This window comes from Aeromonas sp. FL131 (assembly GCF_049860615.1).
GTDB classification, from domain to species: Bacteria; Pseudomonadota; Gammaproteobacteria; order Enterobacterales; family Aeromonadaceae; genus Aeromonas; species Aeromonas hydrophila.
The window spans coordinates 2876053-2932172 of the sequence record NZ_CP187595.1 but is presented as its reverse complement, the minus strand read 5'-3'; the positions used below and the strand labels follow the sequence as shown (position 1 = coordinate 2932172).

General features: G+C 63.1%; 48 protein-coding genes (2 of these 48 only partly in view). 26 read left to right on the top strand and 22 right to left on the bottom strand.

What is annotated here, in order from left to right; all coding sequences use genetic code 11:
* On the bottom strand, positions 1-272 hold the start of the coding sequence (locus ACPW75_RS13470) for a substrate-binding domain-containing protein (RefSeq protein WP_042065688.1). Its footprint begins 571 nt before the window's first position; 272 of the gene's 843 nt are visible here — the first part of the coding sequence; its start codon is at positions 270-272; its stop codon lies beyond the left edge, outside the window.
* A gap of 248 nt (positions 273-520) precedes the next feature.
* Between ACPW75_RS13470 and ACPW75_RS13465 the strand changes: the two genes are divergently transcribed.
* Entirely contained in the window at positions 521-1876 is a 1356-nt protein-coding gene (locus ACPW75_RS13465) for a sigma-54-dependent transcriptional regulator (RefSeq protein WP_077097290.1), read from the top strand.
* Positions 1877-1907: 31 nt separating this feature from the next.
* The gene (locus tag ACPW75_RS13460; protein ID WP_077097289.1) at positions 1908-4001 is read left to right on the top strand and encodes a sensor histidine kinase; all 2094 of its coding nucleotides are present in this window, start codon (positions 1908-1910) and stop codon (positions 3999-4001) included.
* Between the two features lie 159 nt (positions 4002-4160).
* Here the strand turns inward: ACPW75_RS13460 and ACPW75_RS13455 are convergent, their stop codons facing one another.
* Together ACPW75_RS13455 and ACPW75_RS13450 are read right to left on the bottom strand one after the other, a co-directional pair.
* Positions 4161-5027 carry a helix-turn-helix transcriptional regulator gene (locus ACPW75_RS13455; RefSeq protein ID WP_029299489.1) on the bottom strand — a complete coding sequence of 289 codons (867 nt, stop codon included), beginning with the start codon at positions 5025-5027 and terminating at the stop codon, positions 4161-4163.
* Positions 5028-5116: 89 nt separating this feature from the next.
* Positions 5117-5974, bottom strand: a complete 858-nt coding sequence (locus tag ACPW75_RS13450) for a formate dehydrogenase accessory sulfurtransferase FdhD (protein WP_077097287.1) — start codon at positions 5972-5974, stop codon at positions 5117-5119.
* 225 nt (positions 5975-6199) lie between these two features.
* Here ACPW75_RS13450 and ACPW75_RS13445 point away from each other — a divergent pair, with 225 nt between their 5' ends.
* The 10 genes from ACPW75_RS13445 (at position 6200) to ACPW75_RS13400 (ending at position 16075) form a co-directional block, all read left to right on the top strand.
* Entirely contained in the window at positions 6200-6475 is a 276-nt protein-coding gene (locus tag ACPW75_RS13445) for a DUF6602 domain-containing protein (RefSeq protein ID WP_218668675.1), read from the top strand.
* Positions 6476-6789: 314 nt separating this feature from the next.
* Positions 6790-7281, top strand: a complete 492-nt coding sequence (locus ACPW75_RS13440; protein WP_218668674.1) for a hypothetical protein — start codon at positions 6790-6792, stop codon at positions 7279-7281.
* Between the two features lie 373 nt (positions 7282-7654).
* Positions 7655-8233: a DUF3305 domain-containing protein gene (locus ACPW75_RS13435; RefSeq protein WP_077097285.1), complete on the top strand. Its 579-nt coding sequence runs from the start codon at positions 7655-7657 to the stop codon at positions 8231-8233.
* Entirely contained in the window at positions 8226-8828 is a 603-nt protein-coding gene (locus ACPW75_RS13430; protein ID WP_179101481.1) for a DUF3306 domain-containing protein, read from the top strand. Before ACPW75_RS13435 ends, ACPW75_RS13430 begins: the two co-directional genes overlap by 8 nt.
* Before the next feature lie 104 nt (positions 8829-8932).
* Entirely contained in the window at positions 8933-10663 is a 1731-nt protein-coding gene (locus tag ACPW75_RS13425; protein ID WP_077097281.1) for a 4Fe-4S dicluster domain-containing protein, read from the top strand.
* Between the two features lie 10 nt (positions 10664-10673).
* A complete protein-coding gene (locus ACPW75_RS13420; protein ID WP_017409114.1) occupies positions 10674-11294 on the top strand; it encodes a TorD/DmsD family molecular chaperone in 621 nt (206 codons plus the stop codon).
* Positions 11295-11363: 69 nt separating this feature from the next.
* Positions 11364-11567, top strand: a complete 204-nt coding sequence (locus ACPW75_RS13415; protein WP_077097279.1) for a transcriptional initiation protein Tat — start codon at positions 11364-11366, stop codon at positions 11565-11567.
* A 23-nt stretch (positions 11568-11590) separates the two neighbouring features.
* Entirely contained in the window at positions 11591-14479 is a 2889-nt protein-coding gene (locus ACPW75_RS13410) for a formate dehydrogenase subunit alpha (protein WP_201903383.1), read from the top strand.
* A gap of 4 nt (positions 14480-14483) precedes the next feature.
* Positions 14484-15107: a formate dehydrogenase FDH3 subunit beta gene (gene fdh3B / locus ACPW75_RS13405; RefSeq protein WP_011706855.1), complete on the top strand. Its 624-nt coding sequence runs from the start codon at positions 14484-14486 to the stop codon at positions 15105-15107.
* Positions 15104-16075 carry a formate dehydrogenase subunit gamma gene (locus tag ACPW75_RS13400; RefSeq protein ID WP_011706854.1) on the top strand — a complete coding sequence of 324 codons (972 nt, stop codon included), beginning with the start codon at positions 15104-15106 and terminating at the stop codon, positions 16073-16075. The genes fdh3B and ACPW75_RS13400 overlap by 4 nt, the downstream gene beginning before the upstream one ends.
* 65 nt (positions 16076-16140) lie before the next feature.
* On the opposite strand, the gene ACPW75_RS13395 is transcribed toward ACPW75_RS13400, so the two are convergent.
* Complete coding sequence (locus ACPW75_RS13395) at positions 16141-17271, bottom strand: hybrid sensor histidine kinase/response regulator (RefSeq protein ID WP_077097275.1); 1131 nt, start codon at positions 17269-17271, stop codon at positions 16141-16143.
* 240 nt (positions 17272-17511) lie between these two features.
* Between ACPW75_RS13395 and ACPW75_RS13390 the strand changes: the two genes are divergently transcribed.
* Positions 17512-19227, top strand: a complete 1716-nt coding sequence (locus ACPW75_RS13390) for an NAD-dependent malic enzyme (RefSeq protein WP_024944164.1) — start codon at positions 17512-17514, stop codon at positions 19225-19227.
* A gap of 71 nt (positions 19228-19298) precedes the next feature.
* Here the strand turns inward: ACPW75_RS13390 and ACPW75_RS13385 are convergent, their stop codons facing one another.
* Both ACPW75_RS13385 and ACPW75_RS13380 read right to left on the bottom strand, forming a co-directional pair.
* Positions 19299-19640 carry an RT0821/Lpp0805 family surface protein gene (locus ACPW75_RS13385; RefSeq protein WP_077097273.1) on the bottom strand — a complete coding sequence of 114 codons (342 nt, stop codon included), beginning with the start codon at positions 19638-19640 and terminating at the stop codon, positions 19299-19301.
* Entirely contained in the window at positions 19637-20926 is a 1290-nt protein-coding gene (locus ACPW75_RS13380; protein ID WP_252410842.1) for a hypothetical protein, read from the bottom strand. The genes ACPW75_RS13385 and ACPW75_RS13380 overlap by 4 nt, the downstream gene beginning before the upstream one ends.
* A 305-nt stretch (positions 20927-21231) precedes the next feature.
* Between ACPW75_RS13380 and ACPW75_RS13375 the strand changes: the two genes are divergently transcribed.
* Positions 21232-22470, top strand: coding sequence for a uracil-xanthine permease family protein (locus ACPW75_RS13375; protein ID WP_016351527.1), 1239 nt, complete (start codon positions 21232-21234; stop codon positions 22468-22470).
* Between the two features lie 101 nt (positions 22471-22571).
* On the opposite strand, the gene ACPW75_RS13370 is transcribed toward ACPW75_RS13375, so the two are convergent.
* From ACPW75_RS13370 to pykF, 4 genes are all read right to left on the bottom strand, one after another.
* Positions 22572-23579, bottom strand: a complete 1008-nt coding sequence (locus ACPW75_RS13370; RefSeq protein WP_077098212.1) for a 6-phosphogluconolactonase — start codon at positions 23577-23579, stop codon at positions 22572-22574.
* Between the two features lie 64 nt (positions 23580-23643).
* Complete coding sequence (locus ACPW75_RS13365; RefSeq protein WP_077098210.1) at positions 23644-24477, bottom strand: hypothetical protein; 834 nt, start codon at positions 24475-24477, stop codon at positions 23644-23646.
* A gap of 209 nt (positions 24478-24686) precedes the next feature.
* A complete protein-coding gene (gene mscK, locus ACPW75_RS13360) occupies positions 24687-28010 on the bottom strand; it encodes a mechanosensitive channel MscK (RefSeq protein ID WP_077098208.1) in 3324 nt (1107 codons plus the stop codon).
* Positions 28011-28159: 149 nt separating this feature from the next.
* Positions 28160-29572, bottom strand: coding sequence for a pyruvate kinase PykF (pykF, locus tag ACPW75_RS13355; RefSeq protein ID WP_010633307.1), 1413 nt, complete (start codon positions 29570-29572; stop codon positions 28160-28162).
* A 304-nt stretch (positions 29573-29876) separates the two neighbouring features.
* Between pykF and ACPW75_RS13350 the strand changes: the two genes are divergently transcribed.
* Positions 29877-30089, top strand: coding sequence for a hypothetical protein (locus tag ACPW75_RS13350; protein ID WP_077098206.1), 213 nt, complete (start codon positions 29877-29879; stop codon positions 30087-30089).
* 75 nt (positions 30090-30164) lie between these two features.
* Here the strand turns inward: ACPW75_RS13350 and ACPW75_RS13345 are convergent, their stop codons facing one another.
* The 4 genes from ACPW75_RS13345 to rdgC all read right to left on the bottom strand — a co-directional run bounded on the left by ACPW75_RS13345 (position 30165) and on the right by rdgC (position 36646).
* Positions 30165-31346 (bottom strand): M28 family metallopeptidase, encoded by a 1182-nt coding sequence (locus tag ACPW75_RS13345; RefSeq protein WP_179101544.1) that lies wholly within the window; start codon positions 31344-31346, stop codon positions 30165-30167.
* Between the two features lie 399 nt (positions 31347-31745).
* Positions 31746-33389, bottom strand: coding sequence for a YbaL family putative K(+) efflux transporter (gene ybaL, locus ACPW75_RS13340; RefSeq protein ID WP_077096387.1), 1644 nt, complete (start codon positions 33387-33389; stop codon positions 31746-31748).
* Positions 33390-33776: 387 nt separating this feature from the next.
* On the bottom strand, positions 33777-35555 hold the full coding sequence (gene ggt, locus ACPW75_RS13335) for a gamma-glutamyltransferase (protein ID WP_252410841.1): 1779 nt from the start codon (positions 35553-35555) through the stop codon (positions 33777-33779).
* Between the two features lie 179 nt (positions 35556-35734).
* Positions 35735-36646, bottom strand: coding sequence for a recombination-associated protein RdgC (gene rdgC, locus ACPW75_RS13330; protein ID WP_011706841.1), 912 nt, complete (start codon positions 36644-36646; stop codon positions 35735-35737).
* 180 nt (positions 36647-36826) lie between these two features.
* Between rdgC and ACPW75_RS13325 the strand changes: the two genes are divergently transcribed.
* The 5 genes from ACPW75_RS13325 to ACPW75_RS13305 all read left to right on the top strand — a co-directional run bounded on the left by ACPW75_RS13325 (position 36827) and on the right by ACPW75_RS13305 (position 43327).
* Entirely contained in the window at positions 36827-37255 is a 429-nt protein-coding gene (locus ACPW75_RS13325; RefSeq protein ID WP_011706840.1) for a GNAT family N-acetyltransferase, read from the top strand.
* 101 nt (positions 37256-37356) lie between these two features.
* Positions 37357-38583: an exonuclease SbcCD subunit D C-terminal domain-containing protein gene (locus tag ACPW75_RS13320; RefSeq protein ID WP_077096386.1), complete on the top strand. Its 1227-nt coding sequence runs from the start codon at positions 37357-37359 to the stop codon at positions 38581-38583.
* Positions 38580-38762, top strand: a complete 183-nt coding sequence (locus ACPW75_RS13315; RefSeq protein WP_077096385.1) for an exonuclease SbcC — start codon at positions 38580-38582, stop codon at positions 38760-38762. Before ACPW75_RS13320 ends, ACPW75_RS13315 begins: the two co-directional genes overlap by 4 nt.
* Positions 38759-42511 (top strand): AAA family ATPase, encoded by a 3753-nt coding sequence (locus tag ACPW75_RS13310; protein ID WP_077096384.1) that lies wholly within the window; start codon positions 38759-38761, stop codon positions 42509-42511. Before ACPW75_RS13315 ends, ACPW75_RS13310 begins: the two co-directional genes overlap by 4 nt.
* A gap of 174 nt (positions 42512-42685) precedes the next feature.
* Positions 42686-43327 (top strand): bactofilin family protein, encoded by a 642-nt coding sequence (locus ACPW75_RS13305; protein ID WP_077096383.1) that lies wholly within the window; start codon positions 42686-42688, stop codon positions 43325-43327.
* Between the two features lie 41 nt (positions 43328-43368).
* Here ACPW75_RS13305 and ACPW75_RS13300 read toward each other — a convergent pair whose 3' ends face one another.
* Complete coding sequence (locus tag ACPW75_RS13300) at positions 43369-43917, bottom strand: cytochrome b (protein ID WP_039215989.1); 549 nt, start codon at positions 43915-43917, stop codon at positions 43369-43371.
* A 219-nt stretch (positions 43918-44136) separates the two neighbouring features.
* Here ACPW75_RS13300 and ACPW75_RS13295 point away from each other — a divergent pair, with 219 nt between their 5' ends.
* Complete coding sequence (locus tag ACPW75_RS13295; RefSeq protein ID WP_077096382.1) at positions 44137-44955, top strand: ABC transporter substrate-binding protein; 819 nt, start codon at positions 44137-44139, stop codon at positions 44953-44955.
* 61 nt (positions 44956-45016) lie between these two features.
* On the top strand, positions 45017-45979 hold the full coding sequence (locus ACPW75_RS13290) for a sensor domain-containing diguanylate cyclase (protein ID WP_179101428.1): 963 nt from the start codon (positions 45017-45019) through the stop codon (positions 45977-45979).
* Positions 45980-46057: 78 nt separating this feature from the next.
* Here ACPW75_RS13290 and crr read toward each other — a convergent pair whose 3' ends face one another.
* The 4 genes from crr to cysK form a co-directional block, all read right to left on the bottom strand.
* Positions 46058-46567 carry a PTS glucose transporter subunit IIA gene (gene crr / locus ACPW75_RS13285; RefSeq protein ID WP_005303134.1) on the bottom strand — a complete coding sequence of 170 codons (510 nt, stop codon included), beginning with the start codon at positions 46565-46567 and terminating at the stop codon, positions 46058-46060.
* Positions 46568-46610: 43 nt separating this feature from the next.
* Complete coding sequence (gene ptsI, locus ACPW75_RS13280; RefSeq protein WP_011706834.1) at positions 46611-48338, bottom strand: phosphoenolpyruvate-protein phosphotransferase PtsI; 1728 nt, start codon at positions 48336-48338, stop codon at positions 46611-46613.
* A gap of 44 nt (positions 48339-48382) precedes the next feature.
* Positions 48383-48640 carry an HPr family phosphocarrier protein gene (locus ACPW75_RS13275; RefSeq protein ID WP_005303128.1) on the bottom strand — a complete coding sequence of 86 codons (258 nt, stop codon included), beginning with the start codon at positions 48638-48640 and terminating at the stop codon, positions 48383-48385.
* Between the two features lie 442 nt (positions 48641-49082).
* Positions 49083-50051 carry a cysteine synthase A gene (gene cysK / locus ACPW75_RS13270; protein ID WP_042871008.1) on the bottom strand — a complete coding sequence of 323 codons (969 nt, stop codon included), beginning with the start codon at positions 50049-50051 and terminating at the stop codon, positions 49083-49085.
* A 167-nt stretch (positions 50052-50218) separates the two neighbouring features.
* On the opposite strand from cysK, the gene ACPW75_RS13265 reads away from it, so the two are divergent.
* From ACPW75_RS13265 to ACPW75_RS13255, 3 genes are read left to right on the top strand one after another with little or no spacing between them, the layout of a single operon-like run.
* Positions 50219-51061, top strand: a complete 843-nt coding sequence (locus tag ACPW75_RS13265) for an AAA family ATPase (RefSeq protein ID WP_077096380.1) — start codon at positions 50219-50221, stop codon at positions 51059-51061.
* Between the two features lie 3 nt (positions 51062-51064).
* A complete protein-coding gene (locus ACPW75_RS13260) occupies positions 51065-52228 on the top strand; it encodes a vWA domain-containing protein (RefSeq protein WP_077096379.1) in 1164 nt (387 codons plus the stop codon).
* Between the two features lie 55 nt (positions 52229-52283).
* A complete protein-coding gene (locus ACPW75_RS13255; RefSeq protein ID WP_077096378.1) occupies positions 52284-53405 on the top strand; it encodes a beta-ketoacyl-ACP synthase III in 1122 nt (373 codons plus the stop codon).
* A gap of 64 nt (positions 53406-53469) precedes the next feature.
* On the opposite strand, the gene tsaA is transcribed toward ACPW75_RS13255, so the two are convergent.
* Positions 53470-54177 carry a tRNA (N6-threonylcarbamoyladenosine(37)-N6)-methyltransferase TrmO gene (gene tsaA, locus ACPW75_RS13250; protein WP_190284000.1) on the bottom strand — a complete coding sequence of 236 codons (708 nt, stop codon included), beginning with the start codon at positions 54175-54177 and terminating at the stop codon, positions 53470-53472.
* 247 nt (positions 54178-54424) lie between these two features.
* Here tsaA and ACPW75_RS13245 point away from each other — a divergent pair, with 247 nt between their 5' ends.
* Positions 54425-55405 carry an NAD-dependent epimerase/dehydratase family protein gene (locus ACPW75_RS13245; RefSeq protein WP_077096376.1) on the top strand — a complete coding sequence of 327 codons (981 nt, stop codon included), beginning with the start codon at positions 54425-54427 and terminating at the stop codon, positions 55403-55405.
* 70 nt (positions 55406-55475) lie between these two features.
* Here the strand turns inward: ACPW75_RS13245 and ACPW75_RS13240 are convergent, their stop codons facing one another.
* Together ACPW75_RS13240 and rcsF are read right to left on the bottom strand one after the other, a co-directional pair.
* Complete coding sequence (locus ACPW75_RS13240) at positions 55476-55868, bottom strand: DUF488 domain-containing protein (protein WP_077096375.1); 393 nt, start codon at positions 55866-55868, stop codon at positions 55476-55478.
* A gap of 22 nt (positions 55869-55890) precedes the next feature.
* Positions 55891-56120, bottom strand: partial view of an Rcs stress response system protein RcsF gene (gene rcsF, locus ACPW75_RS13235; RefSeq protein WP_010633326.1) — the 3' portion only. It continues 142 nt past the right edge of the window; only the last 230 of its 372 coding nucleotides appear in the window; its start codon lies beyond the right edge, outside the window — the gene reads right to left on this strand; it ends in the stop codon at positions 55891-55893.

Sequence of the window (56120 nt, the reverse complement as noted above, 5' to 3'; positions counted from 1 at the left end):
TGGGTCATCACCAGATCCGCGTCGCCGTTCTCGCCCATCTTCAGGCTCTGGCCGGTACCGGCCGCCATCACCTGCACCGGGTAGCCGGTCTCCTTGGTGAACTGGGGCAGCAGCCAGCCCAGCAGGCCGGACTGTTCGGTGCTGGTGGTGGTGGCGAGGCGGATGGGGGCCTTGGTCTCGGCATGGCTGGCAGCGCTCCAGAGCGGCAGGCTGAGCAGCAGGGCGGAGGAGAGGGCAAGGGCGAGGCGTTTGCGCACTGTGGCTGTGATCATGATGTCAGGGTACCCGGTGATGGAGAGAGGGCAGGACTAAGCAAGCAGGGTGCCAAGCTGGCCGCGTGCCTTGTTTGGCCCGGTTTTTAATGTGAAAACAGTCGGTTAAGTGCACTAATTGCGTGATGGCACCGTCGCTTTTAATAAACGGAGTTGGCACTTGGGGCCGGTTAGCGACAAAATGTCCCACAGTTTATAAGGTCGGTGGGACAATCCCGGAACCTTGTCGAATCTGAGGTACTTTTTTCATGACTGCACCCGCCAGCCGCTGGTCCGCCCTCTCCCTGCTCATCGTCGACGACGAACCCGGCATGCGCAGCTTCCTCGCCAAGGCGCTGGCTCGCCGCTTCGCCCAGATAGAGACGGCCGCCAGCGTGGAGGAGGCCGAAGCCCTGCGCTGCCGCCTGCATTTTGATCTCATCATCGCCGACATCCGCCTGCCAGGGCGCTCCGGCATCGAGTGGCACGAGGCCATCGACCCCGCTACCCGGCGCAGCGACATCATCTTCATGACCGGCTTTGGCGACATGGAGACCGCCCTCAAGGCGCTGCGGCTCGGCGCCAGCGACTTCATTCTCAAACCCTTCAACCTGGATCAGATGGTGCAGGCGGTGGACCGGGTCATCGAGCGCCGCCAGATGGAGCGGGAGAACCTGCTGCTGCGCCGGGAGGTGAGCAAGCTGTTCCCGCCCACCCTGATCGGCGACAGCGCCAAGACCCGCGAGCTCAAGACGCTGATCGCCCGGGTCGCCCCCTCCAACGCCGCCGTGCTGGTGGAGGGGGAGTCCGGCACCGGCAAGGAGCTGGTGGCCCGCGCCCTGCACCAACTCTCCGGCCGGATGGGGGCCTTTGTGCCGCTCAACTGCGCCTCCATCGCGCCCGAACTGCTGGAAAGCGAGCTGTTCGGCCACGTGCAGGGGGCCTTTACCGGCGCCCGCAAGGGGCGCGACGGCCTGTTCCGGGTCGCCCACCAGGGCACCCTCTTTCTGGACGAGATCGGCGAGATGCCACTCGCCATGCAGGCCTCCCTGCTGCGGGCGCTAGAGCAAAAAGCCATCCGCCCGGTGGGGGCCGAGCGGGAGCTTTCGGTGGACGTGCGCATCGTCGCCGCCACCAACCGCAACCTGAAGGCGGAGGTGGAGGCGGGCCGTTTTCGTGAAGACCTCTTCTACCGCCTCAACGTGGTGGCGCTGCCGGTGGCCCCCTTGCGCGAGCGCATCGACGACATCCCCGCCCTGGTGCACCACTTTACCCGCCAGCTCACCGCCGAGATGGGCATGGGCGCCCTGCACTGGACCCACGAGGACGTGGTAGCCATGCAGGCCTACCCCTGGCCTGGCAACGTGCGCGAGCTGCGCAACCTCATCGAGCGCTGCCTGCTGCTGGGCAAGCCGCCCGTCGAATACTGGCAGAGCGCCAAGCCGGCCGAGTCGGCACGGAGCGAGGAGGGCTATCCGCTGGAGTGGGCGCTGGCCGAGGTGGAGAAGGCTCACATCCTGCAGGTGGTGGCGAGCCATGATGGCAACAAGTCGGCCGCCTCCCGGGTACTGGGGGTGGCGCGCAAGACCCTGGAGCGCAAGTTCAAGGAGTGGGCCATCGAATGAGCCGGCTCGTCCGTTGCCGTCGGAGTGAGTCATGAGGCTGGCGCAGATCCCCGGGTTGCTCAGAACCAAGGTGCGCTGGCGTCTGCTGCTGCTCACCTCGGTGCCCATCATGCTGACCCTGGCCGGCATGATCGGGCTCACCCTCTACTGGACCCTCACCTACAGCTGGCAGAACCTGCTCACCACGGTGCGCAGCGACCTTGGCGTTGCCCACCACGCGGTGAGCGTGCAGCAGCAGCGCCAGGCCGAGCACCTCGAACACCTGCGCGATGCCTGGGCCTTCCAGCTGCAACTGCGCGAATCCCCCGCCCGCTTGCGCCAATGGGTGATGCCGCTGGCCGCCAACTACGGCCTCGATTTTTTGCGCCTGCGCAGCGGCAGCGAGCTGGATCTGCTGCCAGCGCAGGATCGCGCGGCCCTTGCCGCCGGGCGCAGCGTCAGCCACTTTGTTGTCTGGTCGCGGGAGCAACTGCTGGCGCTCTCGCCGGCGCTGGCCAGCCGCGCCGTGCTGGAGCGGGAATATGATCCGGTGGCGGGGCAGGAGACCCGTGGCCTGGTCAGCCTCTCGCTGACCCCGGTGATGGGGCGGGACGGCAGCCTCTGGGGCGTGCTGGAGGGGGGCGAGCTCATCAACGGCAGCACCCGGCTGGTGGATGAGCTCAAGGGTCAGGTGTTCGCCAAGAACACCCTGCCGGCCGGCAGCATCGGCACCGTCACCCTGTTTCTCGGCGATCTGCGGGTGAGCACCAACGTGCCCGCCAGCAGCAGTCGCCAGCTGGGGCGGGCGGTGGGCACCCGGGTGTCGGCACCGGTGCGCGAGCAGGTGCTGGGGCGCGGTGAGCCCTGGATTGACCGCGCCTTTGTCCACGACGCCTGGTATGTGTCGGGCTACGAGCCGCTGCTGGGGGTCAATGGCGAGCGCATCGGCATGCTCTACGTCGGTTTTCTCGAGTGGCCCATCATCCGCACCTACCTCACCAACCTGCTGGAGCTGGGTTCCGGCGTGGTGGTGTTGCTGCTGCTCTCCGGCCTGCTGGTCTATCGCGGTGCGCGGGACTTGTTCACCCCCATCGAGCGGATGCACAAGGTGGTGCGCCAGGTGCAGGCGGGTCAGCCGGCCCGCATCGGCGTGCTGGCCCTCGACCCCGACCACGAGCTGGCCCAGCTCGGTCGCCAGTTCGACGCCATGCTGGACCAGCAGGCGGCGCACCAGCAGCAGCTGGCCCGCAGCGCCGACGAGCTGGAGCAGAAGGTGGCCGAGCGCACCCGGAGCCTTGAGCAGAAGACCGCCGAGCTCGAGCACCACATCCACATGCTGACCCAGGCCCGCCAGCAGTTGCTCATCAGCGAGAAGCTGGCGGCCCTCGGCGAGCTGTGCGCCGGGGTGGCCCACGAGATCAACAATCCGCTGGCGGTGATCCTCGGCAACGTGGAGCTGATGAAACTGGAGCTGGGGGAGGCGGCCGCGCCGGTGAGCGAGGAGCTGGTGCTGGTGCTGGCCCAGATCGAGCGCATTCGCGCCATCACCCGCAGCCTGCTGCAATATTCCCGCCCCGGCGATTACGAGACGGCGCCGGTGTGGCAGCACCTCACCCCCATCATAGAGGAGAGCCTGACCCTGGTGCGCTCCGCCCTGCGCCAGCAACAGGTGAACCTGGTGGCCGATCTCAGGGCCCAGCAGCCCATCGAGGCGGATCGCCAGCAGCTGCTTCAGGTGCTGATCAACCTCTTGGTCAACGCCAGCCATGCGCTGGGGGAGCAGGGGGAGATCCGGGTCGAGAGCCGCGACTGGCTGGATGACGCCGGGGCCCTGCAGGGAGCCGAGGTACGGGTCATCGACAACGGCAGCGGCATCGAGGCCGCCATCATCGACAAGATCTTCGACCCCTTCTTCACCACCCGCGCCACCGGCACCGGGCTGGGGCTGGCCCTGAGCCACCGCATCATCAGCCGCTGGGGCGGGGAGCTGTTGGTAGACTCCACCCCGGGGCAGGGCAGCTGCTTTACCATCCGCCTGCGCAGCCACGCCCAGCTGGCCAGCGGCGGCGAGCGCGCCCGGTTGGAGGGGTGGCGCATCGCCCTCAACGCCGAGGGGCGTGATGCCGGTGGCGACCACCCGTCTTAACCACGCCAGCCACAAAAAAGCCCGCCGAACTTGAAGGGTGCGCATTGCCCTCAATGAGGAAGGGCGTGAGGCCGGTGACGACAAGCTGTCTTAACCACTTCAGGCACAAAAAAGCCCGCCAATACTGGCGGGCTTTTTTACGGGCGAGTGAGGGGATACTTACTGCGGGCTCCACACCAGCTTGCCGCTCTGGGTCAGGTCATAGCCGCCGAGGCGGGCCGCCAGCTCGCGCCCCTCGGGGGATTGCAGCCAGCCGATCAGCTGCTGCAGCAGGGTGCGAAAGAAGACCCCCTGCGGCATCACCAGATCGAAGCACTCCTGGGAGAGCGGCATGAAGTCGAGGCCGAACTCGGTGGCGGTGCTCTGGGCACCGGGCCCGACGTCGGCATCGCCGCGGCTGATGGCGGCGGCCAGCTCCCGCTCGCTGTTGACCTCGAGGGTGCGCTCCAGCCGGGTCAGCGACTCCCCTTGAGTTTGCAACCACTCCTGCAGGGCGCGCTGGCTGCCGGCCCCCTCCTGGCGCATGGCCCAGCGCCAGTCAAGCGCCTGTCTCGCCTCTTTCGGTTGCAAGCCCCGGCGCAGCACCAGCCCCTGCACCCGCCTGAATCCATGAACGATCACCCATTGCCGGTGGCCCTGATACTGCTGCACCAGCGCCGGGTGGCGCAGGTGGGCCTCCTCGGCCTGGCCCCAGTGGATGGCGCACAAATCCACGTGGCCGCGCGCCAGCATCGCCAGCCCCTGCCGGGTGCCGCACGGGGTGTAGCCCACCAGTGCCTGGGTGCCGAGCTGTTGGGCCAGCCGGCTGCTGGCGTAGTGGAGCAGTACATCGTCGGAGCCCGCCAGCAGCAGGCGGTCGTTCATCACCCCCTCGTGGCAGCTGCCGAGCAGCCAGCGATCGAGCAGGGATCGCGGAAACAGCCACTTGCCGGTCGCCTTGGTGGCAGGGATGCGCGCCTCGTTGGCGAGCTGGTAGACCTTCTTCTCGTTGAGATCGAGGTATTCGGCCACCTGCTTCACGTTCATAAACTCGTTCATGGCTTGCGTTTGACCCTCTGGCTGGTCTGATCGAGATACAGCGCGATCTGCTGGGTACTCATCAACTCGTTCATGGCTTAATCCCGCATCCCGCGACCGGCCGAACTGGGTGCCAGCACCGGCGGCTTCTCGTCCAGCACCAGCTGGTCGTGGCCGCTGAATACCTCGAAGTGGCGCCCCTTGGCGCGGGCAATCATGGTGATGCCGAGCTGGCGGGCCAGATCCAGCCCCATCTGGGTGACGCCGGAGCGCGACAGCAACACCGGAATGCCCATCTGCGCCACCTTGATCACCATCTCCGAGGTGAGCCGCCCGGTGGTGTAGAAGATCTTGTCGTGGCCAGCCTCGCCGCGCATCCAGAGCTCGCCCGCCAGGGTATCCACCGCATTGTGGCGCCCCACATCCTCGACAAAGGAGAGGATTTCAGCGCCGCGACAGATGGCGCAGCCATGCACGGCGCCCGCCATCTTGTAGGTTTCGTTATGGGCCGACAGCGCCTTGAGCAGGGCGTAGAGGGTGCTCTGTTTAAGTTCCGGCGCCGCCAAGACCACCCCTTCGAGCTTCTTCATCACGCTGCCATACATGGTGCCCTGGCCGCAGCCGGAGGTGACCGTCTTCTTCTCCAAGGATTTGTCGAGATCGGCGGCCTGCTGGCTGCTCACCACGGCGGCGGCCTCGCTCTCCCAGTCGACGATCACCGACTCGATGGCCCCGATGTCCTCGATAAAGCCCTGATTTTTGAGATAACCCAGCACCAGCGCTTCGGGGCGTGCCCCCAGAGTCATCAGGGTTACGATCTCCTTCCAGTTGAGGTAGACCGTCAGTGGCCGCTCACAGGCGATTTGGCGGGTTTGCAGCTGCCCCTGCTCATCCATCACCTCGACGGCCATGGTGAGCTGGGCGGCAGCATTGCTTTTGATAAAGGTCGGTGTCATGGGCCCCTCGCGACCGGTTGCCGGGATCTAAGGGGAGGGGCACAGCAAGTTTTGTTCCAACAGGGGAAAGAAATATTATTTCTGTATTAGGTGTATTTTTTGACTGTTTATATGGCTATTTAATATTTTAACGTAAGATTTCAGATGGATTTTTATTAGAATTGACGATATATTTCGTCAAAATGAAAAATATCATATTTTTTCGTGCTTTTATATGAGGGAGTTATGGCGATAATATCTAAAAAAATAAATGAAAAAATAAAATATCTCAAAGGCGGTTTTGAAGTCAACAAAGATATTGTCCATAATGGTATAAAAGGTGGGTTAAATGAAGGTGAATTGTCTTCTTTAATCAAAGATGTTATTCCTCAAAGATATCGGATAACACGAGGAATCATCGAAAATGCAATAAACGAACAATCAAATGAAACAGATATCATCATATATGATGATGAAATATTACCGCCATATATAAAAAATGATTTATCTTTCGTCCTGTAGAAGCTGTTAAATATGCATTTGAAGTTAAGACGAAATTAAATGCCAATGAGCTAAGAACCACATTAGGAAAATTTACCAACTTCAAGACTATTGGAGGTTCATCACCTACAGTATTGTTTTCATTTTCAACAGATATAAAAGGTAGTGAGTTATTGCGTTATTATAATATGGAGAATAAAAAAGATTTTTTTGTAAACCCATCTATTACAGTGCTATGTACTTCCAATAAGAGTTATTACTATAAAACATCCGAAGAGTTATACCTTAAGGATTTCATTAGTAACAGAAAATGGTTTGAAATGTGCCAAAGTAGCATGTCTGATTTAAAAGTGGAGGATGTCGCTGAGATTTTGAGAGGCATGATATTAGATGAGCAGACACTATCAAAAATGGGAAGGGTTGAATTTGCAGCATTAATTCAAGCTGTCCTTGCATTAAATAATCACACAAGGTCATTAGAAAGCAATGATGTATGTGTAAATGGCATCAAGTATAGTGATGTTAAATTTACCATTCACAAATGGATAGGTATTGAGTGTGACTCTGAGCATATATCAAATAATGTAGAGCTTTCGTTCTTGTCTGGTATATCAAATACGTTGTCTAAGAGTAGCTTGGGTAAATACTTGTTAAGTGACCTAAAGCTAGATGTAAAGTTATTTTCTATCTGTTTTGAAGATATGTGGGGGAATATAAGTTGTCAGGACTTTAATGAGAATGGGATATCATATCCAATCAACGAATATAGCTTTGATTATCGAAGTGATAGTCAAAATCACAAGATGGTCTTTAAAATAAAGAAATGAATAATCTCTCATATTTGGTTGAACCGCAGGTTGGCGCTTAACGAAGTGAAGCCCAGCGCTTTAAGCAAGGCAGTAATCGGATAATTTGGTGTTATTCGATTATTGCTATCCCTGTCGATTAGGTTCTGGCGGATTACTCTTACTCCGCATGTTGGGCTTCGCTGCGCTCTGCACCAACCTACGCCTGTGCCAACCCATATCCCGCACGACGACCCAACCCGTATCAAAGCCACCATCAACTACCAAACCTGCCTTGGCCCCACTCTTGCTATGTCTTATCCCATTGATGGCCGTGGCTGCCCTGAATCTCCTGCCGTAACCCGCCCCGAACGGGGTGGATCACGGGGGAGGGCGGCCCGGCAGAGACCTTCTGATGGGAGCCGTGACAGTGCAAGACACCACCAATACCTTGCCCCCGCAGCGCTGGCTGCAACTGGAGTTAAAGGCCATCGACAGCCAGGTTGGCCGCTGGCAGAGCCGCCGTTTCGAGATAGCGGCGCTCCATCCCGCCGAGCCCGAGGCGACCGGCGCCTTGCCCCTTACCCTGTTTCGCGATGAGCGGGGGGATTATCGCTTTAATTTGAGCTCCGGCTCGCCCCGCCTCTTTGTCACCGGAAGCCGCGTAGACAATGGCTTTGTGGCCGATGGCCTCACCCTGAGCCAGACCGTGGCCGCCGCCTATATGGATGGCGAGCGGCAGGTGCTCTCCTACCCGCTGCCCGAAGCGCTGCAAGCCTGGGTGGAGGCCTTTATCGGTCGTCACGGCGAGCTGCTGGAGGCCCGTCGCAAGGGCAAGAAGGGCAAGGGGCGGGCGCAGGATCAGCTGGGTGTCGATAGCCAGGATCAAGCCAGCTGTGGCGCCGTCAAGGCCACCGGCCCCGATGGCCGCGAGCGTGGCAGCGACGCCGGAGCCAGTGCCGGAAATAAGGCCGGAAACAGCGCCCATGAGTGAGTTCCTCAAGCGCTGGTCATCTCGCAAGAGTGAGGCGCGCAAGCATCAGCCATTGCAGCCACGAGAAGAGGCTACTCCTGAGGCGCTTGCGACCCCTATCGAAGGCAGTGGCGAAGGTGAAATACCAGATACTGCGCTGGATAGCAGCGTAGTCAGCACTGACAAGGGGAGTGATGATCCTCTCCCCATTGAAGAAGCCAAGCAGCGCGGATCAGAGCTCAAGACGGCCCCTTCAGAGAAGCCAGCACTCCCCGACAAGGAGACGCTGCGCGCCATGTTTCGCAGCCATAAGCCGGATGGGCTCGACGACTACACCCAGGATTTCAGCCAGCCCGAATTGCTGCCAGCGGCCCTGAGCGCCGGGCTGCGCAACTGGCTGGTGGAGCAGGCGACGGCGCCCGATGGCGAAGCCCCTCACTCAACCGCTGCCGCACCCGAACCGGCGACGGTGGCCGCCACGGCCATAACCAGCGAACCGCAAAGGTTGGCTGATAACCATTCTCAAAACCCCACCGACGATCGGGACATTTTGGTTGACCATGATGGACAAAATGTCCCAACCAAGGGTGGGGGAATGGAGCATTTGGGATCCTGACTCCCTGCCAGTCACTTTTTTCCTGGGGGAGTTGGCTCGGCTCTTGCTCTCCCAGCTGACCAACAAGCACGCCATCCCACGAGGTGGCGCGCACAGGAGTGCATGTGAGCATCGAACAACCCATAACAACATCCGTCGCAACTCTGACCGCCGATGGCGTGGCCGCGCGCAACGAACATGCCCGCGCCCATGCTCTGCAGCATACGGTCAAGACCGACAACCTGATCCCGGCCACCGTCTCCTACCAGAGTCAGGGGCGCCTGCTGCTGGTCGGCCCGGAAGACTGCATTCGCCGCGCCGCCAGCCTGCTGCCCCAAGGCGTGATGCCGACCCTGCTGGTGACCGAATCCGTTTATGACGCCGAGGCGGCGGATCTCGAGGCCATCTTCGAGGCTACCGCCGCCCTGGATGCCCTGACCCTGCGCGAGCCAAGCCTGACCGGGTATCTCGGTCAGTTCCAGCTCACCGGCCTCAATGGTCAGGGTGAACGTATTTCTCTGGCGGCGCTCTGTTTTACTCAGCAGGCCGCTGCAAATGGCGAACCGCGTTTCGATCTGGTGGCCGATCTGGGCCGCGTCCCGCTGTTTGCGCTGGAGCGCCCGCCAGTCGGCTATCTGCATCTTTCCGATGACGCTGACCTGGCCGAACGACTCGCCGAACTTTGTGCGCTGACCGGCATCTTCGACAAGCCGCGCTATTTTCGCCTCGACCCCGAGGCCTGTGCCTTTACCGCCCGCGGCGTGCCCGGTTGCAGCCGCTGCCTCGATGTCTGCCCGACCGATGCGCTCAAGCCTGTCAATGGTCGCATCCAGATCGATCCCCATCTCTGTCAGGGCTTTGGCAGCTGCGCCTCGGCCTGTCCGACCGGGGCGATTGGCTATCACCAGCCCGACGCCAACACCAGCGGCGACTACCTCTTCCGCCTGCTCAAGCACTACCGGGAAGCCGGGGGCGACGCGCCGCAACTGCTGATCGCCAGTGAAAGTGAGCGCGAACGGGTGGAAGCCGAACTCACCCGTTTGCCCGCCAACTGGCTGCCGGTCTGGGTGGAGGAGAGCGCGAGTTTGGGCATCGAGAGCTGGTTCGCTGCCCTTGCCTATGGCGCCAGCGCGGTGCGCATCGCACTGGGCGACGATGCCCCCGCAAGTGTGCGGGCGCTGGTGGAGCGGGAGCTGGCGAGCGCAGCCGTGCTGCTGGCCAGCGCCGGTCTTGCTGCCGATCGCATCGGCCTGTTTAACCCGGATGCCGAGCAAGATAAGCCGCTCTCCGGTGAGCCGGCCCTTGCTCTGCTGGACAAGCCGCTCAAGGGGGATAAGCGGGAAAACCTGTTTGCCGCCTTCGATGCGCTCTGGCAAGCCAACGAAGGGCGCCGCGAGCCGCTGGCGGTGCCCCACGGCGCCCCTTATGGCAGCGTGGAGCTCAAAGACGCTGACTGCACCCTCTGCATGGGCTGCGTGGCGGTCTGCCCAAGCCGCGCCCTGCATGCGGTGGGCCATGCCCCCGGCCTCAACTTTATCGAGCAGGACTGCATCCAGTGCGGCATGTGCGAAAAGGCGTGCCCCGAGCAGGCCATCGTGCTGGTGCCCCGCCTGCAACCGGTGCCCGAGGCGCGCCGCGCCGTGCAGAGCCTCAAAGCCGAAGAGGCGGCCTGCTGCATTCGCTGCGCCAAGCCGTTTGCGCCAGCCTCCCTTATCCGCCGCATCCAGCAAAAACTGGCCGGTCACTCCCACTTCCAGAACGAGGCCGCCCAGCGGCTGCTGATGTGCGAGGAGTGCCGGGTCAAGGATGTGTTTGCGGCGCTGGCGGCGGATCCCGTCTCCCAGCTCAAGGTGTGAGGGGGCTCTGATGACTGAACAACGCAATGACTACCCGGAGGCGCCGGCAATGACCGACCTGGATCGCAATAGCGCCGACATGTATGCCCTGCTGGCGAGCCTCTGGCGCGCCGCCCCCCGTGGCGAACAGCTCGCCTGGCTGCAAGGCCTGCAGGCCATGCCCGGCCCCTTTGCCAGAGGGCTGGGGCTGGTGCAACTGGCGGCCAGCAGCCACCACGAGAATGAGCTTGCCGAGGAGTATCAGGATCTCTTTATCGGGCTGGGGCGCGGGGAAATCGTGCCGTTTGCCTCCTGGTATCTCACCGGCTCTTTGATGGAGCTGCCGCTGGCAGTGCTGCGCGCAGACCTGCAGTCGCTCGGTTTCGAGCGCCAGAGCGGAGTGTGTGAGCCGGAAGATCATCTGGCCGCCCTCTGTGAGGTGATGGCGGTGTTGATTGCCGAGCAGCACCCGGATCGTAACCGCTTCTATGAGCGCCACCTTGCCCCCTGGGTACTGGCCTGCTGCCGCGATCAGCAACAGGCGAAAGGGGGCAGCTTCTACCGGGCGGTCGGTGCGCTTGCCGAAGACTTTTTCAAACTGGAACAGGAACTGCGCCTGCCCTTTGGCAGCCCGGTGGTGACGCAGCCATGACGCTGCGCCGCCCACTCATAGCAAAACCGGCTCACCGCAGCCGACCATAACAACAGAGGTCACAGAAAGATGAGCGATGAACAACTGAAAGACCCGTCCCGCCGCAATCTGATCAAGGGGGTGGGGGTGGTTGCCACCATCGGCGTGCTGGCCGGTGCCACTGGCCGGGTGGTGGGCAAGGAGGTGCTGACCCACGACACCGCGCCGGACAAGGGCTATCGGGAGACCCCCCATGTTCACGACTTTTATCGCACCCTGCGCGGCACCGACTGAGCCGACTCAGTGAAGGAGAACTCATGAAACTGACGAAACGTGCCGAGCAGCCCCAGGCGGGCGAGCAGGGCAGCTTGCAAAGCAATGGGGCCGCTCGCGGTCAGGGGCTGACCCGTCGCGCCTTTATGGTCAACTCAAGTCTGGTGGCCGGCGGCGCCGTGGCCGCCGGCTGGCTGGCGCCAGCCATGATGCAGCGGGCCGAGGCCAAGACCGTGGCCGCCGATGTGCCGGTCGAGGTGAAACGCACCATCTGCTCCCACTGCTCGGTGGGCTGCGGCGTCTATGCCGAGGTGCAAAACGGCGTCTGGACCGGTCAGGAGCCGGCCTTCGATCACCCCTTCAACCTCGGCGGTCACTGCGCCAAGGGAGCGGCCCTGCGCGAGCACGGCCACGGCGAGCGTCGCCTCAAGTACCCGATGAAGCTGGTGGGCGGCAAGTGGCAGCGCCTGAGCTGGGAGCAGGCCATCGAAGAGGTGGGCAATGAAGTGCTGCGTCTTCGCAAGGAGTCCGGCCCCGATAGCGTCTACTGGCTCGGCTCCGCCAAGCACTCCAACGAGCAGGCCTACCTGTTTCGCAAGATGGCGTCCCTGTGGGGCACCAACAACGTGGATCACCAGGCGCGCATCTGCCACTCCACCACGGTCGCCGGGGTCGCCAACACCTGGGGCTACGGCGCCATGACCAACAGCCTGAACGACATGCATAACAGCAAGTCGATCATGTTCATCGGCTCCAACCCGGCGGAGGCCCACCCGGTCGCCATGCAGCACATCCTGCTGGCGAAAGAGCGCAACGGCTGCAAGATCCTGGTGGTCGACCCGCGCCGTACCCGTACCGCCGCCAAGGCGGACATGTACCTCTCCCTGCGTCCGGGCACCGACGTCGCCTTTATCTGGGGCATGCTCTGGCACATCTTCAAGAACGGCTGGGAAGATAAAGAGTTCATCCGCACCCGCGTCTACGGCATGGACGAGGTGCAAAAAGAGGTGGCGCGCTGGACCCCGGCCGAAGTGGAGCGGGTGACCGGCCTCAACGAACAGCAGGTTCATGGCGCCGCCAAACTGCTGGCCGACAACCGCCCCGGCTGCGTGGTCTGGTGCATGGGTGGGACCCAGCACACCACCGGCAACAACAACACCCGAGCCTACTGCATCCTCGAACTGGCCCTCGGCAACGTGGGCAAAAGCGGGGCGGGCACCAACATCTTCCGCGGTCACGACAACGTGCAGGGCGCCACCGACTTTGGCGTCACCTCAGACTCCCTGCCCGGTTACTACGGGCTGGAAGAGGGCTCCTGGAAGCACTGGGCCCGGGTGTGGGACGTGGATTACGAGTGGATCAAGGCCCGTTTTGACAACAAGGCCTACAACGGCAAGTTGCCGATGAACAACAACGGCATTCCGGTCTCTCGCTGGGTGGATGGTGTGCTGGAGAACGCCGATCTCATCGAGCAGGGCTCCAACATCCGCGCCATGTTCTACTGGGGCCATGCGGTCAACTCCCAGACCCGCGGTCCCGAGATGAAGAAGGCGATGCAAAAGCTCGACATGATGGTGATTGTCGACCCGTACCCCACGGTCGCCGCCGTCATGAACGATCGCACCGACGGCGTCTACCTGCTGCCGGCCACCACCCAGTTCGAGACCTATGGCTCCGTCACCGCCACCAACCGCTCCATGCAGTGGCGCGACAAGGTGGTCGAGCCGCTGTTCGAATCCAAGGTGGACCACGAGATCATGTATCTGCTGAGCAAGAAGCTTGGCTTTGCCGATGAGCTGTTCAAGCACATCAAGGTGGAGAACAACGAACCGCTCTTGGAAGACATCACCCGCGAATACAACCGCGGCATGTGGAGCGTGGGCTACACCGGTCAGAGCCCGGAGCGGCTCAAGGCGCACCAGCAGAACTGGCACACCTTCCACAAGACCAACCTCAAGGCCGAGGGCGGCCCGGTCAGTGGCGAAGTGTACGGTCTGCCCTGGCCCTGCTGGGGCACCCCGGAGATGAAGCACCCCGGCAGCCACATCCTCTACGACACCAGCATTCCGGTGTCGGAAGGGGGCGGCGGTTTCCGCGCCCGCTTCGGTATCGAATACCAAGGCGTCTCGCTGCTGGCCGAAGACTCCTGGCCGAAGGGGAGCGAGGTGGAAGACGGCTATCCCGAGATCACAGCCGATCTGCTGAAGCAGCTCGGCTGGTGGGATGAGCTGACCGAGGCAGAGAAGAAGGAGGCCGAGGGCAAGAACTGGAAGACCGATCTCTCCGGCGGCATCCAGCGGGTGGCCATCAAGCACGGCTTCGTGCCCTATGGCAACGCCAAGGCGCGCTGCGTGGTGTGGACCTTCCCGGATCAGGTGCCCAAGCACCGCGAACCGCTCTACACCCCGCGCCGGGATCTGCTGGCCGACTACGCCACCTGGCCCGATGCCAAGAGCCTGTGGCGCCTGCCGACCCAGTACGCCTCGGTGCAGGAGAAGGACGTCAGCAAGGAGTTCCCGATCATCCTCACCTCCGGCCGTCTGGTGGAATACGAGGGGGGCGGCGACGAGACCCGCTCCAACCCCTGGCTGGCCGAGCTGCAGCAGGAGATGTTCGTCGAGATGAACCCGGCGGATGCCAACGACGTCGGCGTGCGCGACGGTCAGGACGTGTGGGTGGAGGGGCCGGAAGGGGGCCGGGTCAAGGTGAAGGCGCTGGTGACCCCGCGGGTCAAGCCTGGGCTCGCCTTTATGCCGTTCCACTTCGGCGGTCACTTCGAGGGCCAGGATCTGCGCGCCAAATATCCGGAAGGGTCAGACCCCTATGTGCTGGGGGAGTCGGTCAACATAGTCACCACCTATGGCTATGACCCGGTTACCCAGATGCAGGAGACCAAGGTCACCCTGTGCCGTTTTCGCCAAGTAGGAGCCTGATCTCATGGCCAGAATGAAATTCATGTGTGACACCAAGCGCTGCATCGAGTGCAACGGCTGTGTGACGGCGTGCAAGAACGAGAACGACGATGCCCTCGAGTGGGGCATCCAGCGCCGCCGGGTGGTGACCCTCAACGACGGCCTGCCGGGGGAGACCTCCATCTCGGTCGCCTGCATGCACTGCACCGACGCCCCCTGCATGGCGGTCTGCCCGGCCGACTGCTTCTATCACACCGACGACGGCATCGTGCTGCACAACAAGGATCTCTGCATCGGTTGCGGCTACTGCCTGTTTGCCTGCCCGTTCGGGGCGCCCCAGTTCCCGAAGACCGCCGCCTTTGGCGATCGGGGCAAGATGGACAAGTGCACCTTCTGTGCCGGTGGCCCGGAAGAGGATCACAGCGAGGCGGAGCGCCAGAAGTACGGTGCCAACCGCATCGCCGAGGGCAAGCTGCCCATGTGTGCCGAGCTCTGCTCCACCAAGGCGCTGCTGGCGGGGGACGCGCAGGTCATCTCCGACATCTTCCGTGAGCGGGTCGCCTATCGCGGCGCCAAGGAAGCGGGCTGGGGTAGCGGTGAAGAGCTGTTTTACGACGCCAGCAAGGCGGGCAAGGGAGGGGCGGCATGAAAACCTGGCTAATGGCCCTGTTTGCCGCCCTGCTGCTGGTGAGTACCGCCAGCTTCGCCGACGCCGAGAAAGAGGCGGTCGGCTTTGCCGGCGCCGACTACTGGCGGGCGGTGAAGGACGGGCAGGAGGGGGTGACCACCTCCCGCTCGCCGGAGCACGGGGTGCTCATCTCGGTGCCGGGCCAGCTCTGGTTCGAGGTGAAGACCAAGTGGGTGTCGCCGCTCGGTGCCATCGCCATCTTCGGGTCGCTCGCCATGTGTGGCCTGATGTACTGGGCGGTGGGGCCGACCAAGCTCTCCAAACCGCGCACCGGGCGCAAGCTCAAGCGCTGGAGCCGGCTGGATCGGGCGCTGCACTGGACCACGGCGGGCATGTTCCTGACCCTGTCCGGGTCGGGGCTGGCCATCATCTACGGCAAGCACTTCATCAAGCCGGTGGTGAGCATCGGGGTGTGGGAGAACTGGATCTGGTTCGCCAAGGTGTTCCACAACTACGTGGGGCCGCTCTTCTTCCTCTGCCTGATGGGAGTGCTCATCAAGTGGTTTCGCCACAACATCGTCAACATGGTGGACGTGCGCTGGTTCATGAAGGCGGGCGGCATGCTGGGGCCCCACAAGGGGAGTCACCCCTCGGCGGGCTTCTCCAACGGCGGCGAGAAGGCCATTTTCTGGCTGCTGATCTGGTTTGGCGGCATCGTGGTGGCGACCGGGCTGTTTCTGGACTTCCCCATCTTCGGCCAGCTGCGCCGCCAGATGGAGTGGGCCAGCTTCATCCACATCGTCGGGGCCCTCATCCTCATCTGCGGCTTCATCTTCCATATCTACATGGGCCTGTTCCAGCTGGAAGGGGCGCTGGAGGGGATGATCAGCGGCGAGGTGGACGAAACCTGGGCCAAGGAGCACCACGATCTCTGGTATGAAGAGGTGAAGCACCAGCTCGACGAGCCCAAGGCAGGCAAGTCAGGCTGAGGCTGACCGCGACATCAGGATGAAAGAGAAGGGGCGCTGCGGCGCCCCTTTTTTGTGTCTGCCGCTCAGAGCGGCGGCTGCAGCGGCAGCCGGATGCGGTAGCAGAGTCCCTCGCCGGGCGGGCTGGTGACGGCGAGCTGACCGTGCAGGTTGTTCTCCACCAGATTGTGGATGCGACAGGCGCTCAGCCCGCAGTGGCGGGCGTCACCGCGCAGGGTGGTGAAGAAGGGCTCGAACAGGTGGACCAGCTGCTCGGCCGCCATGCCGGGGCCGTTGTCCCGATAGATCAGCAGCAGCTCGCTGCCGGCGCGTTCCACCTGCAGGGTGAGGCGATGCTCCCCCGGCCCCTTGAAGGCGTGCTCCATGCTGTTCTTGATGAGCTCCTGCACCAGGTCGAGAAACAGCGACTCGGGGGCGGTCAGGGTGACCTCCTCGCCGCCCAGCTCGGCGTTGACTCGGGCGATGAGAAACTCGGGGGTGAAGGCCTGCAGCAGCTTGCGCAGGCTCTTCTGTACGGCGAAGGGGGTGGCGGGCAGCTCGGTCTGATCCCGGGTCAGCTCCTTGAAGCGGGTCACCAGCAGGGCGACCCGGCGCAGGCTGGACTCCACCAGTTCGGTGCCCTCCTTGATGTCAGTGAGCTGCTGCTGGAGCAGGCGCTGCCCCAGCATGCCGTTTTGCACCGCGCTGGCCAGCAGATCGCCGGCGCCGTGAATGAGGCTGGAGGCGGTGATGCCGATGCCGATGGGGGTGTTGATCTCGTGGGCGATGCCGGCGGTGAGCTGAAACAGGCTCTGGTAGAGCTGCACCTTGGCCTGCTGGCGTCCCAGATCCTTGAGGCGCAGCTGGTTTTGCACTCGGGCCAGCACCTCGAGCTGGTGGAACGGCTTGGATACATAGTCGCAGCCGCCGGCCTGAAAGGCCTGCTCGAGCGCCCCGATCCCGCTATTGGTGCTGATGAAGAGTACCGGCAGGCACCACTGGCCCGGCAACTGCTTGATGCGGCGGCACGCCTCGTAACCGTCCATCACCGGCATGTTGATGTCCATCAGCACCAGATCGGGGGGGAACTCGGTGGCGGCATCCACCGCCTGCAGGCCGTCGGTGGCCTCCCGCACCCGGTAACCCGCCTCTTCCAGCAGACTGCGCAAGATGTAGCGGTTGGATGCCATGTCATCGACGATCAGGATTTCACTCATCTGTTTGTTCTCTCCTGCCCCCGGGAACCTCTCCCTGCCGGTGGCCTGCTGTTGAGCATAGTTGGCCGCTCTCTGTGGCGCGTGGCCGGTATGAGACCATCATCCGCCTTGGCGCGGATTTTGGCCGCAGGGTATGCCCAAGCTCACAAAACTAAACAGGCAAACGTCATATGATTGATTTCATTATGAGTCTTGCTCTCCTGCCGAACGGCAATTTCACGTAAATCAAAGAGAATGACTATGGCTACCGGACAATATCTGCTGTGGAAAGATGCACAGGGACAAGATTTTCGCCCCGTTGCACTGACTGGCACCGATCTGCTCAACGATCGCAATCTCAACAAGGGTACCGCCTTTACCGAACAGGAGCGCGCCGACTTCGAGCTCGACGGCCTGTTGCCTCCCCAGGTGCAAACCTTCGAAGCCCAGCTGGATCGGGTCTATCAGGGCTTTCTGAGCGCCTGCAGCGACATCGAGAAGTATCAGAACCTGCGGGCATTGCAGGATCGCAACGAGACCCTGTTCTATGCCCTGCTGGCGCGCCACGTGGAGGAGATGACCCCCATCATCTACACCCCGACCGTGGGCAAGGCGTGTCAGGAGTTCAGCCACCGCTACCAGAAGGCGCGCGGCCTCTACATCACCCCGAAGAACGTCGATGACATGGGCTCCCTGGCCCGTCAGCTGGATGCCAAATCGGTGCGCATCATCGTCGTGACCGACAGCCAGGGGATCCTGGGGATCGGTGACCAGGGGGTGGGCGGCATGGGCATTCCCATCGGCAAGCTCTCCCTCTATACCCTGGCCGCCGGCATTCACCCCGCCTGCTGCCTGCCCATTGCGCTCGACGTGGGCACCGACAATCAGGCGCTGCTGGATGATCCCATGTACCTGGGTCAGCCCCACAAGCGCATTCGCGGCAAGGAGTACGACGACTTCATCGACAAGTTCGTGGCCGGGGTCAAGCGCCACTTCCCGAACGCCGTGCTGCAGTGGGAGGACTTCAGCAAATCCAACGCCTTCAACAATCTCTCCCGCTATCAGCAGTCGCTGCCGTCCTTCAACGACGACATCCAGGGTACCGGGGCCGTGGTGCTGGCGGGCATCATAGGGGCGGTCAAGGTCAAGGGCGAGACCCTGGGCCAGCAGAACTACCTGGTCTATGGCGCCGGAGCCGGCGGGGTCGGGGTGGCGGATCAGATCTGCGCGGGCATGATCCGCGAAGGGCTGGATCCGCAGGCGGCCCGCGATCGCATCTACATCCTGGATACCCAGGGGCTGGTGTGTGACAACCGCGAGGGGCTCGACGAGTACAAGCGCCGCTACGCCAAGCCGGGCCTGCTGCTGGCCGGCTGGGACACCGAGGTGCCCGGCAAGGCCAACCTGACCGACGTGCTGCGCCACGTGCCGATCACCGTGCTGCTGGGCACCAGCGGCTCGGGCGGCGCCTTCAAGGAGGAGCACGTGCAGCTGATGCAAAAACACTGCGCGCGCCCCATGGTGTTCCCGCTCTCCAACCCGACAGCCAACTGCGAGGCGCTGCCGGACGACATCTATCGCTGGAGCCAGGGCAAGGCCATTGTCGCCACCGGCAGTCCGTTCAAGGATGTGCACTACGAGGGGCAGGAGTTCCGGGTCGGTCAGGGCAACAACGTATTCATCTTCCCGGGGGTGGGTCTGGCGGCCATCGTCAGCCAGATCCGCGAGATCACGCCGGACATCTTCACCACTGCCGCCTTTGCACTGGCAGAGTGCGTGAGCGAGGTGGACCTGGCCAAGGGGGCCGTCTATCCGCGCATTCGCGAGCTGCGCAACATCTCGGTGCACGTGGCGACGGCGGTGCTCAAGGACATAGTGCGGCGGGATCCTTCCCATCCGCTGATCGGTCAGGATCTGCAGCAGCATATTCTCAACCACATGTGGGAGCCGGTCTATCTGCCCTATCGCCGGGTATGATGGCTGCAAGCTTGCAGTTGCAATAGAAGGAGGGTGGCCATGGCCACCCTCCTTTTTTGTTACCTGAGCTGTCAGCTGCGCAGCGGCAGCCAGTGCCCCGCCTTGCTGCGGCAGGCGGTGTCCTGCCACTGCTGACTGGCTTGGCCTATGTAGAGCTGCTCGCGGTAGTCGCGGCACCAGAGGCCGTTGGAATGGCGAAAGGTGCGCAGCGGCGTGACGCTGCCTGAGTGGCGGTTGGCGGAGTTGAACCAGGTGAGGCTCTGGCCCTTGGGGCGGGTTTGCAGCGCCTCGGCCAGCGCCTGATTGGCCAGCGCCACATCCTGCTTGTCCATCTGGTGATAGAGCGGGGCGGCTGGCTGGGTGGCACAGGCGGACAACCACAGCGCCAGGCAGATCAGCAGATAACGGCTCATGGTTGCACCTTGCTGTTGAACCCTTGCTGGATCAGTGCTTGCTCCTGCGCATCGGTCAGGGTCTGGCCGCGATCGTCGGCCGTGCCGTCGCCCCGGATCTCGTTGCCGCTGGCATCCACGGCGTCTACCCCGTTGTCGTCGACCGTACCATCACCCCGGATCTCGTTGCCATTGGCGTCGACGGCGTCTACCCCGTTGTCGTCGACTGTACCGTCACCCCGGATCTCGTTGCCATTGGCGTCGACGGCGTCTACCCCGTGGTCGTCGACCGTGCCGTCGCCCCGGATCTCGTTGCCGTTGGCATCGACGGCGTCTACCCCGTTGTCGTCGAGGCCGTTGCCGAGGCCACGCCCGCCACCGTGACGATCTCCGCCGGCGTGGCGGTCCCCTCCGCCATGCTGCTCACCACCGGCATGCCGATCACCCCCTGCATGCTGGTCGCCGCCGGCGTGTTCCCCACCGCCGTTGTCATCACCACCATGGCTACTATCGCTGCCGCCATCGCTGTCATTGCCTCCACCACTGCTGCCGCCGCCATCGCTGTCGCTGCCTCCACCGCTGCTGCCACCGCCGTCGCTGTCACTGCCTCCACTACTGCTACCGCTACCGCTACCGCTACCGCCTCCGCCGCTACTTCCTCCTCCACCGTTTCCACTGCCGCCGCCACTGCCATCGCCATCCTTGTTGTGAACGATCAGCCCATTGGCGACATAGCTGTGGCTGCCATCCAGGATCAGGTTGAACAGTGCGGTGGTGGGCGGGGCGTCAAGCCAGCAGAGGGACTCCACCAGTAGCGGGGCGGGGTGCGGGGCCAGCGCCAGGTTGCCTGCGCTGCTGTGCTCCGACCAACCCAGCAGATGCATGCCGGTAAAGAGCGGCAGCACGGCGAGGGTCGGGTTCTCGGTGCGGGTCATGGCCGGGGCGATGGCTGCCCAGCCGCGGGTGGTCAGAAAGGGGTGTTCGGCGGTGAAGAAGGGGGCCAGCCGGTTGAGCCCGTATAGCCTGCGCGCTCCCAGCAGTACCCGTTCGACCGCCAGGATCCGGTTGCTGTGGCCATATTGATCCCGTACCCGCTCACCGACCTGCAGGGTCTCGATAGAGCGCTCCTCCCCGTCGGCCATCAGGATGCGGGTGCCGGCCACGAAACAGGACTTGGCATAGGCCTGATTCAGCTGCCATTGATGGTGGCTGAAGTCATAGCTCAGCGGGGTGGCAAACAGGGCCAGGGCGATGGCCGAGCCCACCAGCAGTCGACGCTGGCTGGGCTTGAAAGCGGGCAGTGACATGGGGGACTCCTTGTCCGGCTGGGTTCACGCCATCAAGTATAGAGGGGGGCGGTGGCGGGGCAGGGGCAACACCTGACAACAAAACAGCGTGGAAAAACGATTGGCGTCGGCCATAAAAGTGCGTAAAATCGCTTCCTCGATGCTTGTAGCAACGAATCCCGCCTAAAAAGCCAGTTTCATGCCCTCCCCAAGCAGTAAGAGGCAACAAATGACGCCGAATGGCTCATTCAGTGCCTTGAAAAAGTCTTGTGATAACTGAAAAGTGTCAAATATCCCTGTCAGTTATCAAAAAATTAAGGACATCCATGTTTTCCTTAGTCAAGCAAAGTGTCGCCGGGCTGCAAATCCTGTTTGTCGCCTTCGGTGCCATGGTTCTGGTGCCCCTGCTCACCGGACTGAACCCCTCCATGGCCCTGCTTGGCGCCGGTGTGGGCACCCTGCTGTTCCAGCTCTGCACCCGCCGCCAGGTCCCGATTTTCCTCGGTTCCAGCTTTGCCTTCATCGCCCCCATCATTTACGCCACCCAGACCTGGGGCCTGCCCTCCACCATGTTCGGTCTGTTTGCCGCCGGTTTCATGTACTTCATCCTGGCCGCGCTCATTCGCGTGCGTGGGATGGGCTTCGTGCACAAGCTGCTGCCGCCGGTGGTGATTGGTCCGGTGATCATGGTGATCGGTCTGTCGGTCGCCCAGGTGGCCTGCAACATGGCGATGGGCCGCGCCGGTGGTGAACAGGTCGTGCCAGCCTCGGTTGCGCTGACCCTGGCCGGTATCTCGCTGGCGGTGACCCTGATTGCGGCGGTGTTCTGCAAGGGCTGGATCAAGCTCATTCCCATCCTCTCCGGCGTCATCGCCGGTTATGTGGCCGCCGTGCTGATGGGTCAGGTGAGCTTCGATGGCATGGTGAATGCCCCCTGGTTGGCGCTGCCCCACTTCGTGACCCCCGAGATCAACTGGGCTGCGGCGCTGTTCATGCTGCCGGTGGCCATCGCCCCCTGTATCGAGCACATCGGCGGCGTGCTGGCCATCGGTGGTGTGACGGGCAAGGATTACACCAAGAACCCGGGTCTGCACCGTACCCTGGCCGGTGACGGCATCGGCGTCTGCTTCGCCGGTTTCATCGGTGGTCCCCCCGTCACCACCTATGCCGAAGTGACCGGCGCAGTGATGATCACTCGCAACTTCAACCCGGTCACCATGACCTGGGCCGCGGTGTTCGCCATCATTCTGGCCTTCTTCGGCAAGTTCAACGCCCTGCTCACCTCCATCCCGATGCCGGTGATGGGCGGTATCATGCTGCTGCTGTTCGGATCCATTGCCGCCATTGGTCTCAAGACCCTGGTGGAGTCCAAGGTGGATCTGGGGCTGTCGCGCAACATCGCCATCGTGGCCGTGACCCTGACCGTGGGTGTCGGTGCGCTGGAGATGAAGATCGGTGACTTCGCCCTGGCGGGCGTGGGTCTGGCCTCGGTGGCCGCCATCCTGCTCAACCTCATCCTGCCCCAGCACTCCGAAGAGGGGGCCATGGAGAGCGCCAAGGATTAAATCCCTGCGTTGACTTGCATTGAGATGATGAAAAAGAGGCCACCCCAGGGTGGCCTCTCTGTTTTGTCGGTGCGCCGGGCCCGAGGTTCAGGGCTAAGGACTCAGGGCGCCAGCGTCAATACCCGCACCCACATGGCCCCTTCGCCCACCGGCTGGCGTGCCTGCAGGGTCAGGGCGCCGCTGGCCGGATCGATGCGGTGCTGCGCCAGCTGGTGGGAGGATTGTCCTGCCGCCAGCAGCCAGCGGCCCTGCCCGTCGATGGCAAACCCGCGCGGCATGGTGTCGGTGGGGAAGTGGCCGACCACGCCAAGCTCGCCATCCGGCGCAATGGCGAACTGGGTCAGCAGGCTGCTGGCCCGCTCGCTGCTGTAGAGAAAGCGCCCATCCGGCGTGACGTGCAGATCCGCCCCCCAGTACTCCCCCTGATAACCGGCGGGCAGCATCTCCAGGCTCTGGCACAGTGTGATTTCGCCGTCGGCGCTGCGCCGGTAGCGATTGATGGTGCAATCGAGCTCGTTCAGGCAATAGAGGTCGCCATTGCTTGGGTGCAGCGCCAGATGGCGCGGGCCGGCGCCGCTGGCGGTCTGCAGATCCCCCAGCGGATGGGGGCGCAGCCGACCCTCCCGGCAGAGCACAAAGCGGCGGATACGGTCCTCCTTGAGGCAGGCGACCAGCACCTCCTGCTCGCCCTGGCCATCGGCGGCCAGCAGGGTGACCGAGTGGGCGGCCTGCAAGCCGTCGAGCTGCTGGTGGGGCGGCGCTGCCCGCCCGGAGCTTCTGATGGCGGAGACGGTGACATGATTGAAGGCATAGGAGGCCGCCAGCAGGAAGCGGCCGTCGGCCGAGATGGCGGTGTGGGAGGCGCTGCCCGCCAGCGGCGCCGAGCTCGGCTCGCTGAGCCGGCCATCCACGCCAATCCGGTAGCTGATGAGCGCAAAATCGGGCCGTACGGCGGCATGGAGCCAGTGTCCGTCCGGGCTGATCACCAGCGGCTGGACCTGGCCCGGGGTGTCGACCACCTGCAATAACGCGAGCTCCCCGCTCCCGGCCAGGGCAAACACATGGATCTGCTGGCTGGCGGGGCTCGCCACATAAACGACCTGCTGCATCTGCTCTCTACTCCTTGTCATGGGCAACGGCGGTCATCTTATCCTCTTTCGGGCCCGCTCTGGCCTACTCTTTTGCCCGCCCCGGGCAGACCACCTGACGGGCCTTGAGGTGGTAGAGCTCCACTTGCGGGTGGCTGAAGAAGCCCACTTCCCACGGATTCTTCTGCACGAAGGCGGCACGGATGGGCTCGAACAGCGGGTGATCCTGCGGGATCTGGTAGGCATCGGCGGCGATGATGGTGTAGTTCCACTCGATGGCGCGGGTGTAGGTAAACACCGCCCGCGAGTCGATGGCGAAGTGGCAGCGCCCGTCGCGCTTGAGCAATTGCGACTTGAAGGTCTCGGGGAAGGTGATGAAGAAGATATCGTCCTCATCGGAGGAGAGAAACGCCAGCACAGTGGTGTGCGGCTGGGACTGGGCCCGGGTCACCAGCACCCCGATCTTGTTCTCCACTTCGCGCAGGTCAGGCACCGGCAGGCCGGTGAGCGGGGTGACCGGCAGCTCGCAGGCGGGGCGTTCATCGGCCGGATGTTGATAGTCCGGCCGGGCGAAGCCATAGACCACCCGGTTGCCGTACCAGAGCTCGAACTGCAGCGGGGTGACCTGCACCTTGTCCGAGGCGGTTTTTGTTATCACCCCCTTGTAGGAGACGCGGTAGACGCTCAAGGAGGCATCGTACTCGTCGACCCCGGTGCGGTTGTCCAGATGCAGGGTGATCTTCTCCCCCACCGCCAGCTGATGCCCCTTGGGGAAGCTCAGCAACAGCTCGTCGCCGGCCTGGATCTCGACCCCGCAGATGTAGACGCCTGTCTCCTTGTTGGCGGGGTCGACATAGGTGGCAGCTACCCCGAGCAGGGGGGAGCCGAGAAAAGAGAGCAGAGAGGGTTGGGAACTCATTGGCGCACCTTGGCAAATGTGGGGGTTGGCCCCTCAGTGTATCGCGGCCGGCCCGGATTGGCAGGTCGGCGAGCAGGGGATAAGCGCTTCAGGCTAGCGGCAAACGGTGTCCCATTCTGGCCGGCACGTCACAAAACCAGATTGGGTGGCCGGCGGCCGACCATAAAAAAGGCCCCTTGCGGGGCCTTCGAGTGGGATGGCGTGCCGCCTTAGACCGGCTGGGCACCCGGCAGGGCGGGAGGCTGGGTTGAGTCGGACTCCACCTTCTGCTCTTCGCCCTTCATGTTCTTGATGTAGACGTCCATCTGGTTGAACGCGATCTCGATGCCGTTGGCCTTGAACAGGGCGTCGATCTTGCGGTTCAGCTCATCCACCGCCGGGTTGCGATCGCCGAGCTCGCTCACGAAGAAGCGCAGCTCGTGATCCAGAGTGCTGGGGCCGAAGGTGAGGAAGTAGACGATGGGGGCCGGGTCTTTCAAGACGCGGCTGTTGTCGTCCGCCGCCTGTTTCAGCAGGGTACGGGTCAGCTCCAGATCCGAACCGTAGGCCACCCCCACCCGCACGATGACCCGGGTGACGGTGTCGCTCAGCGACCAGTTGATCAGCCGTTCGGTCATCAGCACCTTGTTGGGGATGATCACCTCCTTGCGGTCGAAGTCGGTGATGGTGGTGGCGCGGATACGGATCTTGGAGACGGTGCCGGAGAAGGTACCGATGGTGACGGTGTCACCGATCCGCACCGGACGCTCGAACAGGATGATGATGCCGGAGACGAAGTTGCCGACCACCTCCTGCAGACCGAAACCGATACCGACCGTCAGACCGGCGGCGAGCCACTGCAGCTTGTCCCACTGCATGCCCATCAGGGAGAGGGCGGTGAGGGTACCGACCCCGATCAGCACATAGTTGAGCATGGTGGTGATGGCGTAGGCCGTGCCCTGGGCCAGGCGCAGTTTGGAGAGCACCAACACCTCCAGCAGACCTGGCAGGTTGCGGGCCAGCGACCAGGCCGCTCCCAGCATGAAGATGGCGGTCAGCACATCGCTCAGGCTGACGGGGTAGAGCACCGCATTGGCGCCGGAGCCCACGCTCTTGTGCCACAGCACCATGCTGTCGAGGTAGGAGAAGACCGCCACCAGATCGGACCAGAGCCAGTAGAAGGCGACGCCGAACACCAGCAGCAGCACGGTGCGGGTCAGGCGCAGGGACTGCTGGCTGACATCCTCCAGATCCATGGGCTGCTCTTCGATGGACTCACCCCCTTCCGCATCTTCCGATGACTTGTGCTCGCGCTTGGCCACCGCACGGCGATAGGCCAGACGACGGGCCGCCAGCTCCAGCCCGCGCAGGGCGGTGCGGTAGACCAGGCTCCAGATGATGATGAGGTAGAAGGATTCGATCAGCCGGCCGGTCAGCTTGAGGGCGGTGTAGTAGTAGCCCAGTCCCACCAGCACCATCAGCGCCACCGGTGCCAGCGCCAGGGCGATGGCGGTGATGGACTGCTGCATGCTCGCCTCGCCCTTGATACGGGCGCGGGAGATGGGGAACACCAGATAGGCGGCCAGCCCCAGCAGGGCCAGGGTCAGCGCCTGACCCACCACGTCGTTGCCAAGGGAGGAGGGTTCCACCACCGCCTTGGTCGACAGCATGATGAGCGGCAGCAAGGGTACCCACAGGTAGCGCATGCTGGTGCGCTTGGCCTGCAGCTCGGCTCTGGCAATGCGGAAATGGGTCTCGGCAATGCCGCCCGGCCGCATCACCGCCAGATAGACGCTGAACACCAGGTAACCGAGCGCCAGATTGAGGGTGATCTGGAAAATCAGTTTGGGACTGAGCAGGCCGCAGTAAGTGAGCCAGAGACCGGCAGCCAGAATGAACAGGCTGCCCGGCAGGCGTTGCAGCACGGTAAACAGCAGAGCACGCGGGGTGTGCCACTGGCTGTCCTGGCGAAAACGCCCCAGATCCTTGGTGATCTTCTTCTGCCGTTCCACCAGCGCCGGGCGCTTCCAGATCAGCAGACCGCCCACCAGCAGCAGCGGGAAGGCGAGCAGGGAGACCGGCAGCAGCATCTCGCCCCAGCCGCTCCAGTCCGGTTTCAGCACCCAGTCGGAGGCCTGCTTGTAGGCTTGGGCCGGCCAGTTGATGAACCACTTGCCATCGATGGGTTTGTTGCTGCTCACCCAGAAGATGTGCTGCTGCAGGGTAAATTCGATGGAGGAGTAGATCCGCGCCAGCTGCTGCTGGGTCAGCTGCAGGCTGATGGCGTTGGTCAGCTGGGCATCCAGCTGGCGGTTGAGCTGGTCGAGCAGGCTGATGCGGGTGTCGAGCAGCTTGGAGAGGCTGGTTCTGTCCTCCTCGCTCACCGGCTCGCTACTGTTCGCGATCAGGTTGTCCAGATACTGGGTCTTCTGGAACAGCTGGTCGCGCTGCTGGCTCAGCTCGAACTGGGCCAGGTGCAGGTCGGCGATCTGCTCTTCCAGGTTCTTCACCAGCGTGGAAGGCGACGACTCCAGCTGTTGATAGAGCTGGTAGAGAATACGTGACAGCAGCAGGTTGCCCTTGAGCATCTGCACCTGTTCGTTGAGGTTGCGCTCGGTCTGGGTGCCGCGCTCCAGCCAGCTCTTGGCCTGCAGGTTCTTCTGTACCAGCGAGTTGAGGTTGGTGGTGGCGCTGACCAGCTGCTGGCTGAGCTGATGGTTGAGCTCCTGCTCTTTTTGTACCAGCGGATTGTCATCCGCGGCGACCAGCTCGCCGGTCTGTTCGGCGGTCTTCTCGGTGTCACCGAGGCGCTTGGCACTGCTCTGCTCTTGCAGCAGTTGCAGCTTCTGCTCTTCGCTCGCGAGGCGGGCGCTCTGGTAGTCGCGCTGCTTGACGGCGAGATCCTGCATGCTGGTGCGGTTGTCCAGCTGCTGTTGCAGGTTGGCCAGTTGCAGCTCCTGCAAGGCCAGCTCGGCGCCCAGCTTCATCTTCTCGGCGCTGCTCACCCCATCACCGGCGTTGAGGCGGGTACGGATCTCCTGGCTGCGCTGATAGGCGCGGCTCATCAGGGCCTGGGCCCGTTCCGGCAGGGTTTGCAGGCTAGTGATCTGGCTGCCGATGGTGCCGAGGGCTTCCTGGGCATCCTGCATGTTGGCCATGACGTCGGGCTGGCGACTTTCCAGCTCGCTCAGGCTCATGCTGGCGTATTCACTCTTGATCTGCTCGGCACTCTTGTTCTGGGTCAGGGCATCGAGCTTGGCGCTGATGTCCCTGAGCTCGGCCGGCAGGGAGCGGATGCGCTCGCTCTGGCTCTTGGCCTTGCTCTTCTCCTTCTCGATGCTGTCGAGCAGGGTGAGGGTGTCGGTCAGGAATTTCTGGTCGGCCTGCTGGCTGACGGTGAGGGTATCAGACTTGCCAAGGGCATCGAGTGCCCGCTGCACACTGGCACGTGAGGGCACATCCTGCGCCATGGCCTGCGGGGCGCAGAGGCTGACGAGTAAGCAGAGCAGCGGCAACAGGGTGGCCGAGGCTCTTTTGAAGCGTGTTGAGAGCATAAAACTTCCGGGTTATTACGCGATATTTGGGAGATTTCCCACTTGGATTAAATCCGCGTGGATTCTAACACCGGGCAGGAATGGGCAGCAGGGGGGCAGATAAAAAAAACGGCGCCCGCAGGCGCCGTTTTCAGCTTGTTCAGTTCCGATTAAAGAACGTGAACAGAAGCGGTGTTGGTGGTGCCGCTCGGTACCAGGGCACCGGAGACCATGACAACCACGTCACCCTTCAGACCCATGCCGCTGGCCAGCGCCGCTTCTTTACCGATGCGATAGAAATCGTCGGTGGAGGCGATGCTGTCAACCACGTGAGCAACCACACCCTTGGTCAGTACCAGCTGGGCAGCGGTCTTCTTGTTGGTGGTGATGGCCAGGATCCAGGCTTTCGGGAAGTACTTGCGGATGGCCTTGGCAGACTTGCCGCCTTCGGTGGCAACCACGATCAGCGGGGCGTCCAGCTTCTCGGAGGTCTCTACCGCGCCTTTACATACCGCTTCGGTGATGCGCAGCTTGTTGCTGTCGTTGGCAGCAGACAGGTTGGACGGCATCACGGCATCGGTACGCTCGCAGATGGTGGCCATGATGGTCACGGCTTCCAGCGGGTATTTGCCCTTGGCGGACTCACCGGACAGCATGACTGCGTCGGTACCGTCCAGGATGGCGTTGGCCACGTCGCCGGCTTCGGCGCGGGTCGGACGCGGGTTCTTGATCATGGAGTCCAGCATCTGGGTGGCGGTGATGACCACTTTGCGGGCTTTGTTGCACTTCTCGATGATCATCTTCTGGGCGAAGATAACTTCTTCAACCGGAATTTCGACACCCATGTCGCCACGAGCAACCATGATGCCGTCGGAGACTGCCAGGATCTCGTCGAAGTTGTCCAGGCCTTCCTGGTTTTCGATCTTGGAGATGATCTGGATGTTCTCGCCACCGTGGGCTTTCAGGTGCTCACGGATTTCCAGCACGTCTTCTTTCTTGCGAATGAAGGAGGCGGCAACGAAATCAACGCCTTGCTCGCAACCGAAAATCAGGTCGCGCTTGTCTTTCTCGGCCAGGGCCGGCAGCTTGATGGAGACGCCCGGCAGGTTGATGCCCTTGTTCTCGCCCAGATCGCCGTTGTTCAGTACTTTACAGATGACTTCGCGCTCGGTGATCTCGATGACGTCCAGACCGATCAGGCCATCGTCAACCAGGATGCGGTTGCCGACGCGCAGGTCGTTGGCGAAACCGGCATAGGTCACGGCTACTTTGTCTTTGTTGCCAACCACGGTCTGGTCGGTGGTGAAGGTGAAGGTCTGGCCAGCGACCAGGGCAACGTCGTTGCCGCCTTCCAGCTTGATGGTACGGATTTCCGGACCCTTGGTGTCCAGCAGAATGGCTGCGTGCTTGCCGGTTTCGGCCATGACAGCGCGCAGGTTGCTGATGCGACCACCGTGCTCGGCGTAGTCGCCGTGGGAGAAGTTCAGGCGCATGACGTTCATGCCGGCGTCCAGCATCTTGGCCAGCATTTCTTTGGATTCGGTCTTGGGACCGATGGTGCAGACGATTTTGGTCTTTTTCATGTCAGTCTTCATGGTTAAGGAGTTTCCGCCGTGCAATATACACCAGTTTTTGGATACTTTTTATGATCCAGAAACAACGTTTTGACCAGATAACGTTTTCTTTTCAGGGATAACGTTTTCCTCTTGGCTACTTTTTAGGGCATAAATTAACTGGTCCGCGCAGATTTGGCATAAATGTCGCCATATGTATCTCGGCGCCGGCCCGCCTCGTCAGATGTTGTAAAATGACGATCCCATCCCGTCATCAAGCCGTCATCGGTCCTCGACAAGAATAGACACTCTGCTGCCACCGGAGTGCTGCAAGATGGCCCCTTATCTGTTGCTGTTGTCCGTTGCCCTGCTGGGCGTGCAGGCGCTGCCCGCCAGCTGCTGGCCGGCGGATCCCGCTCCCCGCGATGGCGCGCTGCGCACCTTCGAGCGCCTTGAAATGCACCAGACCCAGGCCGCCACGGCCCGCGCGCAGCAAGGCTGGCCGCGCCCGAATCCCCTGCTTGACGGGGCGCATCGACAGCCCTGAGTGGCAGATGCAGAGACGAAAAGAGGGAGGCCTGGCCTCCCTCTTGTTTTAGGTGTGTCACCTCGCCTTGGCGGCTCAGTTTATCTTGCCCATCTCGATGGCGAAGCTGGTGGCCAGCTGGGCGAACTTGAGGGCATGGGCAGCCGAGGGATCCGAGTTTTGCAAGGTGTCCTGGGCGGTGTGGATGTTGGGGTTGTAGTCGTTGAAGCGCGACTCGAACGGCATGGCGGCCGGGTAGCCCTGATTGTGCCAGGAGGCGTGATCCGAGCAGCCGTAGCCACATCTGTCATAGCCATAGCGGATCTGGGGCAGATAGGCGTCGAGCAGCTGGGCCAGATAGCCGGTCAGCCCCTTATCGGTGTAGTCGGTCATGAAGACGATATCTTCCGCCGAGCCCTGATAGTTGGTCATGTCCAGCTGCAGCGCCGCCAGCACCTTGGTGTTGGCCGCCTTGTAGCGGGTGGCGATATCCTTGGAGCCACGCAGCCCCACCTCTTCCGCCGCATAGCCGATGAACTGCAGGGTGCGCTCCGGCTGGCGGCCCTGCTCGGCGATGACCCGCAGCACCTCGGTCAGGGTGGCGATGCCGGAGGCATCGTCATCGGCGCCGGGGGCCAGGGTGCGGCTGTTGGGAGCCGAGCCGGCGGTGGAGTCGAGGTGGCCGCCGAGCACCACCACTTCGTCCGGGTAGCGGCTGCCCTTGAGGGTCAGCACCACGGATTGTTGCGGATAGCCGCTGTGCTTGACCCGGCTGACGCTGGCCCAGGGCAGGGTGGCGCTCAGGGTCTGCCACTGGCCGGCCACCCAGTCCGCCGACTGCACCCCTGTGGTGGTGGTGTAGTAGCGGTTGCGCCAGCTGGCGAGCTGGCTGATGGTGCCGACTATGTTGCCCTGATCCAGATAGGGCAGCAGCCGGTTGACGCTGGCCCCCTGGGTCAGCGGCGGGGCGCTGAACAGGTTCTGGCTGATGGGCTGGGCCATGCTCTGCAGGGCGTCGGCCAGGGTGCTGTGCACCACATAGCCGCCGCAGCGCTGGTGCCCTTCGTGCATCAGGTGGGAGAGGGTGCCGAGCTCGCTCGCCTCGACCTGGGCCAGCTGAACCGGGGCGCCGCTGGCGCTGAACAGGGGGGCCAGCTTGGCCTTGACCTGTTTGAGTTCGACGCCGCTGTCGGCACCGACCGTGATCCAGACGGGCTCGGCGGCCTGTACGGCGAGGGGCAGCAGGGGGAGCAAGAGGGCGGTCAACAAGGGTTTCATAGCGGATCCTTCCAGAGTGAGTTGCAGGCATGTGTGCCAAGTGGGTGTCATAAGACGACTGGCCCAGTCTAGCCAAGGTGGCTGACCGGCGAATTTGCCCATCTGGCGCGACCCTACCCCCGTCCGGTGGGGGCCGCTGCAGGATCTGCTGTCTACTGTGCCCCGCTGGGGGTAACCGCTGGAGCTTTGTGCTGGCGAGGGGAAGCTGCGCAGCGTGCCCGCCGCAGAGGCGGCACGCCGCCCTGACCTGGGGGGCTGACAAAGGGAGTCAAATTGTGCCATATCGCCGTGAGACACTGGCGGGCATGGGTGGGGAGGCTCGCGGGCACCAAGAAGCGCGGGTGTAAAAAGAGGCATAAAAAGAGGGGCCAAGGCCCCTCTGGTTCACTGAATGGCGGTTTATGCGGTGGCCTGGGCCAGCATGCCGAGGGCTATCTCGCGCTCGCCCATGATCACCTTGTCCGCCCCCTGCTTGGTGAGGAAGCTCACCTCGTCGTCGCTGTGGGCACGGGCGATCACCCTGATCGTCGGGTTGATGAGCTTGGCCTGGGCGATGGCCTCACCGGCCTCGAAGCTGTTGGGGATGGCCACCAGCAGCCAGCTGGCGTCGGTGATGGCGGCGCGGCACAGCACCTCGTCATCGGCCACGTTACCGTTGACGTGGGGAATGTCGGCCTGGCGCAGGCTCTCCAGCCGGTGCGGATCCTGCTCGATCACCACCAGCTCGCGCCCGGCCTGCTGCAGGCCGTTCACCAGCAGGCGGCCGACCCGGCCATAGCCCACCAGTATGGTGTGGGCCTTCATCTCCACCGCCGGGCATTTGCACTCGGCCAGCACCTTGGCGTTGTCGGCGTCCGGGTGTTTCTCCAGGTAGCGCTCGACGGCGTTGAACACCAGCGGGTTGAGCATGATGGAGAGGCTGGCACCCACCAGGATCAGGTCACGGGCGCCTTCCGGCACCAGCTTGAGCACGATGGCCAGCCCGATGAGGATGAAGGAGAACTCGCCGATCTGGGCCAGGCTGGCGGAGATGGTGAGGGCGGTGCGCCGGCTGTAGCGGAACAGTCGCACGATGGCGTAGGCCGCCGCCGACTTGCCGAACATGATGATGAACAGGGTGGCCAGCACCGCCAGCGGTTCGGTCAGCAGCACCGCCGGGTTGAACAGCATGCCCACCGAGACGAAGAACAGCACGGCGAAGGCGTCCTGCAGCGGCAGGGTGTTGTTGGCGGCGCGGTGGCTCAGCTCGGAGCGGTTCATGACGATGCCGGTGAAGAAGGCGCCGAGGGCGAAGGAGACGCCGAACAGCTTGACCGCGCCGAAGGCGATGCCGAGCGAGCAGGTCAGCACCGCCAGGGTGAACAGCTCACGCGAGCCGGTGCTGGCGGTGTGGGCCAGCAGCCAGGGGATGAAGCGGCTGCCCACCACCATCATCAGCGCCACGAACAGGCTCACCTTGCCGAGGGTCCAGCCCAGATCCAGCGCTATGCTCTGCCAGCTCAGGGTCTGCTCGCCAAACTGGATGTCGGCGATGATCGGCAGCATCACCAGCGCCAGCACCATCACCAGATCCTCGACGATGAGCCAGCCGATGGCGATGCGCCCCTGCAGGGTTTCCAGATTCTGGCGGCTCTCCAGCGCCCGCAGCAGCACCACGGTACTGGCGGTGGAGAGGGCGAGGCCGAACATCAGGCCGGCGACCGGATCCCAGCCCAGCAGGGAGGAGAGCCCCATGCCGAGCAGGGTGGCGACCGCGATCTGGGCAATGGCGCCAGGGATGGCGATCCGTTTCACCGACATCAGATCGCGGAAGGAGAAGTGCAGCCCCACCCCGAACATCAGCAGGATCACCCCCAGCTCCGCCAGCTCGGGCACCAGCTTCATGTCGGCCACATAACCCGGGGTGAAGGGGCCCGAGATCACCCCGGCCGCCAGATAACCCACCATGGGGGAGATCTTGAGGCGCTGGGCAAACATGCCGAGGATGTAGGCCAGCACGAAGCCGCCGACCAGAGTGGTAATCAGGGGAAGGGAGTGGTCCATGTCGTCACCTCGCTAATGGCAGTCAGGGGGCTACCAGATCACCGCGCGGGCGAAGAGGGCAGCTGTCAATGAGCAGGGGGCGAAAGAGACAGATGCTGGCCGCATGCACAGAGGGTGTGTCTGGGGGACAACAGTTGCCGTTTCTGTTGAAAAATAATACGTTTTTGGTAGAAAAACAATATTTATCCACATTTAAGACTTAATTTGCGATTAAAACTGTATAAGTGGCTGTTTTGAGGTGAAAGCGCGCTTCTCTGGCGGTCAGGCTGGCAACAGTAATCAATCGGTGATGGTTTTTCTGGTCGCAGCTGGAGGAGGGAGGAGCACAAAAAAGCGGCCGGTCGGCCGCTTCACTGCGTGGGGTTCCGAGTGCAGATGTAGCCGAGCTCACTGGCCCTTGGCGATCCCCTCCCGGCGCGGATCGGCGGCGCCAAGCCAGCCATCGGCGTTGCGCTGCACGCCCTGCAGGCCCGAGGTCTGCTCGCTCAGCACCACCTCGTGCCCCTTCGCCTTGAGCGCCTCGACCACCGCGGCCGGGGTGCGGCCCGCCTCCAGCTCGGTGGGGCCGTTGCGACTGCCGAAGTTGGGCAGATTGATCGCCTGCTGCAGGTTGAGCCCCCAATCCTGGGTGCCCAGCAACGTCTTGCCCACGTAGTTGATGATGGCGGAGCCCCCCGGCGAGCCCAGGCTCATCTCCAGCTCGCCGCTGCTCTTGTCAAACACCAGCAGGGGGGACATGGAGGAGCGCGGCCGCTTGCCCGGCTCCACCCGGTTGGCCACCGGCAGCCCGGCGGCGTCCAGTGAGGTGAAGGAGAAGTCGGTGAGCTGGTTGTTGAGCAGGTAGCCGTTGACCATCAGCCGCGAGCCGAAGCCGTCTTCGATGGAGCTGGTCATGGAGACCGCCATCCCCGCTTTGTCGACGATGGAGACGTGGCTGGTGGAGGGGAGTTCCGGGGTGGCATCCTGGCCGCGAGCCGGCGCCAGCGGCGGGGTGCCCGCTTTGGCCAGGCCCATGGAGCGCTCGCCGATGAGGGCGCCGCGCCGGGCCAGATAGTGCTTGTCGAGCAGGCCGCTGACGGGGATCGCCACATAGTCGCTGTCCGCCACGTACTGGTTGCGATCGGCAAAGGCGAGCCGCGCCGCCTCGCTGTAGAGATGGATCGCTTCGGCGGAGGCGGCCGGCTGGCCCTGCTCCCCTTGCACCGGTTTGAGGGCCGCCATGTCGCGACTCTCCAGCATGCCGAAGATCTGGCCGAGGGCGAGGGTGCCGGACGAGGGGGCCGGGAAGCCGCACACCCGGCTCTGGCGATAGTCAAAGCAGAGGCCATCGCGCAGCTTGGCGCGGTAGCTGGCGAGATCGACCGCGCTCAGCACCCCGGGGTTGGTCGGGTGGGCGTGCACCTTGGCCACCATGGCCTCGGCCAGCGGGCCGCGATAGAAGGCGTCCGGCCCCTGGCTTGCCAGGGTACGCAGCACCTTGGCCAGCGCCGGGTTGGTCAGTCTGCTGCCCGCCGGCTTGGGGCTGCCGTCGGCCTGATAGAAGTAGGCCCGCGCGTCCGGGTCCTTGGCAAGATAGGGATCCTTGGCCAGCAGCGCGGCCAGCCGCGGGCTTATCACGAATCCCTGCTCCGCGAGGGTGATGGCGGGCTCGAACAGCGCAGCCCAGGGCAGCTTGCCGTAACGCTGGTGGGCCAGCGCCAGCGCCCGCACCGTGCCGGGGGCGCCCACCGAGCGCCCGCCCACCACGCCGTCGTAGAAGGCCATCGGCTTGCCATCCTTCATGAACAGCTGATCGGTGGCGGCGGCGGGGGCCGTCTCGCGGCCATCCACCGCCGCAACTTTCTGGCCATCCCACACCAGCATGAGGGAGCCGCCGCCGATGCCGGAGGATTGCGGCTCCACCAGGGTCAACACCAGCTGCACCGCGATGGCGGCGTCCACCGCGCTGCCGCCGGCCTGGATCATCTGGTAGCCTGCCTCCACCGCCAGCGGGTTGGCGGCGGCCACCATGAAGTCGCGGCCTTGCCAGCCCTGCTTGTCCTGCCAGCCGCTGGCGGCCTCCGGCGCGATCAGGGTGTGGGCGGGGGGCGCTTGCAGGCTCTGCTGAGCGGCGCAGCCGGCCAGCAGAGCGAGGGCGATGGCCAGCCCCAGTGGTTTGCGCAACATGACACTCTCCTTGTCTGTTTTATGAGCATGAAGGGCGACTATGTCACGATTGGCGCTAATGACTCAAGTTGTTGAATCAGATCAACAAGTTACTCATCTATCAACAAGTCACGCCAGGCGTACGCCCATAAAAAAACCGCCCGGAGGCGGTTTTTTGCAATCAGGCTGAGCCAATTCGCTTAGATGGACTGCTCTTCACCGCCCAGAGCGGCAAACAGGGCCGGGATGAACTGGGCCAGCTCGGCGGTGACCAGGGCGAAGTCGGCATCCAGACGGGCGGCCGGATCTTCGCTGGTGACATCGTCGTTCTGCTCGCGCAGCTCTTCGCTGAATTTCAGGCGCTTGATGGAGAGATCGTCCCCCAGCACGAAGCTCAGGGTTTCGCCCCAGTTGAGGGCCAGCTTGGTGACCAGCTTGTCGTTGGCCAGGTGGTTCTTGATCTCGTCCGTCATCAGATCCTGCTGCTTGCAGCGGATGATGCCGCCGTGCTCCATGGCGCTGCGCAGCTCGGCCTCGTCCTCCAGGGTGAAGGAGGCGGGCAGGTTGCCCTCGTTCAGCCACTCGGTCATGGTGATCTCGGGCGGGTTCTTGAGGGCCACCGGCACCACCGGCAGGGTGCCGATGGATTTGCGCAGCAGGGCCAGCAGGTCATCCGCCTTCTTGGCGGATCCCGCGTCCACCACCATCAGGTTGTCGGCCGGATTGATCCAGGCGAAGGTCTGGCTGGTGCGGCTGAAGGCGCGTGGCAGCAAGGTGTGGAGGATCTCCTCCTTGAGCGCTTCCTTCTCTTTCTTCTTGAGGGCGCGGCCCTGCTCGAACTCGATCGCTTCTACCTTCTCCGCCAGCATCTCCTTGACCACGGTGCCGGGCAGCATCTTCTCTTCCTTGCGGGCACAGATGAGGATGTGGCCGGCGGCGGAGTGGGTCAGGGTGGAGCCGAATTTGCCAAGGGGCTTGACCCACCCGAACCGGGAGATGTCCTGGCTGCCGCACGGGGTGAAGGCACAGGCTTCCAGCTGGGTTTCCAGCTGCTCGACGGTCAGCTCGAAGGGGCGGGTAAAGCGATAAATCTGCAGGTTTTTAAACCACATGGCGTCCTCGGTCTCATAGATTGTCCGGCGGGCATTGTACTAGAGAGGCGCTTTGTGATCAGCCAATCATTCTTGTTAAATAAAGGGCGATCGACTTCACAGGGAGTCATATTCGTCCCCAAAGCCGTCATCAAACTCCCCTAGACTGCGGATGTTCAGGTTGTTAACAAGGATACCAATATGCTGAGGGCGAGTCGGTCCGACGACATGGACGAGATCGTTGAAATCTGGTTGCTGGCCTCCCTGCAGGCTCACGACTTTGTCGATGCCTCCTGCTGGTGGCAGGCCCAGGAAGATCTGCGCACCCGCTATCTCGATCACGCCCGCATCTGGGTGTTCGAGGAGCGCGGCGAGCTGCTCGGTTTCATGGCGCTGGTGGATGATTACCTGGCGGCCCTGTTCGTGCGCCCCGACCGCCAGGGGCGGGGGGTGGGCCATGCCCTGCTGCAGGAGGCCAAATCCAAGGGGGCCCGACTGCATGCGCGGGTGTTCGTGGAAAACGATCTGGCGGTGCGCTTCTATCGTCGCCACGGTTTCGTGATCGAGGGGGAGGTGGCCGATCCCCTCACCGGTCATCCCCAGTACCAGATGTGCTGCGAACCCGCCTGAATCTGCCGGCCGCGCCGGGTATGGCTTGAAAAAGGGGAGGCATATCCTCATCTTGTCTGCATCGGGTGCCGCTGACACCTCCTCCATACGAGCCGTTTTTCATGAAGATCCTGCATACCGCCGACTGGCATCTTGGCCATCAACTCCATGGCCACGATCGCCGTTTTGAACACGACGCCTTTCTCGACTGGCTGGCCGACACCATCAAGCGCCGCGACATCGACGCCCTGCTGGTGGCGGGCGACCTGTTCGATACCGCCAATCCTCCCGCCAGCGCCTGGCAGCAACTCTACCGTTTTCTGGCGCGGCTGCGCGCCGAGCACCCGGCACTGGAGATGGTGCTGATCGGCGGCAACCACGATTCCCCCTCCAAGCTGGATGCCCCCCACGAGCTGCTGCGCGCCTTCGACCTGCATCTGGTGGGCAGCATCAGCCGGGACGACGAGGGGCGGCTCGAGACCGAGCGTCTGCTGGTGCCGCTGCGAGGCAAGGATGGCGAGGTGGCCGCCTGGTGCGCCGCCGTGCCGTTTCTGCGCAGCAGCGATCTGCGCCCCGACGGGCTCAGCGAGGGACAGGACAGACTGATCGAAGGGGTACGCCAGGTCTATGAGGCGGTGCTGAGCGAGGGGCGTGCGCGCTGCCATCCGGATCAGGCGCTCATCGCCATGGGCCACGCCTATCTGGCGGCGGGCCAGCTCTCCGAGCTCTCCGAGCGGCGGGTGCTCGGCGGCAACCAGCATGCCCTGCCCGCCGAGCTATTTGCCGCCGCCGACTACACGGCGCTGGGCCATCTGCACCTGGCCCAGAGCCCGGCCGAGGGGGTGCACTACAGCGGCTCGCCGCTGCCGCTCTCGCTGGCCGAGGCGAACTACAACCATCAGGTGCTGGAGGTGACGTTTGAGGGGGGCAAGCTGGCCCGGCTTGAGCGGATCCCGGTGCCCCGCGCGGTGGAGATGATCCGGCTGCCCCAGAGCGGCCTCGACGAGGCGCTCCAGGCCATCGAGGCGCTGGCGCTGCCCGCTTGCCCGCAGCAGGCCCAGCCCTTCCTCGAGGTGCGGCTGCTGTTGCCCAAACCCGAGGCCCGCATCCGCGAGCGCGTGCTGGCCGCCATCGGTGACAAGCCGGTGCGCCTTGCCCGCATCACGACCAGTTATCAGGGCTCGGGCCAGGGGCTGGCGGATGGTGCCGGCCAGCGCCGGCTCGATGAGCTCTCCCCCACCGAGGTGTTTCGCCTCTGCTATCAGCGTCAGTTCGACGGGGAGCCGGAGGCCGAGCTGGTGGCGTCGTTTGAAGAGATTCTGGAGCAGGTGAAGGAGTCTAGCCAATGAAAATCTTGTCGCTGTCAGGGGAGAATCTGGCCAGCCTGACCGGCCCCTTTACCATCGACTTTGCCGGTGGCGCCCTAGGGATTTCCGGCCTGTTTGCCATCACCGGCAATACCCGGGCTGATGGGGGCAAGAGCATGCGCGATATCGGGTCGGTATGGATGGAGGCGTGTGGCGTATGAAGATCCTCTCTTTGAGTGGTGAGAACCTTGCCAGCCTGACCGGTCAATTCACCATCGATTTTGCTGGTGGCGCCCTGGGGGCCGCCGGCCTGTTTGCCATCACCGGCAATACCGGCGCCGGCAAGAGTACCCTGCTCGATGCCATCTGTCTGGCACTCTACGACGAGATGCCGCGCTTTATCGCCAATCGCAAGAACGTGGCCGAAGTGGGCCGCATGGACGACGAGGAGAAGCTCAAGGCCAACGACGTGCGCGGCATCCTCAGCCGCGGCCATGCCAGCGGTTTCGCCGAGGTGCAGTTTCGCGGCTGTGACGGCCGCATCTGGCTGGCCCGCTGGGCGGTGCGCCGGGCCCGCAACCGCGCCGAGGGGCGCTTTCAGGCCCAGGAGCGCAGCCTGACCGACGTGGTGTCGGGTCAGGTGTTCAGTGGCAGCAAGCGGGAGCTGCAGGATCGCATCGACGAGCTGGTAGGGCTCTCCTGGGAGCAGTTTCGCCGCGCCGTCATCCTGCCGCAGGGGGAGTTTGCCGCCTTCCTCAAGTCGAGCGCCGACGAGCGTTCGGCCCTGCTCGAACGGATGACCGGCACCGAGCTCTACTCCGCCATCTCGATTCAGACCCATGAACGGGCGCGGGAGGAGCAGCAGAAACTGGCCGCCATCGGCCAGCGGCTCGGCGACGTGGCGCTGATGGACGAGGCGACCCGCGAGCAGTGGGTGAGTCAGCAGGTGAGCCTCGCTACCAGCCTCAAGCACGAGCAGCAGCAACAGCAGCTGATGCAGGACTTGCGCGATCTCAACGGCCGCATCGCCGCCCAGTTGCAGGCCTGTCAGGAGGGAGAGGCGGCCCTTGCCGCGGCCGAGGCGGCCCACGGTGCGGCCGCCCCCGAGCGGGAGGAGTTCGCCCGCGCCGAGCAGGCCCAGGTGGCCCGCGCCGATCACGACGAGCTGGCCCGCCTCACCCTGGAGGTGCAGCAGCAGGAGAAGGCGCTGGCCGAGCTTGGTCCCGAACTTGGCAAGCTGGAGGAGCAGACCCAGCAGAGCGCCCTCACCGAACAGCAACTGCTGGCGGAGAAGATCGCCGCCGAGCGCGAGTGGGGCGCCCTGCAACCCGAACTCAAACGGGCGCAGGAACTCGACACCCGCATTCGGGAAAAGCAGCAGCAATTGCAGAAGATCCAGCAGGAGGGGGTGCAGGAGCGGGAGGTGCAGCTCACCCTGGAGCAGGGCTGGCGCCAGCAGCGCCAGCAGGTGGACCAGCTCAAGGTCCAGCACCAGCAGTGGGGGGCCTGGCTTGAGGAGCACAAGGAGCTGGCGCCGGTGGCCCGCCAGTGGCAGCCCCTGCTCACCGCCATGCAGGATTGGGCCGAGGATGCCGACAGGCTGCAGCAGCTGCTTACCCTGCGTGAACACAAGCTGCGCGCCCTCAGGCAGTTGCAGCACCAGCTGGAGCAGGGGCAGCAGGAGCGCGACTACTGGCAGCACGAGCAGGCGCGGCTGCAGCAGCAACAGCACGAGCTGCAGGAGCAGCAGTGGGAGGGGCGTCTGGCCAAGGCGCAGGAGCAGTGGCAAGGGCAGGCCGAGCAGCTGGGCCAGTTGCGCCAGCTGCTGGAGCTGGCCGACTATGGCCGCAATCACGGCGAGCAGCATGGTCGCCTGCAGCAGGAGATCGCCCAGCTGGAGCAGGCGCTCGGCAAGCTGGCCATCCTCGGCGACGAGCTGACGCCGGCCCGCGAGCGGCTCGCCCTGCAACGGGACGAGGCGCGTCACGCGCTGGAGCAGTCCCGCGCCATCGCCAGTTTCGAGCAGCATCGCCACATTCTGCGCGACGGTGAACCTTGCCCGCTCTGCGGCGCCGAGGAGCACCCCTATCACCAGAGCCAGCCACAGGTGGCGGGTATTCTGGGGCAGCTGGCGGAGCGTGTCCGCAGCCTCGAGCTCGAGTGGGAGCGGCTCAATCACCAATACATTCAGTGCGAGAGCGAGCGCCAGGAGCTGGCCCGCCAGCTGGCGGTGCGCCAGCAACATCTGCCTGAGCTGGAGACGCGTGCCGAGCAGCTGACCCAGCGCTGGCAGCAGCTCGGCGGTACCGAACTGCTGGGCCATCCGTTGCCGCTACGTCAGAGCACGATCGAGTGGAACGAATTGATGGGTACCCTGCTCGGCCGCGGCCAGAGTCTGGAGCAGGGGCTGGCCCGCAGCCAGCAGCAGCTGCGCGAGGCCCAGCAGGGGCAGCAGCAGTTGCAGGCCGTGCGCCAGCAGCTGAGCCAGCTGGCCAGCCAGCACCAGCAGTTCGAGCAGCAGTGGCAGGAGGCCGACCGCCAGCGCATCGCCCTGGAAGGGGAGGTGAAGGGGATGGGCGAGCAGGAAGCGACCCTGCGCCAGCGCCTTGAGCAGGGGGGCAGCCGGCTCGACGAGCAGATGGGAGGCCAGCCCTGGCGTCAATGGCTGGGCAGCCAGCAGTGGCGCGAGTGGCAGCGGGCCTGCGAGGCCTGGCTGCACGGCCAGAGCGAGTGGGAGAGGCTGACCGGCGAGATTGCCAGCCTCACCCCGGCCCTGAGCGCCCAGGAGGCGCGCCTGCAGACCCAGCGCGAGCTGCTGCACAAGCTCGAGCGCGACTACAAGGAGCATGAACAGCAACGGCAGGGGCTGGTCACCAGCCGCGGCACCTGTCTGGGGGGCGAGGAAATTACCCTGGTCGAAAGCCGCTGGCAGCAGCGGCTGCAGCAGCTGGCCAGCGAGCTGGAGATGATGCAGGGGGCGGCCCGCGCTCTGCGTGAGCGCCAGACCGAGCTCAAGACCCGTCTCAGCCATCTGGAGCAGGAGAAGCAGGTGAGCAGCCGGCGGCGGCGGGAGGTGCTGGGGCGCTGGGCTGCCCACGCCAGCAGCCTCGGCATCGCCGAATACGACCTGCGCCGCCTGCTGGCCATGAGCCCGGATGAGCTCAAGGCGCGACGCGCCGCCTTGCAGGCGCTGGAGGATGCCCGCGCCGAGGCGCGTACCCGTTTGACCGAGCGGCAGCGGGCGCTGGCGCTGGAGGAGAGCAAGCGGGATCGTTACCGCGAGCATCACCCCGAGCTGGCCGCGTTGACGCCGCCGGAACTCGCCAGCCGGCTGACGGCGCTGGAGGCACACTGCCGTGCCCTCGACGAGCAGCTGTTCCAGTGCAAGAGCACGCTGGCCCAGGCAGAGGCGGCGGCCCTCAAGGCGGGCACCTTGCAGGAGGAGCTGGCCGCCCAGCAGGCGGTGGCGGATCACTGGCAGCGGCTTTCCGACCTTATCGGTTCGGCCAGCGGCGCCAAGCTGCGTACCTTCGCCCAGAGCCTCACCCTGGAGCGGTTGCTGCTGGAGGCCAACGCCCAGCTTGCCGAGCTCTCCCCTCGCTATCGACTGGAGCGGGTGCCCGGCACCGATCTGGCGCTGCAGGTGGTGGATCTCGACATGGGGGATGAGGTGCGCTCGGTGGACTCTCTCTCCGGTGGCGAAAGCTTCCTGGTGTCGCTGGCGCTGGCGCTGGCCCTCTCCAGCCTGTCGTCGCGTCAGACCCAGGTCGAATCGCTGTTCATCGACGAGGGCTTCGGCACCCTGGATCCCGACAGCCTGGATCTGGCGCTCTCAAGCCTTGATTCCCTGCAGGCGGCCGGCCGCCAGATCGGGGTCATCTCCCACGTGCAGACCCTGGTGGAGCGGATCGGCGTGCAGGTGCGGGTGGAGGCCCTCGGCGGAGGCGAAAGCCGGGTGGTGTTGCCCTGAATCCTGCTTAGGTTTGCTGATTAATCGCGGCCCCGCCTTCTGGCGGGGCTTTTTTGTTTCAGTGTTTCGGCAATCTGGTCGCTTGAGCTAGGTCCATGCCCGCGTATCGCGGGAAACGAGAGTGAGGGGTTGACCCCGGTCTTGCATCCATCTGCCCGCAAGAGGGAATGGTCAATGACATTGATGCCTGAAAGGATCCTGGCTCGCATCGCGATGCGGCCACGCAGTGACGCGCTGTATCTCATCTGGTTCTGCTGGGGCCTGGCGTTGCTGCTCTATGTGGCGGGATCTGCATATTACAAATTACCCATAGTGCCGTTGCTACTGATGGTGCTGCTGTTGATGGTGGAGAAAACCAAGATGTTTGGACGAAAGCGCAATGAGTCTGAGGTGGTCGGGGTGGGGAGCACGACCACGGTGATCGCCAAGGGGGCCCGTTTCAAGGGCGAGTTGCAGGTGGAGGGCAATCTGGATGTGTATGGCCAGTTCGTCGGGACGCTGCTGCTGAACGGCGGGACGGTACGCATCATGGAAGGTGGCCGGATTGAAGGGGATGTCAGCGCGGCTCACGTGATCATCAATGGCACTCTGGATGGCACTTGTGCCTCGAGCGAGGTAGAGACCCTCGAAAACGGCAAGATGAAGGGGTTGTTCAAGGGCGGGAGCCTCTCCATCCGCAAAGGAGGCCAGTTTGTCGGCCAGTCCCAATCTCAGGAGGAGCAGAAGGGCGAGAGCAAGGGCAACGTCAAGCAACTGCAGCCTGAAGGTAAAAACAAGGCTGTCGATGCTGCCGAGGTTGTGGCCAAACAGGCCTGATCAAAAGAGGGGCGAGTACGCCCCTCTTTGCTGGCAAGGGATCAACTGCGCCGTTCGGGCAGCATATTGGTCAGGGTGTTGTCCTTGAGCACATGGTGGTGGTAGATGGCTGCCGCCGCGTGCAGGGCAATCAGGGCATAGCCAATGTTGGCCAGCGTCTCGTGCAGCTCCTTGATGGTGCCCTTCAGGCCGTCGTCGGGGGCGATGAGGGCGGGGAGCTCCAGGCCGAAGAAGGGGATGGGCTTGCCGCCCGCGCTCAGCAGCAGCCAGCCCAGCAGCGGGGTGAGGATCAGGAAGCCATAGAGCGCCAGGTGGGCGAGCTTGGCCAGCGTGAGCATCAGGGGGGAGAGCTCGGGCACGATGCGCGGTGAGGGGCTACCCGCGCGCACCAGCAGGCGCACCACCACCAGCGCCAGGATCAGCAGACCCACCATGAAGTGAAACTCCTTCATCAGGTCGCGGCCAGCCGACCCTTTGGGGAAGATGTCCCTGAACTCCATCAGCGCATAGACGGCGATCATCAGCAGCAGGGTCAACCAGTGCAGCCCTATGCTCAGGCTGCCATAACGTTGTTCGGTATTTTTCAACATGCTCATATCCTTCTCAGGGCTCGCATTGCATCAAGGGTGGTCGCATCGGGCATCCTGCCCCCGCACCATTCCTTTTCATGTTACCGCGCAGATGTGTCAAAACCTTGATCTCGGTGTGTTTTTTAACATCTTATTTGCAACTCGTCCGACACACTCTGTGCCGAGTCTATGCTTCTGATCAACAGGGCCATGCCGGCCAGGGTGGTGAGGGGTTGCATCATGAAGCATCTGAGGGTGGGCGTGCTGGCAGGCTTGATGCTGCTGGCCATGCTGCTGGGGATGACGGGGGTCGACGAGGAGCGGCTGGCTGCGGCAGAACCTGGCCGACCGACTCATTTTTCAGCCTATCTTGGTTTGTTGCCGGGGCTCATCGATTCCAACGGCACAGGTCCCTTCGTCGACCTGGTCAAGGCCATCGCCGGGCTGGATGACGGGGTGGAGGTGAGCGTGATGGTCTACCCCATGTCCCGTGCCACCCGCAGCGTGGTGGTGGGGGAGGCGGACTTCAACCTGCCGGCGCTGCGCAATCCCTACATCGACGAGTCCATGCTGCCCTATCGCTTCAGCTCGGCGACCTTTGGCAAGGTGACCCACGTGCTCTACAGCAACAGTGCGGCGCCCATTACTCCCGCCATGGTGCTGGGCTACGAGTACACCAAGCGGGATCTGCTCATCGAGGGGGTGACCGACTTCTGGCCCTTCTCGGTCAAGCGCTCCCTCTCGCTCGAGCAATCCCTCGGCAAGCTGAGCCGGGGCCGCATCGATGCCTTTCTGTGGGCGCAGGAGGAGGCGGATTTCACCCTGCGCAAGATGGGGCTGACCAATATCCATCGGGTCTATTTTGGCGAGTTCGACGATGTGTTCATCATCCCCAAAGGGCCGAAAGGGGATGCGGTCGACCGTTTCCTGACCCAGTCCATCGAGCGGCTCAGAGCCTCCGGTCAGCTCGACAAGATCTACTCCGCCATTCACGGCCCCTATCAGGAGTGGCAGCCGGGAGAAAATGCTGCGACCAAGGCGGTCAGAGTCGCGCAATGAGCGCTTTACCCGCGATCAGCGCTCACTTACCTTTGAACGATACCTTGGTAAGGGAGTTACCTTGAACATCACCGATCCTGTGATCCTGACCGAGCTGCAGCAGATCCTGTTTCGCTCCTTCGACGTGATCCCGTTTCCGATCCTGATTTCGGAATCCGCCTGCAGCGAGACGCTGGGCAGCATACCCACTCGACTGTCGGAGATCCCGGCCCGCCATCACAGGTTCGTGAACCGGGCCTTCGTGACTCAGCTGGGCTATGACCTGACGGATCTACCCGACATGGCCAGCTGGTTTGCCACCGTCTATCGCGATGAAGAGAGCAGGGCCCAGGCGATTGAGCGCTGGAACCAGGCGGTGATGACCAGCCTGGCCAACGGCGCGGCGGTGGCCGAGATGAACGCCAGTCTCTACTGCAAGAGCGGCCAGCAGCGCTGGTTTACCATCACGGCCCAGCTGACGGCGGATGCCATGCCGGGCTGGCACATAGTGACGCTGCGCGACATCCACGACCTGCACTGCATGATAGAGGAGGTGAGCCGGCTCTCCTGTACCGATCCGCTGACCGAGCTTGGCAACCGGCGTGCTGCTGGCCAGCAGTTGCAGGCGCTCTGGCTGCAGGGGGCGCCCTTCTCGGTGATCCTGTGCGATATCGACCACTTCAAGCAGATCAATGACCGCTACGGTCATCCCGCCGGGGATGCGGCGCTGTGCGAGGTGGCGCGCATCATGGCGCGGCAGCTGCAGCCCGCAGAGCATCTGGCCCGCTGGGGCGGGGAGGAGTTTCTGTTGATCCTGCCTGGGGTGGACGCTGAACAGGTGGTCGAGCGAGCCGAGCAGTTGCGCCGGCAGTTTGTCGACCATGTGGTCGCGTGGGAGGGGCAGAGTTTTTCCCTGACGATGAGTCTGGGTTGTGCCACCCGAGGCGATGGCCATAGTAGCGACAGCCTGCTGCAAGTGGCGGACAAGGCGCTCTACCAGGCCAAGAGCAACGGTCGCAACCGGGTGGTATTCGGCAGGGCCTAGCCGGAAAACGCCCATAAAAAAACCGAAGCCTGGGCTTCGGTTTTTTGTTGCAGCGACGGGCGCTGGGCCCATGCGGCATTATTTCTTGATGCGGATCACCGGGGTCTCGCCCACGGTCACGGCACCTGTCATCTTCACCAGCTCTTTGATCTCGTCCATGTTGGAGATGACCACCGGAGTCAGGGTAGATTTGGCTTTGGCTTCCAGAACGGCCAGATCGAACTCGATGATGGTGTCACCGCGCTTGACCTGTTGACCTTCCTGGGCGATGCGCTTGAAGCCTTCGCCTTTCAGCTCAACGGTGTCGATACCGAAGTGAACGAACAGCTCGATACCAGAGTCGGATTCCAGCGAGAACGCATGGTTGGTCTCGAAGATCTTGCCGATGGTGCCGTCGCACGGCGCAACCATCTTGTTGCCAGCCGGCTTGATGGCGATGCCGTCGCCGACGATCTTCTCGGCGAAGACTACGTCGGGCACATCTTCGATCGGTACGATTTCGCCTGACAGCGGGGCAAAGATTTCGATGCCACCGGTATCAGAACTGTCATCGGAAACCAGTTTCTTCAGTTTATCAAACAGACCCATAGTAAAAGCTCCTAGAGATGATTGTCGCTGTTTGCAGCCGATCTTAGCAGACTGCCTTCTGCTTAATAAAGTTATCTACACAGGCTTCGATTTCGGCGGCGGTGGCAAAGCTCAGCGCTTGATCAGCCATGGCCTTCACATCTTCGAAGTTGGTGTTGCGGATAAGCTTCTTGATACGCGGTACAGAGATGGCGCTCATGGAGAACTCATCCAGACCCATACCCAGCAGCAGCAGGGTGGCACGCTCGTCACCAGCCAGTTCACCACACATACCGGTCCACTTGCCTTCGGCGTGGGATGCATCGATAACCATCTTGATCAGCGTCAGGACGGAGGGTGACAGCGGGTTGTACATGGCGGAAATCATCTCGTTACCACGGTCGACAGCCAGGGTGTACTGGGTCAGGTCGTTGGTACCGATACTGAAGAAATCCACTTCCTTGGCCAGATGATGAGCCATCACGGCAGCAGCCGGGGTCTCGATCATGATACCCACTTCGATGGATTCATCAAAGGCTTTGCCTTCGGCGCGCAGTTCGGCTTTCAGCGTCTCTACGGTAGCCTTCAGGCTGCGGAACTCTTCGACAGAGATGATCATCGGGAACATGATGCGCAGTTTGCCGAAGGCAGACGCACGCAGGATGGCCCGCAGCTGGGCGTGCATGATGTCGGCGCGATCGAAGAAGATCCGCACGGCACGCCAGCCCAGGAAGGGGTTCATCTCTTTCGGGAAATTCATGTAGGGCAGTTCTTTGTCGCCGCCGATGTCCATGGTGCGCACGATGATCGGCTGATCCGGCATCGCTTCGGCCACTTCTTTGTAGGCTTTGAACTGCTCGTCTTCGGTCGGCAGCGCGTCACGGTCCATGAACAGGAACTCGGTACGGTACAGACCCACGCCCTCGGCGCCGTTGCGGATGGCACCTTCGGTATCCTTGACGGTACCGATGTTGGCGCACACTTCGACCTGATGGCCATCCAGGGTGATGGCAGGCAGATCTTTCAACTTGGCCAGTTCATCTTTCTCGGCCTGGAACTGGGCCTGGAATTGCTTGGCTTCGTTCAGCTGTTCGGCAGTCGGATTGATGATGATCTGGTTGTTGATCGCGTCCAGCACCAGCACGTCACCATTCTTGACGCGCTCGGTGATGTCGTTGGTACCCACGATGGCCGGCAGCTCCAGGGAGCGGGCCATGATGGAGGTGTGGGAAGTACGGCCACCGATGTCGGTGACGAAACCCAGCACGTATTTCAGGTTAATCTGAGCGGTTTCGGACGGGGTCAGGTCTTTGGCGACCAGGATCACCTCTTCGTCGATGGTGCTCAGGTTGACAACGGCGATGCCCAGTACGTTCTTGACCAGACGGGTACCGATGTCACGGAAGTCGGTGGCGCGCTCGCGCAGATAGGGATCATCCAGCTCGGCCATCATCTTCGCGTACTGCTCGATGACCTCGTAGATGGCCTTGTCAGCGGTGGCCTTGTTGTCTTTGATGAAGGATCTGATATCCCCTTCCAGCTCTTCATCTTCGAGCAGCATGATGTGGCCTTCGAAGATGGCCTCTTTTTCTTCACCGAAGGTGCGACCGGCCATCTCTTTGATGGCTTCCAGCTGTGCGGCTGACTTGGTGCGGGCTTCGAGGAAGCGGTTGATTTCGGCATCAATCTGTTCGGCAGCGATTTTGCCCTGATTGATAACGATTTCATCTTCTTTCAGAAGAAGCGCCTTGCCGAATGCGATACCGGGGGACGCAAGAATGCCAGATATCATAATCCTTCCTATTAAAACGACTGTGGGGGAGGAATAAAGCTGGATTACTCCAGCTCGTCCATCAGGGCAACCAGCTTCTCAACGGCTTTCTGAGCGTCCGGGCCGTCGGCCTGGATGGTCACGTTGGTGCCTTTGGTCAGGCCCAGGGTCTGCAGCTTGAACAGGCTCTTGGCGCTGGCGGATTTGCCACCGGAGACCACAGTGATCTCGCTTTGGAATTCTTTGGCTTCTTTCACGAACTGAGCTGCCGGACGGGTGTGCAGGCCGTTTTCAGCAGTAATAACAACAGACTTCTCGTACATGGTTTCACCCCATATTATTGATATTTTTTGGTGTGAGGGACGCTTTTGACGCTTCCTTCTCGCACCGTGTCAGTATGGATATGTTGTAAAGTAACGAAATCAGACCTGCAATGGTTTAATCCAGGTCAATTTTCTGTGCAGTATTCGGTGTCTGCCTCAACTCTTTTCCGTTATCGCTCTACAAGCCGCGTCAATGCTGGCTTGAAATTATTTTATAACGAAAAATAACACTTTGTTACTTTGTGATACCTAGTCGGCAAACACCTCGTGACGCGGCACAGGATATGAGATTTATCACAGAATGTCTGCTTTTTTTGTCGCTGGGTTGCTTGTTATTTTACCCCGAAAAATAAGGGGTCGACTGGCGCTGCCAAGTGCTCAGTCTAGCCCATAAAGAAACGGCGCTCCTGGGAGCGCCGTTGTTTTGAAATAATCCGATCACTTATTGCTGCAGTTCCTGCTCGCTGAACACCCCGGCAAACAGAGCGCTGGAGAGGTAACGTTCGGCGGCGCTCGGCAGAATGACGACGATGGTCTTGTCGGCAAATTCCGGCAGTTCGGCGAGGCGGGCTGCGGCCACCACGGCGGCGCCTGAGCTGATCCCGGCCAGGATCCCTTCCTCTTCCATCAGGCGGCGAGCCATCTCGATGGCATCATCGCTGCTCACCTGCTCGACGCGGTCCAGCAGGGTCAGGTCCAGGTTGCCCGGGATGAAGCCGGCACCGATTCCCTGGATCTTGTGGGGACCGGGTTTGATTTCAAGACCGGCCAGACGCTGGCTGATCACCGGCGATTCGCTCGGCTCGACGGCGACGGAGACCACCGCCTTGCCCTTGGTCTGTTTCAGGTAGCGGGAGACACCCGTGATGGTGCCGCCGGTGCCGACGCCTGCCACAAACACATCCACCTGACCATCGGTGGCATCCCAGATCTCGGGGCCAGTGGTCTTCTCGTGGATTTCCGGGTTGGCCGGGTTTTCAAACTGCTGCAGCAACACATATTTGCCCGGCTCGGATTCGAGGATCTCGTTGGCCTTGGCAATGGCCCCCTTCATGCCGAGCGGCCCTTCGGTCAGCACCAGATTGGCGCCGAGTGCCTTGAGCAGTTTGCGGCGCTCCAGGCTCATGGTGGCCGGCATGGTCAGGGTGATGGGATAGCCACGGGCGGCGGCCACGAAGGCCAGAGCAATACCCGTGTTACCGCTGGTGGGTTCGATGATCTCCTTGCCCTTGGTCAGGACGCCGCGTTTCTCGGCATCCCAGATCAGGTTGGCGCCGATGCGGCACTTGACGCTGAAGCTCGGGTTACGGCTCTCAATCTTGGCCAGCACGCGGCCCTTGGTAACACGGTTGAGACGAACCAGCGGGGTGTGACCTATGGTCTGGCTGTTGTCCTCAAAAATTTTGCTCATGGTGCTATCCCTGTTTGTTACGGCGATGAAACAAGATTACCCTGTGGTTTCTGAATGAGAAGTGACGATTTGTTATAACAATATGTTATTACAAGATATAGAGCTTATTCTTTCTTATTGGGGCCTCGATCTCAAAAAGGTCTCTCATCGTCAAAGGAATGGACGTTATGGGATTTGCAGGAAGCGATCGCTATCTCGCCTCTGAATCGCTCAAGATGGCGGTCAATGCCGCCATCTTGCTGGAAAAGCCCTTGCTTATCAAAGGGGAACCCGGCACAGGCAAGACCGAGCTGGCTGAAGCGGTGGCTCGCCATCTGGGCACCGAGCTGATTGCCTGGCACATCAAATCCACTACCAAGGCCCAGCAGGGACTCTATGAGTACGATGCGGTGGCCAGGCTGCGTGACTCCCAGCTTGGCGACCCCAGGGTGGGGGAGATCAGCCACTACATCCGTCGGGGCAAGCTGTGGCAGGCCTTCACCGCCGACCAGCGCCCGGTGCTGCTCATCGATGAAATCGACAAGGCGGACATCGAGTTCCCCAACGATCTGCTGCAAGAGCTGGATCGGATGGAGTTCGACGTCTACGAGACCGGCGAGCGCATCAAGGCCCAGCAGCGGCCGGTGGTCATCATCACCTCCAACAACGAGAAGGAGCTGCCGGATGCCTTCCTGCGCCGCTGCTTCTTCCACTACATCCGCTTCCCCGACAAGGCCGAGATGCAGGCCATCGTCAAGCTCCACTACCCAAACCTCAAGGAGAGCCTGCTCGGTGAGGCGATGGATCTCTTCTTCGAGCTGCGCGAGGTAGAGGGGCTGCGCAAAAAGCCCTCCACCTCGGAGCTGCTGGACTGGATCCGGCTGCTGTTGGCCGACGATATCGCCCCCGAGGCGATGCGCACCCGCGAGCCGGGCAAACTGGTGCCTGCCCTCTATGGCGCCCTGCTCAAGACCGAGCAGGACCTGCATCTCTTTGAGAAGCTCGCTTTTCTGGCCAGACGCGGCAGCTGACCCATGCTGATCGACTTTTTTACCCATCTGCGCCGTCACAAGCTCCCCTGCAGCCTGCGCGAATTGCTGGACTTGCACGCGGCGCTGGCAGCCCGGCTGGCCAGCCTCGACATGGACGAGTTCTACCAGCTCTCCCGCTGCCTGCTGGTGAAAGACGAGGCTCACTATGATCGCTTCGATCGCGCCTTCGCCGAGTATTACGAAGGGTTGGCCGCCATCCCCCTGTTACCGGAGAGCCTGCCCGAGGAGTGGTTGCGCCAGGAGTTCGAGCGGCTATTGAGCCCAGAGGAGAAGGCGTTGCTCACATCCCTCGGCGGGCTCGACCAGCTACTGGAGACCCTAAACCAGCGCTTGAACGAGCAGAAGGAGCGTCACGCCGGCGGCAACAAATGGGTAGGTACCGGCGGCAGCAGCCCGTTCGGCCACGGCGGTTTTCACCCGGAAGGGATCCGCATGGGGGGAGAGGGCCAGCATGGCAAGGCGGTCAAGGTGTGGGAGGCAAGGCATTACCGCAACTTCAGCGACGACTCGCCGCTCGGCCAGCGGGCCATTCAGCTGGCGCTGCGCAAGCTCAGGCGCTGGGTGCGCCGGGGCAATCCCGACGAGCTGGATCTCGACGACACCATCCAGAGCACGGCCAGACAGGGCTGGCTCGATGTGAAGCTCAGGCCCGAGCGCCACAACGGGGTCAAGCTGCTGGTCTTCTTCGATGTGGGGGGCTCCATGGATGCCCACGTGGCCGAGGTGCAGCGCCTCTTCTCGGCCCTGCGCCACGAGTTCAAGCATCTGGAGTACTTCTACTTTCACAACTGTCTCTACGACTTCGTCTGGCAGGACAACGCCCGCCGGCACGAGGCGCGCTTCGATACCCTGCGCCTGCTGCGCACCTACGGCAGCGACTACAAGGTGATCCTGGTGGGGGATGCCACCATGGGCCCCTACGAGATCACCTGGCCTGGCGGCAGCGTCGAGTATTGGAATGAGGAGGCCGGTCAGGTGTGGCTGGCCCGCCTGCAGCAGCACTTTCCAAAGCTGGTGTGGATCAACCCCACCCCGCGCCGGGAGTGGCTCTGGCACCCCTCCATCAAGCTGATGAACGAATTGATCGGCGGGCGCATGCACCCGCTGACCCTGGCGGGTCTGGCTGCGGCCATCGACCAGCTGTGACCCTCTCTACCCGAACAGACCAACAAGCCGGGAGTGAACCCGGCGAGGAGCAAAGATGACCTCTATCGTGATCAGTGGCTCAGGCCTCTATACCCCTCCCTTTGCCGTCAGCAATGAAGCGCTGGTGGCCGCCTTCAACCAGTACGTGGATCTCTACAACGAGGAGAACGCCTCCGCCATCGACGCCGGCCAGTTGCCCGCCAAGCAGCACTCGAGCAGTGAGTTCATCGAGAAGGCCTCCGGCATCAAGAGCCGTTATCTGGTGAGCAAGGAGGGGGTGCTGGATCCCGACATCATGCAGCCGCTGCTGCCTGAGCGGCCCGATGACAAGCCCTCCATCATGGTGGAGATGGCGGTGGCCGCCGCCGAGCAGGCGCTGATCGCCGCCGGTCGCGAGCCCGGCGAGATCGATCTGGTGATTGTCGCCGCCTCCAACATGCCGCGCCCCTATCCGGCCCTCTCCATCGAGCTGCAGCACTATCTGGGGGCGGGCGGTATGGCGTTCGACATGAACGTGGCCTGCTCCTCCGCCACCTTCGGCATCAAGACCGCCGCAGACATGCTGGCGGCCGGCAGCGCCAAACTGGCGCTGGTGGTCAATCCGGAGATCTGCTCGGGGCACCTCAACTTCCGCGATCGGGACAGTCACTTCATCTTCGGCGACGCCTGTACCGCCGTGCTGCTGGAGCGGGAGGCCGATTGCCAGGCGGCCAACCCCTGGCAACTGGTGGCCAGCAAGCTGGTGACCCAGTACTCCAACAACATCCGCAACAACTTCGGCTTCCTGAACCGACTCAGCCCGCGCACCCGCTACAGCGACGACAAGCTGTTCCGCCAGCAGGGGCGCAAGGTGTTCAAGGAGGTGCTGCCGCTGGTGTGCGACCAGATTGCCGGCCAGCTCGACGAGCAGGGCTGGTCGGCGGATTCCCTGAGCCGGCTCTGGCTCCACCAGGCGAATCTGACCATGAACCAGTTCATCGCCCGCAAGCTGCTCGGCCACGATGCCAGCCAGCAGGAGGCACCGGTCATTCTCGACAGCTATGGCAACACCAGCTCGGCAGGCTCCATCATTGCCTTCCACCTCCACAACGGCGACCTTCCCGCCGGGGCGCGTGGCGTGCTCTGCTCGTTCGGCGCCGGCTACTCCATTGGCAGCCTGCTGCTCACCCGTTTGTAAGGGGGGCCGAGCAGCGGCAAGCAACAAAAAACCACCCGGGCGGGTGGTTTTTTTTATGGCTGGCTCACTGGGCCGGCTCGATGGCGAGCACTTGGCAACTGGGCTCGCTGATGCGAAAGCGCACGTTGCAGTCAAACAGCCTGACGCCGTACTCCTTGTCATCCGGCTTGCCTTTCTTGTAGGCGGGGCGGGGATCCTGGGCCAGCACTTCTCTCACCAGCAGGCGCAGCTCGGGGTGGGCCTTGAGCCAGGGTTGCAGCTGCTGCTCCGCCTCGGGGCTGAAACTCACCGCCAGCGGCGGGGTGGGGGCATCGGGGGCGAAACCGCCGCGAGCATCCGGCAGGCTGTCGGCATAGGGAATGTAGGGCTTGATGTCGACAATGGGGGTGCCATCGAGCAGGTCCACCGCCCCCAGCTCGAGCCAGAGTTTGCCGCGCTCACGACCGACCCCGTGCAGCTCGACCACCGAGAGACCGAGCGGGTTGGGACGAAAGGTGGAGCGGGTGGCAAATACTCCGACTCGCTCGTTGCCGCCCAGCCGTGGCGGGCGCACGGTCGGGTGCCAGCCCTGCGCCATGGTCTGGTGAAACACGAAGCTGAGCCAGAGGTGGGAGAATTGCTCGATGCCGCGCAGCACGTCCGGCTGATCGTAGGGGGGCAGCAGCTCGAGGCGGGCGCGGGCCGATTTGACCAGACCGGGCTGGCGCGGGATGGCGAACTTCTCCTTGTAGGGAGAGCGGATGATACCCAGGGTGTCGATTTCGAACTTCATGGCGGATCCTGACTGAAAACCCCGGCAATGTAGCACAGCGGCCCTTAAAACGCAGGCTTGCCCGCCGGCCGGTGGCTGCCTGCTTGCCGTGATCCCGCTCGCATCCCGGCCGCTTCGGGGCTGTATCGCGCCGCCAAGTTGCGTAGGGTGGGCGCAGGATGAGTGAACGGCGCGTCCGCCAGCAGGGCGGCTCGCTACAACCGGCGTGACCACAGGAGAGGGGCCGCGCCGCACAGGAGAGACAGGGATGAAACTGCTGATCATCGGCGGCACCGGATTTCTGGGGCGCCATCTCACGGCGCTGGCGCTGGACTGGGGCCACGAGGTGACCTTGTTCAATCGCGGCCGACGCCAGCATCCGGACTGGCGCGAGCTCAGCCAGCTGCAGGGGGACCGGGATCAGGACCTGACCCCGCTGCATCGCTATCAGGGAAGCTGGGATCTGGCCATCGACACCTGCTGCTATCGCCCCGAACAGGCGGCGAGCCTCTCGGCCGCCCTGCTCGGGCGCTGCGAGCGGTTGATCTTCATCTCCACCATCAGCGTCTATCGCGACTTCGCCCAGCCCGGGCAGGACGAGTCGGCGCCGCTGCACGAGATTGCCGAGGGGGAGATGCCGGAGGATTACGGCCCCCTCAAGGTGCTGTGCGAGGCCACGTACCGCTCCCGTTGGGGCGAGCGGCTCTGCGTTTTGCGCCCAGGTGTCTTGTGCGGCCCCCATGATCCCACCGGCCGACTGGCCTGGTGGGTGAAGCGGGTGCAGCAGGGCGGCCCCTGGCTGCTGCCGGGGCAGGGGGAAGACCGGCTGCAATATCTGGACGTGCGCGACTGCGCCGAGTTCGTGCTGCGGGCCGCCGAGCAGCAATTGAGCGGCATCTTCAATCTGGTCAAGCCCGGTATCGCGCTGAACGACTGGGTGGATCGCCTGGCCGCCAGGCTGGCACCTGCGACCTCGATCGCGCCGGAGTGGGCGCCCTGGCCCGCGCTGCTGGCCGCCGGGGTTGAGCCCTGGCAGAGCTATCCGACCCTGTTGCCCAATGAGCAGCCCGAGTATGCAGGCTATGGCCGCATCAGTGCCGAGGCGGCCATCGTGCAGGGCCTCAACTTTCGGCCGCTGGAGGAGACGGTGGCGGACGTGGCCGAGTGGCTGGCCGGCGCGCCGGACGCCGTGGTGGCCGCCGGCATCACCGCCGAGCAGGAGACGCGGCTGCGTCAGCTTGTCTGGTAGCGGCCAGCAAGTGTGGCAGCAAAGCAAAAGGGCATCGAGAGATGCCCTTTTCTGTCTGGTGTGAGCACTGCTATTCAGCCCGCATGGCGGCGCCGGCAGCGGTCATTTGCTCGCGCAAGATGGCGCGATGACAGCGGGACTCCTGCTCGCAGTAGCAGCCCACCGACAGGTTGGTGGTGTGGGAGAGGGCGGCCAGCAGCGCCAGATCGTGTCTGGCGGCAGGGGTCGCCAGCTCGGCCTTGTACTGTTTGCAAAAGGCGCTCCACTGGGCGGGCGTTGCGGCAGCCTGGCCCAGCTTCATGGTGTCGTTGCTGGGGGCGAGATTGGGGAACCAGACGTCGTACCAATCCTGGCTGGCAAACTCGGTTTTGGGCACGCCACGGGGCGGGCGGCGCACGGTGCCGATCCGCAGTCCCTCGTCGGGCAGGCGGGGCGTGCCGAGGCGAACGATGGCCAGTGCCATGCAGGCTCCTTACCGTTGACGCTTATTTCTCGGTGGCGACTTTCAGCGCCTGGCCGTAGCAGATCACCTGCTTCAGGCAGCCCGGGGTGTCGCTGAATTCGGCGCACTTGTCGAAGGTGACGCCGTTGCCACCCATGTCGGCCACGCGGCGGCGAGCCAGGGTACGGGCCTCGCCGGCGTTGGGGATCGGCTGCTTGGCATCGCTCTGGCAGGACTCCCCTTCGACGGTGCCGAGATAGAGGTAGTTGAGAT

What these genes read in the sequence shown, in the direction of transcription:
- ACPW75_RS13465 (WP_077097290.1), top strand. Translation starts at nt 521, where the DNA reads ATGACTGCACCCGCCAGCCGCTGGTCCGCCCTCTCCCTGCTCATCGTC.
- ACPW75_RS13460 (WP_077097289.1), top strand. Translation starts at nt 1,908, where the DNA reads ATGAGGCTGGCGCAGATCCCCGGGTTGCTCAGAACCAAGGTGCGCTGG.
- ACPW75_RS13455 (WP_029299489.1), bottom strand. Translation starts at nt 5,027, where the DNA reads ATGAACGTGAAGCAGGTGGCCGAATACCTCGATCTCAACGAGAAGAAG.
- ACPW75_RS13450 (WP_077097287.1), bottom strand. Translation starts at nt 5,974, where the DNA reads ATGACACCGACCTTTATCAAAAGCAATGCTGCCGCCCAGCTCACCATG.
- ACPW75_RS13445 (WP_218668675.1), top strand. Translation starts at nt 6,200, where the DNA reads ATGGCGATAATATCTAAAAAAATAAATGAAAAAATAAAATATCTCAAA.
- ACPW75_RS13440 (WP_218668674.1), top strand. Translation starts at nt 6,790, where the DNA reads ATGTCTGATTTAAAAGTGGAGGATGTCGCTGAGATTTTGAGAGGCATG.
- ACPW75_RS13435 (WP_077097285.1), top strand. Translation starts at nt 7,655, where the DNA reads ATGGGAGCCGTGACAGTGCAAGACACCACCAATACCTTGCCCCCGCAG.
- ACPW75_RS13430 (WP_179101481.1), top strand. Translation starts at nt 8,226, where the DNA reads ATGAGTGAGTTCCTCAAGCGCTGGTCATCTCGCAAGAGTGAGGCGCGC.
- ACPW75_RS13420 (WP_017409114.1), top strand. Translation starts at nt 10,674, where the DNA reads ATGACTGAACAACGCAATGACTACCCGGAGGCGCCGGCAATGACCGAC.
- ACPW75_RS13415 (WP_077097279.1), top strand. Translation starts at nt 11,364, where the DNA reads ATGAGCGATGAACAACTGAAAGACCCGTCCCGCCGCAATCTGATCAAG.
- ACPW75_RS13410 (WP_201903383.1), top strand. Translation starts at nt 11,591, where the DNA reads ATGAAACTGACGAAACGTGCCGAGCAGCCCCAGGCGGGCGAGCAGGGC.
- fdh3B (WP_011706855.1), top strand. Translation starts at nt 14,484, where the DNA reads ATGGCCAGAATGAAATTCATGTGTGACACCAAGCGCTGCATCGAGTGC.
- ACPW75_RS13400 (WP_011706854.1), top strand. Translation starts at nt 15,104, where the DNA reads ATGAAAACCTGGCTAATGGCCCTGTTTGCCGCCCTGCTGCTGGTGAGT.
- ACPW75_RS13395 (WP_077097275.1), bottom strand. Translation starts at nt 17,271, where the DNA reads ATGAGTGAAATCCTGATCGTCGATGACATGGCATCCAACCGCTACATC.
- ACPW75_RS13390 (WP_024944164.1), top strand. Translation starts at nt 17,512, where the DNA reads ATGGCTACCGGACAATATCTGCTGTGGAAAGATGCACAGGGACAAGAT.
- ACPW75_RS13385 (WP_077097273.1), bottom strand. Translation starts at nt 19,640, where the DNA reads ATGAGCCGTTATCTGCTGATCTGCCTGGCGCTGTGGTTGTCCGCCTGT.
- ACPW75_RS13380 (WP_252410842.1), bottom strand. Translation starts at nt 20,926, where the DNA reads ATGTCACTGCCCGCTTTCAAGCCCAGCCAGCGTCGACTGCTGGTGGGC.
- ACPW75_RS13375 (WP_016351527.1), top strand. Translation starts at nt 21,232, where the DNA reads ATGTTTTCCTTAGTCAAGCAAAGTGTCGCCGGGCTGCAAATCCTGTTT.
- ACPW75_RS13370 (WP_077098212.1), bottom strand. Translation starts at nt 23,579, where the DNA reads ATGCAGCAGGTCGTTTATGTGGCGAGCCCCGCCAGCCAGCAGATCCAT.
- ACPW75_RS13365 (WP_077098210.1), bottom strand. Translation starts at nt 24,477, where the DNA reads ATGAGTTCCCAACCCTCTCTGCTCTCTTTTCTCGGCTCCCCCCTGCTC.
- mscK (WP_077098208.1), bottom strand. Translation starts at nt 28,010, where the DNA reads ATGCTCTCAACACGCTTCAAAAGAGCCTCGGCCACCCTGTTGCCGCTG.
- pykF (WP_010633307.1), bottom strand. Translation starts at nt 29,572, where the DNA reads ATGAAAAAGACCAAAATCGTCTGCACCATCGGTCCCAAGACCGAATCC.
- ACPW75_RS13350 (WP_077098206.1), top strand. Translation starts at nt 29,877, where the DNA reads ATGGCCCCTTATCTGTTGCTGTTGTCCGTTGCCCTGCTGGGCGTGCAG.
- ACPW75_RS13345 (WP_179101544.1), bottom strand. Translation starts at nt 31,346, where the DNA reads ATGAAACCCTTGTTGACCGCCCTCTTGCTCCCCCTGCTGCCCCTCGCC.
- ybaL (WP_077096387.1), bottom strand. Translation starts at nt 33,389, where the DNA reads ATGGACCACTCCCTTCCCCTGATTACCACTCTGGTCGGCGGCTTCGTG.
- ggt (WP_252410841.1), bottom strand. Translation starts at nt 35,555, where the DNA reads ATGTTGCGCAAACCACTGGGGCTGGCCATCGCCCTCGCTCTGCTGGCC.
- rdgC (WP_011706841.1), bottom strand. Translation starts at nt 36,646, where the DNA reads ATGTGGTTTAAAAACCTGCAGATTTATCGCTTTACCCGCCCCTTCGAG.
- ACPW75_RS13325 (WP_011706840.1), top strand. Translation starts at nt 36,827, where the DNA reads ATGCTGAGGGCGAGTCGGTCCGACGACATGGACGAGATCGTTGAAATC.
- ACPW75_RS13320 (WP_077096386.1), top strand. Translation starts at nt 37,357, where the DNA reads ATGAAGATCCTGCATACCGCCGACTGGCATCTTGGCCATCAACTCCAT.
- ACPW75_RS13315 (WP_077096385.1), top strand. Translation starts at nt 38,580, where the DNA reads ATGAAAATCTTGTCGCTGTCAGGGGAGAATCTGGCCAGCCTGACCGGC.
- ACPW75_RS13310 (WP_077096384.1), top strand. Translation starts at nt 38,759, where the DNA reads ATGAAGATCCTCTCTTTGAGTGGTGAGAACCTTGCCAGCCTGACCGGT.
- ACPW75_RS13305 (WP_077096383.1), top strand. Translation starts at nt 42,686, where the DNA reads ATGACATTGATGCCTGAAAGGATCCTGGCTCGCATCGCGATGCGGCCA.
- ACPW75_RS13300 (WP_039215989.1), bottom strand. Translation starts at nt 43,917, where the DNA reads ATGTTGAAAAATACCGAACAACGTTATGGCAGCCTGAGCATAGGGCTG.
- ACPW75_RS13295 (WP_077096382.1), top strand. Translation starts at nt 44,137, where the DNA reads ATGAAGCATCTGAGGGTGGGCGTGCTGGCAGGCTTGATGCTGCTGGCC.
- crr (WP_005303134.1), bottom strand. Translation starts at nt 46,567, where the DNA reads ATGGGTCTGTTTGATAAACTGAAGAAACTGGTTTCCGATGACAGTTCT.
- ptsI (WP_011706834.1), bottom strand. Translation starts at nt 48,338, where the DNA reads ATGATATCTGGCATTCTTGCGTCCCCCGGTATCGCATTCGGCAAGGCG.
- ACPW75_RS13275 (WP_005303128.1), bottom strand. Translation starts at nt 48,640, where the DNA reads ATGTACGAGAAGTCTGTTGTTATTACTGCTGAAAACGGCCTGCACACC.
- cysK (WP_042871008.1), bottom strand. Translation starts at nt 50,051, where the DNA reads ATGAGCAAAATTTTTGAGGACAACAGCCAGACCATAGGTCACACCCCG.
- ACPW75_RS13265 (WP_077096380.1), top strand. Translation starts at nt 50,219, where the DNA reads ATGGGATTTGCAGGAAGCGATCGCTATCTCGCCTCTGAATCGCTCAAG.
- ACPW75_RS13260 (WP_077096379.1), top strand. Translation starts at nt 51,065, where the DNA reads ATGCTGATCGACTTTTTTACCCATCTGCGCCGTCACAAGCTCCCCTGC.
- ACPW75_RS13255 (WP_077096378.1), top strand. Translation starts at nt 52,284, where the DNA reads ATGACCTCTATCGTGATCAGTGGCTCAGGCCTCTATACCCCTCCCTTT.
- tsaA (WP_190284000.1), bottom strand. Translation starts at nt 54,177, where the DNA reads ATGAAGTTCGAAATCGACACCCTGGGTATCATCCGCTCTCCCTACAAG.
- ACPW75_RS13245 (WP_077096376.1), top strand. Translation starts at nt 54,425, where the DNA reads ATGAAACTGCTGATCATCGGCGGCACCGGATTTCTGGGGCGCCATCTC.
- ACPW75_RS13240 (WP_077096375.1), bottom strand. Translation starts at nt 55,868, where the DNA reads ATGGCACTGGCCATCGTTCGCCTCGGCACGCCCCGCCTGCCCGACGAG.